Here is a 55,345-nt window from a genome sequence, read left to right on the forward strand (position 1 = left end):
CCAGGGACCCGAGCCGGGTCGCGAAGGTCACCGTCCGCGGCCCCTCCGCCCCGAGCGCGACCCACACGTGCCGCCGCCCGATCTCGTCACAGGTCCCCTCCACCAGCAGCCCGCCGGGCGCGAGCCGCCCGCACAGCCGCTGCCACACGTCGGCGACCTCGCTCTCGTCGTACTGCCGCAGCACGTTGGCCGCGCGGATGAGCAACGGCCGCGCGGAGAGGGGAATCTCGAACCCGCCGTGCCGGAAGGCGAGTCCCTCGCGCTCGTACGGCCTGGCGGCGGCGACCCGCGCGGGCTCGATCTCGACCCCGACGACACGCGCGCGTGGAGCGACGGTACGGAGCCGGCCGAGCAGTTCGACGGCGGTCCAGGGGGCGGCGCCGTAACCGAGGTCGACGGCGACGGGGTCGACGGCCCGACGCAACGCGCCACCGTGCACGGCGGCGATCCACCGGTCCATACGGCGCAGGCGATTGGGATTGGTGGTCCCGCGCGTCACCGTTCCCACGATGGGGGTCCCCCCGCTCGGGCGAAGCCGAGAGTGGGGGAGGGAGGCGGCGCGGGCATTCATGCCTAAGAGGGTAAAGCGCCCTGAAGTGAGGCGCCCCGTAGGGGCGCGGGGAACTGCGCGCTCAACCCCCACCCACCCGCACCCGACCCCACAACCGCACCACCCCTACGCACCCCACCCTCGAACGGTTGAGCGACAGCAGGCAATGTGTCGGCAAAATCGCCCTCCCCCGGAATGGGAATCCTCTCCTCCGCGTTGCAGTCCCCTGGAGGGCCCTCGACGTCCTCCCACCGGCATGCCCGCACAAAGGAGGACCGCCACGTGAGCCAGTACGTCAGCAGGCTCGGGCGCCGCTCCCCGTCGGCTGCCACCCGGCTCCTCCGGAGCCGCAGGCCCCGCCGCGTCGCGATGCTCTCCGTGCACACCTCACCGCTCCACCAGCCCGGCACCGGCGACGCCGGCGGCATGAACGTCTACATCGTGGAGCTCGCGCAGCGCCTCGCCGCGATCAACATCGAGGTCGAGATCTTCACCCGGGCCACCTCCGGCGGCCTCCCGCACACCGTGGAGCTCGCCCCCGGCGTCCTCGTCCGGCACATCGACGCCGGCCCCTACGAGGGCCTCGCCAAGGAGGACCTCCCCGCCCAGCTGTGCGCCTTCACGCACGGCGTGATGCAGGCCTGGGCCGGCCATCGCCCCGGCTACTACGACCTCGTCCACTCGCACTACTGGCTCTCCGGCCACGTCGGCTGGCTCGCCGCCCAGCGCTGGGGCGTCCCCCTGGTGCACGCCATGCACACCATGGCCAAGGTCAAGAACGCCAACCTGGCCGACGGCGACACCCCCGAACCCGCCGCCCGGGTCATCGGCGAGACCCAGATCGTGGCCGCCGCCGACCGCCTCATCGCGAACACCTCCGAAGAGGCCGACGAACTGGTACGCCACTACAGCGCCGACCCCGCCAAGGTCGCCGTCGTCCACCCCGGCGTGAACCTCGACCGGTTCCGCCCCGCCGACGGCCGCGCCGCCGCCCGCGCCCGCCTCGGCCTCCCGCAGGACGCCCTGATCCCGCTGTTCGCGGGCCGCATCCAGCCCCTCAAGGCCCCCGACGTGCTGCTCCGGGCCGTGGCCGTCCTCCTCGACGAGCGCCCCGAACTCCGGTCCCGGATCGTCGTACCGATCGTCGGCGGCCCCAGCGGCAGCGGTCTCGCCAAGCCGGAGGGCCTGCAGAAGCTGGCCGCGCGGCTCGGTGTCGCGGATGTCGTCCGGTTCCGCCCGCCGGTCGGCCAGGAGCAGCTCGCGGACTGGTTCCGGGCGGCCTCCGTCCTGGTCATGCCCTCCTACAGCGAGTCCTTCGGCCTGGTGGCGATAGAGGCCCAGGCGGCCGGCACCCCCGTCCTCGCCGCCTCGGTCGGCGGCCTCCCGGTGGCCGTACGGGACGGCGAGACCGGCTTCCTGGTGTGCGGTCACGATCCGGCGGACTACGCGCGCGTGCTGCGCCGTTTCGCCGACGACGCGTCTTTGGCGGACCGTTTCGGCAGCGCCGCCGCCCGGCACGCCCAGTGCTTCGGCTGGGACACGGCGGCCGCCGCCACCGCCGACGTCTACCTGGCCGCGACCCAGTCGCACCGCCGTCGCGTACGCTCGGCCCATGGGTGATGCTTCACAGGAACGGCAGGCCGCGCAGGTCATCGAGGGTGTCCTGAAGGACGCCGAACTGGAGTGGGAGAGCCCCGAGTCCGGCACCTACGTCGTACAGCTCCCCGGCACCCGCAAGCTGAAGACGACCGTCTCCCTCCTCATCGGCCGCCACTCCCTCTCCCTGAACGCCTTCGTCATCCGGCACCCGGACGAGAACGAACCGGCCGTCCACCGCTGGCTCCTGGAGCGCAACCTCAAGCTGTACGGCGTGAGTTACGCCGTCGACCGCCTCGGCGACATCTACCTCACCGGGCGGCTCTCGCTCGCCTCCGTCACCGCGGACGAGGTCGACCGCCTCCTGGGCCAGGTCCTGGAGGCCGCGGACGGCGCCTTCAACACCCTCCTGGAGCTCGGCTTCGCCGCCGCGATCCGCAAGGAGTACGCGTGGCGGGTGTCCCGGGGCGAGTCGACGCGGAATCTGGACGCGTTCACCCATCTGATCGAACGCCCCACTGACTGAGTACAGGTCCGTACCTGACCTGAATAACCCCTGCACGACTCTTTCGGGGCGCGGGGGCGCCATGGCATGCTCGCGGCCGACGTGGATATGAACGTCGTTCACAACCATGAAAGCCGCAACCGTGAAAGCCGCCATGGGAAGGACGTACGGAATGAGCACCACGCACCATGACCACGACCACGGCATGACCAGACGGAGCCTCCTCGCCGGTGCCACCGCGGTGGCCGCGACAGCGGTGGCCGCGACCGCCGGGGCCGGTGGCACGGCCCGCGCGTCGGACGCCGAAGTCCCCTCCCTCTGGCGGGAGTTCACCCGCACCCCCTTCACTCACCCGCAGATCCCCTACATCGGCCGGGCCGGAGCGGCCCGCATCCGCCGCCTCCCCGTCGTGGCCGACGTCCGCGCGTACGGCGCCGTGGCCGACGGCGTCACCGACTGCGCCCCCGCGATCAACCGTGCCATCGCCGCTGCCGGAAGGGCCGGCGGTGGCACGGTCACCATCCCGCCCGGCACCTTCCGCATCGACGGCATGGTCCTGATCGGCCACGACAACGTGGTGCTGCGCGGCGCCGGCAGCGGCCGTACCACGCTGTACGCGACGAAGAGCCTCACCGAGCTGATCGGCCCGTACGGCTCCCGCTACGGCGGCACGAAGTCGGCGTGGTCCTGGGCGGGCGGGCTCATCTGGCTGGCGCCGGAGTCCCGTTGGGACTCCCTGGTCGCGGCGATCAAGGCGCAGGCCTGGCCCTTCGAGGGCTGGACGGGCAACAAGCGGGACGAGTGGGAGCAGCTGACGCCCGTCGAACCGGCCCGCCAGGGCGACCGGACGGTCACCGTCACCGACCCCTCCCGGCTGCGCCCCGGCCGCCTGGTCCTGCTCCGGGTCGCCGACGACACCGCCCACACCCTCCTCCAGCACATGTCCGGCGGCGGCCCGGGCCCGGCGTCGTACTACTGGGAGGACAAGACCAAGCTGCTGTCGTACGTCCCCTACGAGTGGCCCGTCCGGGTCACGGCGGTGCGCGGCCGCAGGGTGACGCTGGAACGGCCCCTCCCGGTCGACCTGCGGCCCGAGTGGAACCCCCTGTTCACCACCCACGTCCGGGAACTGACCGGATCCGGCGTCGAGGGCCTCACCCTCGACGTCATGGAGACCCCGCAGTCCCCGCACCTCCTCGACAAGGGCTACAACGGGGTCGTCCTGCAGTGCGCGTACGACTGCTGGGTGGACGACGTCACCGTCCGCAACGTCGACAACGGCTTCGGCCTGGTCGCCGCCTCCGCCTGCACCCTGCGCCGCACCCGGGTCGGCGGCCGGGGCGAGCACCACCCCTACTTCTGCCGCGAGGGCTCGCACGACAACCTGATCGAGGACTTCACGGTCGAACAGCGCACGGTCCCGGCCCCCGCCGACACCCAACTCCACGGCATCAACGTCGAAGGCCTGTCCTCCTACAACGTCTGGTCGCGCGGCGAGATGCAGATGGGCACCTTCGACTCGCACCGCGGCCTGCCGTTCGCCAATGTCCGCACCGACATCACCGTGGACAACAACGGCCGGCACGGCGGCGACGCCAACGCCGGGCCGCTGTTCGGCGCCCGCTTCACCCACTGGAACGTTCGAGTGACCAACGGCCGCGCGGGCCTGGTGAGACTGGACGGACTCGCCCCGTACTCCGCCACGGTCGGCCTCAACACGGTCACCGAGTTCGACCAGATCGACGTACCGGACTTCACCGGCGACCTGAACTCCCGCCTGGAGCTGTACGGCACCTGGGACGCGGTACGGCCGCGGAACCTGTACGAGGCGCAGCGGAGGCTCTAAGCGGGGCCGACCAAGTCCGCTACGGTTCGGCAGCGCCCCTTCGGGGCGCTGGGGGTACCCCCGGCCGAAGGCTGGGGGAGGAACTGCGCGACCAGCCACGACGGCGCCGCAGTCGACCGACGGCATATCGCGGCACTTCCCGCGGAGCGCTCAGGCATCCTTGAGGGGCCTCGAACTGAGGTCCGTCCGGCTGCTGTTAGCCTGCCGTAGCCCGGGGTCTTACCCGGCATTTACCTTCTCTCTCGTCAACGAAGAGGTTGTGCATGCGCGCAGGCAGATCATCCGGCTCGGCGGTGGTGCTCGCGGGGGCGCTGGCCCTGGGGGCCTTCGCGGCACCGTCCGCGGCGGCGGCCGACACCGGGATCACGGTGACCGACATGGTCGTGAACAAGGGCAAGCCCATCGTGGTGGGCACCTCCGCGACGGTGAAGCCCGGCTTCACCTTCCGCATGACCTGGCCGTCCGGCGTCAAGCTCTTCGACGCGCAGGTGCTCCCGTTCCTGTACCACGACACCACGGCCGCCAAGGGCGACGCGGACGGCGGTATCTACCTCAGCTCCGTCGGCTGTGGCGACAACGGCTCCCAGCCCGCCGACTGCGGCGGCCAGTTCTACATCGAGCCGCGCTACACCCTGGACTCCAACAACGACGCGACGACCTGGAAGATCGCGGCCGGCGCCAAGATCTGGGGCTCGGACGACAAGCTCAAGAGCCAGGAGATCCTGACCGGCCTCGGCACCGTGCAGGTCCTGCGCGCGGCCAGGGTCACGGCCAACGCCACCCCGGAGCCGGTCGCCAAGGGCAAGACGCTCACCGTGAAGGGCGCGGTCACGCGCGCGGACTGGGTGAAGCACAAGTACGTCGGCTTCGGCGGCAAGTCGGCCAAGCTGCAGTTCCGCGCGAAGGGCAGCAGCACCTACACGACGCTGAAGATCGTGAAGGCCGACTTCGCCGGCGCCCTGAAGACCACGGTCAAGGCGTCCGCCGACGGCTACTACCGGTGGACCTTCGGCGCCACGGCCACCACGGGCGGCGCGACCTCCGCCGGCGACTACGTCGACGTCAGGTGAGGGACCGCGCGCCGGCACTCGGGCTGGCGTTGGGGCCGGCGCTGTCGCGATAGCGCCCCGGGGTCACCCCCACCAGTTTCCTGAAGTGCCGGGTGAGATGGGCCTGGTCGTAGAAGCCGGTGGTGGTGGCCGTCTCGCCGGGCGGTACGCCGTCGAGCAGCAGCCGGCGGGCCCGGCCGACCCGGCGGGACATCAGGTACTGGTGCGGGGCGATGCCGTAGGCGCCGCTGAACGCCCGTACGAGGTGGGCCGGGTGGGCGTGCAGCAGACGCGCGGCCTCCTCCAGGGCGAGCCCGTCGGCGACGCGCTCGTCCAGGAGTTCGCGCAGGGAACGGGCGAGGGCCGGGCCGGGAGGCCTTTCCGGCCTCTCGGTCACGAGCCGGGGGCGGAGCAGGCCCCGCAGCCGCTCGCCGATGAGGGTGAGCCGGCTCTCGGCCTCCAGTTCGTCGCCGGGGCGGGCGAGGGCGGAGTGCAGCTGCCCGACCCGCCGCCGCAGCAGCGGATCCCGCAGGTCGGGCCCGTCGACGGCGGCGCCGATGAGGTCCTCCCCGAGGAGGGTCCCGTCCAGGTACACCACGCGCTTGCGGAAGCCGCCCGCGGTGGCCGGGGAGCCGTTGTGCGGGACATGCGGGGGCAGCAGGGACACGGTGTCGCCCGGGGTGCCGTGCTCATGCCGTTCGAGGTCGTACCGTACGGCGCCGTCGTCCACGATGAGCAGCGTCCAGGCGTCATGGACGTGCATCGGATACGCGTACTCGGTGAAGTGCGCGTGGAAGACCTCGGTGACGCCCGGGACAGCGGGGCGCCAGGCGGTGACTTCCTGGGGGGCGGACTGCCGGGCGGCCATGCAAAGAACGTACAAGACCCGGATGGACGACGCCCGGCAGTCTCGGGGCATGAGCACTTTCGACACGAAGATCGCCGTGCTGCTGCGGGAGGACCTGGAGCCCTGGCAGCGCCTCAACGTCACCGCGTTCCTGGTCAGCGGCCTGGGCGCGACGCTCCCCGAGGTGGTCGGGGAGCCGTACGAGGACGCCGACGAGGTGGCGTACCTGCCGATGTTCCGGCAGCCGGTGCTGGTCTTCGAGGGCACGAAGGAGACCCTGAAGGCGGCGCACGAGCGGGCGCTGAGCCGAGCCCTGCCCCGGGCCGTCTTCACCGCCGACCTGTTCTCGACCGGCAACGACCGCGACAACCGCGCGGCGGTACGTGCCGTGCCGACGGCGGAGCTGGATCTGGTGGGGCTGGCGGTCTACGGGCCGCGGAACGGGGTGGACAAGGTGCTGAAGGGGGCGCGGATGCATCCGTGAGACCCCGGGGTCGACTGGGCCGACCGAAGGAATCGTGTGGCGCGACCGGGTGATCGGATCATTTAATCTGATCAACTTCTTCTCGGATGTCGCATCTCAGAGTCATGCGATACATCCGATTCTCCAGTGTGGCCGCGGTAGCGGCGGCGATCGTCACGTGCGTGACGGGCGGACCGGCGGCCGCCGGCGACAACGACCCGTCGACGCCGGTCCCCTGCTACACGGCAGCGCTGACGAACGCCATCAGCAGCGCCTCGTCGGGGGACACCCTGTCCCTCGCCCGCAACTGCACCTACCACCTGACCACCCCCTTCAGCACCGGTGAAGGTCTGCCGACCATCTCCCAGCCCCTCACGATCAAGGGCAACGGTGCGACGATCGTCCGCGACGGGAACGCGACCCCCGAGTTCCGGATCTTCCATGTCCTCGCCGGCGGCAACCTGCGCCTGCAGGACCTCACCGTCCGCGGCGGCAACGCCACCATCGCCACCGGTACCGGCAACGGCGGGGGCATCCTCGTCGACAGCAACGGCAAGCTCACGCTGGTGAAAGTCGACGTGATCGACAACACCGCCTCTCTCAACGGCGGCGGTGTGGCGCTGTCCACGAACGCCACGGCGAACATCCGACGCAGCTGGGTGGCGTTCAACAACGCGCTCAACGGCGCTGGGCTGTACAGCCAGGGGACGTTGACCGTGGACAACTCCGAGATCGGCCGCAACCACGCCCGGGCTCTCGGTGGCGGACTGCTCCAGAACGGCAGCATCGCCTTCATCCACGCGAGCATCATCAGCCGCAACACCGCGAACGACGGCGGTGGCGGTGTCGTCAACACCGGCGGCGCGTCGACGACGATCAGCGAAAGCAAGATCGCGAACAACACGACCTCCGGTGCCCAGGGGGGTGGGATCGTGAACGCGGGGGCGACGCTGACGCTGGAGAAGTCGGAAGTCAGCGGCAACGTCGTCGGAGGCCCGGGGGGCGACGGCGGCGGCATCTACAACTCCAACGTGGGTGCGGTGACCGGCACGCTCTACATCAAGGGCAGCAAGGTCATCCGCAACAGTGCGAACGGCCCGAACGCCGGCGCGAACCTGTCCCAGGCCGGCGGCATCTTCAACGACTTCGGCTCGGTCACGCTCGACCACAGCTCCGTCCGCAACAACGCCTCCACGTCGGCGCCCGGCGGCCTCCGCACGAACGTCCCGATCACGCTCACGGACTCCACCATCACCCACAACATCCCGACGAACTGCGTCCCGTTCCCGATCACGGGCTGCACGGACTGACCCGTCCCGGCAGCCGGGCCCCCGCCCTCGGTCTTCGAGGGCGGGGGCCCGCGCCGCGCTCAGGCCGCCCGCACCCCGGCCCCGGCGTCCGCACTCGCCGGAGCGGCGGCGGCAGGGCGTTCCACCGGCAGCCGTCGCATCAGCACCCCGTACCCGAGGGCCGCCGCCGTCCCCACCACCGCGCACACCCCCCACAGCCACCGCGCCCCGAACCGGTCGATGACGACCCCGGACATCAGCGGTGCGACGAGCGCGGCGGCGGACCAGGACAGCGTGTACATCCCCTGGTACCTGCCCCTCCCGTGCACCGGCGAGAGCCGCACCACCAGCCCCGTCTGGGTCGGCGCGTTGACGATCTCGGCGAGCGTCCACACGCACACGGTGAGCGCGAACACCCCGACCGACCCGGCGAAGGCGGTGAGCCCGAACCCGTACCCCGCGAGGAGGGACGAGACGACGAGCAGGGACCGCGCATCCCGGTGCTGGATGACCCGGGTCACCGGGATCTGGAGCACCACGATGAGCAGCCCGTTCACGGCGATGGCCATCCCGTAGTCGGCGGGCGAGAACCCGGCCTCGCCCATCGCCACCGGCAGCCCGACCGACCCCTGCTGGAAGATCAGGGCGACGAGGAACGACAGCCCGACGACGCCCATGTACCGCCCGTCGCGCACCACGGTCAGAAGGCTGACCTCGCCGTCCTCGGCGACCTCCGCGGCGGCGCGCTCGGGCCGCGACTCGGGCAGCCGGAGGAAGACGAGGACGGCGCAGACGGCGGTCATCCCCGCCTCGATCAGGAACCCGGCGCGGTAGCTGACCTCGGCGATGAACCCGGCCCCCATGGACGACACGGCGAAGCCGAGATTGATGGCCCAGTAGTTCAGCGAGAACGCCCGTACCCGGTCCTCGGGCCGCACGATGTCGGCCATCATGGCCTGCACGGCCGGCCGGGAGGCGTTGGAGGCCACGCCGACGAGGAAGGCGACGGCCGCGATGGCCACCGGATCCCGGACGAACCCGAGCAGCGCGACGGCCGCGGCGGTGGAGCCCTGGGCGACGAGCAGGGTCGGCCGCCGCCCCAGCCGGTCGGCCATCACCCCGCCCGCCAGCGAGGACACGACCCCGCCCAGCCCGTGCAGGGAGGCGACGAGCCCGGCGTACGAGGCGCTGTACCCGCGGTCGAGGGTCAGGTAGAGCGCCATGTACGTGGCTACGAACGCCCCCAGCCGGTTGACGAGGGTGCTGGTCCACAGCCACCAGAACTCCCGGGGCAGACCGGAGACGGTCTCTCGGACGGCGCGTCGCAGCGCGACGGACGGCATGGTTCCCCCAAGGCGAGACGTAAGAGGCGCATGGACTCTGCGGAACTTACTTCTGCGACGCTCGCCTGAGCCACTCAATTAACAAATGCAGTCAACTGTCCGCCCTCTGGGACGCTCCACGGGCGCCCGCACCCCGCCCCGAATACGTGGATTACGCTCTGACCCATGGCCGACGCACCGTACAAGCTGATCCTCCTCCGTCACGGCGAGAGCGAGTGGAACGCGAAGAACCTGTTCACCGGCTGGGTGGACGTCAACCTCAACGAGAAGGGCGAGAAGGAGGCAGTCCGCGGCGGTGAGCTCCTGAAGGACGCCGACCTCCTCCCCGACGTGGTCCACACGTCCCTCCAGAAGCGGGCGATCCGCACCGCGCAGCTGGCCCTCGAAGCGGCCGACCGCCACTGGATCCCGGTCCACCGCAGCTGGCGCCTGAACGAGCGCCACTACGGCGCCCTCCAGGGCAAGGACAAGGCGGCGACGCTGGCCGAGTTCGGCGAGGAGCAGTTCATGCTCTGGCGCCGCTCGTACGACACCCCGCCCCCGCCGCTCGCCGACGACTCCGAGTTCTCCCAGTCCGCGGACCCCCGCTACGCCTCCATCCCCCCGGAGCTGCGCCCCCGCACGGAGTGCCTCAAGGACGTCGTCGTCCGCATGCTCCCGTACTGGTACGACGGCATCGTCCCCGACCTCCTGGCCGGCCGCACGGTCCTGGTCGCCGCCCACGGCAACAGCCTGCGCGCCCTGGTCAAGCACCTGGACGGCATCTCGGACGCCGACATCGCCGGCCTGAACATCCCGACGGGCATCCCCCTCGCCTACGAACTCGACGCCGACTTCAAGCCGCTGACCCCCGGCGGCCAGTACCTCGACCCGGACGCGGCAGCCGCGGCCATCGAGGCGGTCAAGAACCAGGGCAAGAAGAAGTAACGCGACGCCGAGCGCCCCCGACCTGCTGTTCCCTGGCAGGGCGGGGGCTTTTTGGTGGCCGGGGTCGGCGCGGGCGGTGTTGGGTGGGAACGGGAACGGCGTCGGGAACACGCCAGTCGGTGACCCTCCGTGGAAGGAGGGTGTCTGGTTCGTAACATGAGCCAATGATCAGGTCGGTCGGACGGCGCCCCCGGCGGCGGCGCGAGTGGCGGAAGGCGGTGCGCCGTCACCGCCTGTTCGCCCTCGGTCTGGTCGGGACCGGTGTGGTGGTTGTCGCGGCGTTCGTATTCGGAGCCGGCGCTGGCGCCGGCTCCGAGGACGCAGCCTCCATCGGCTCCGCCCCAACCCCCCTACGGACGATCAGGACCACGAGGTCCGGTGCACCGGCGCCACCGCACCACCCTGCCGGCACCGTGCGGATCGCCGCCGTGGGAGACATCGTCATGGGCTCGCTGCCGGACGACCTGCCGCCGGATGACGGCGCCTCGTTCTTCGACCCTGTCGAGGACCTGCTCGACGGCGACGTGGTGCTCGGGAACCTGGAGGGCACGCTCACCACCGGCGGTTCCAGCAAGTGCGACTACATCGACGGTCCGAACTGCTTCGCGTTCCACGCCCCGCCGTCCTACGGCCGCCGGCTCAAGAAGGCCGGGTTCACGGTCCTGAACACGGCGAACAACCACATCGACGACTTCGGGGCGGAGGGGCGGCGGGACACGTTCGCCGCGCTGCGCTCCGCGAACCTTCCGTTCACCGGCCGCCTCGGCCAGATCACCGTCCAGCGCGTACGCGGCATCAGGGTCGCACTGATCGGATTCGCTCCCGACCGAGGGGCGAACGACCTCACCGACATCCCCGCAGCGGAGCGACTCACCGCCCGCGCCGCGGCGATGGCGGACATCGTGATCGTCACGATGCACGCCGGCGCGGAGGGCTCGGACCGCACCCACGTGGAACCCGGCACCGAGTACTTCCTCGGTGAGGACCGTGGCGACAGTTACCGCTTCAGCCGTGCGGTGATCGACGCCGGCGCCGACCTCGTCGTGGGCAGCGGCCCGCACGTGATGCGGGGCATGGAGTTCTACAAGGGCCGCCTGATCGCCTACAGCCTGGGGAACTTCTCCGGCTACAAGGTGCTCGGCCTCGGCGGCACCCTCTCCACCAGCGGCGTCCTCCAGGTCACCCTCGGCGCCGACGGCACCTACGTGTCCGGGCGCCTGCACCCGACCCGGATCGTGGCACCCGGCACGCCGGAGCCGGGCGGTGATGCAATCGACCTCGTCTCCACCATGTCGGAGGAGGACTTCGGCTCGCACGCCGCCGACATCTCGGAGGACGGGACGATCCGGCGCCCTTAGGCGGGCCCGGCCATGCCGACCGGGCCGCTTCCGGCCCACACCGTACGGGCCGATCCGACGTTCGCCACCGCGACCATCGTGACCGTGCCTGGTGGGCGCAACCCGCACCGGCTGTCCGCTGCGCAGTGTGACCGCCTCACGAGCATGATCGACGCCATCGGCTGACAAGGCCGACCGAGGCTCCGGCGTCAGCGGGGCCCGGCGAGAATCGCCAGACAGGCCCTGGGGCCGTGCCACAAGCGTGCCAGGCCCACGTGCCTCCGCCGCAGGTCAGTAATCCAATCCCCCTCAGAAAACCCAAGCTTCCCAAGCTGAGAGCTCAGGCATCGTCGTTACGGGGAGGCCCGTCTCGGGTTCCTCTGGTCGACGGCACAGGCAGCCTGGCGGAGGCCGGTGGGGGTGCATGGAGGCATACGCGCGCCTGATGGGTTGGCGCACGTGATCAGCCCTTCACGAAGCCCGGCTCCGGCTGCTCTCTCGCTTCTGCCTGGGCTCCCGCATCGCGGAGGGCGACGACGGCTGCAGCAGCCTCTTCCTCGGGCACGCCGTCGAGAATCACGGAGGGGACCTGCATGGCGAGCACCTTGCTGTGCCAGAGGCTCAACCCCGTCAGCCGACGCACGACTTGAACAACGTCGAGCAGGCGGACGCCGGGGGCGGTGAGCACTACGTCGTGGGGGTTCGGCTCGCACGGGCCCTCACCCGCCATGTCGCATCGCATCGTTCTGGCGGCATCGGCAAGGCGGCTGGTTGGCACGAGTCGAGAAGAACGACTGTGTGGAACAGGTGGGACGGCCGCGGGAGTTCCCGAGTATCGCCACCGTCAGACCCTTCCGGCATGCTCTGCCCATGCTGATTGCGACGAACGGCAGGGGCCGCGTGGTGAAGTGCCCCTCGAAGCCGACGATGGACACGATGTTCGCCGAACTGCGGCGGGGCGACCACATGATCCTTGAGCGGCAGGACGAGGAGCGTGACGGTGACTGGTACGTCCAGGTGCTGTTCCGCGACGACGACACCTACCAGCTGGAGTACCGGGACGGCGTTCCCGCAGAGCACTACCAGACCATGACCGCCTCCCGGGAGAAGGCCTGCCAGGCTCTCCAGGACTGGGCGGCCGGGAAGCCGGACTGGCAGGAGGGCTTCGTGTGGAACAACCTCGGCGCCATGTTTGCCGCCCCGATCGTCAAGGCCACGGACCTGCCCGCCACCTAGTGCACGCCGTCGGGGGTGGGCTTTTCGCGGTGCAGGCGCACGAAGCGGAGCAGTTCGCGGACGATGCCCGCGTTGCCCCCATCAGCTCGAACAGGTCGCCCCAGCGGGCGCCGTCGAAGCGCGACCGCACGATGTGCAACGCGCGGTCGGCCGCGGCGCCGGCGGCGGCGTCGCCGAGTTCCTCGTGCACGGTCCGCAGGACGAGCGCCGTTCCGGTACGGCCGAAGTACAGGGAGTCGTCGTCGAAACCGTCGACGGAGTCCGCGAGTCCGCGAGGCTGCGGGCCGCGCGCAGGGCGGCGTCGGCGCAGGAGTCGTCGTCGAAGTGGCGCCAGGCGTCGAGGAGTACCGGGACGACTCCGGCCGTACCGGTGTAGAGCGTGGGGTTGAGGATGTCGTCGGAGGGTCTCGTGGTCCAGGCCAGGCCGCCCTCGGGGGTCTCCCGCGCCGCCCCGGTCAGCCATCGCACCCCGTCCACCGCCAGTTCCTCGACCTCGTCGAGCGCTTCCGGTGCCGGCGTCATGGGGCCACCCTCGCATGATCCCCGGAGTGTGCCCAGGGGCCGACTGGCCGCGTGTGGTCACGGTTTGCCGAATCGGCAAACGGGCTCGGCCCCTTGACGCGTGGTTTCGCATGATCTGTGGAGAGTCGGCGGTCAAGCCGGCGGATCGGCGATCCTGAAGGGCAGGGCGGGCGTATGACGGCGCAGCATCGGCTGGTTGTGGAGGACGGAAGGCGGATCCATCTCGTCGAGCAGGGGGCCGGGCCCCTCGTGCTGCTCGTACACGGGTTCCCCGAGAGCTGGTACTCGTGGCGGCATCAGCTGCCGGTGCTCGCCGCGGCGGGGTACCGGGCGGTCGCCGTCGACGTGCGGGGGTACGGGCGGTCCTCGAAGCCGGCCGCGGCCGACGCCTACCGCATGGTCGAGCTCGTGGCGGACAACGTCGCCGTCGTGCGGGCCCTCGGCGAGGAGTCGGCCGTGGTCGTCGGGCACGACTGGGGCGCGGCCGTCGCCGCGAACTCCGCGCTGCTCCGGCCCGAGGTGTTCCGGGCCGTGGGGTTGCTGAGTGTTCCGTACACGCCGCGCGGCGGGCCCCGCCCCAGTGACGTCTTCGCGCAGCTGGGCGGTGGGGGCGGGGAGGAGGAGTTCTACGTCTCGTACTTCCAGGAGCCCGGGCGTGCCGAGGCCGAGATCGAGCCGGATGTGCGGGGCTGGCTCGCGGGGTTCTACGGCGCTCTGTCCGCCGACACCATGCCCGGACCCGGCGCTCCCGACCCGCACTTCGTCGGCAGCGGGGGGACCCTCAGGGACCGGTTCCCCGTGGGCCGGCTGCCCGAGTGGCTCGGCGAGCGGGACCTCGACGTGTACGCGGCCGAGTTCGAGCGCACCGGGCTGACCGGGGCGCTCAACCGGTACCGGAACATGGACCGGGACTGGGAGGACCTCGCGGCCTACGACGGCGCCCCGATCACCCAGCCGTCCCTGTTCGTCGGCGGCGGCCTCGACGCCTCCACGACCTGGCTGGCCGACGCCATCGAGGCGTACCCGGTCACCCTCCCCGGCCTGGTCTCCTCCCACGTCCTCGACGGCTGCGGGCACTGGATCCAGCAGGAACGGCCCGAGGAGGTCAACCGGCTGCTCGTCGAGTGGCTCGCCGGGCTGCCCGCCGCCTGAGCGTCACCCGAGCACCACCGGAGGCCGGAGACGGCTACCAGATCGACAGCGGTACCTGGTGGATCTCGTCCGCCGGATGCCCCGTGCGTTCGTGGACGCGCCTGACCGCTTCGGCCGAGGGGCCGTCGGAGAGGCAGTAGACGTTGCCGGAGTCCGGGTCGGCCCAGGCCCGTTCGAAGTGGACGCCCTCCTCCTTCTCGACCGCGAGGTCGGCCTCGTGGGCCTCCTTGAGCTGGTCGGCGGTGATGCCCTTCATCCCGTGGTGTACGTCCATGAACTGCGGCATGGCTGCCACCTCCTGTCTTCCCTCCCGCGCCGCCCCCTCCCGATTCCCGTCCCTCCCGATCCCGTCCCTCTCCATGCTGCGCTCGTCCGTGCCGTCCCGCGCGCCGCCTCTCACCAGTACGACGCGCCGCCCCTCACCAGCACGAAGGGCCCCCGACCGGAGTCGGGGGCCCTTCCTCGTACCTGAGGCGCCGGGGTCAGCCGCACTGGCAGGGGCTGCCGGACTGGCAGCCGCAGCCGCAGCCCGAGCCGCAGCCGCAGGCGCCGATGACCAGGAGATTCTTGATCTCGGCGGGCTGGTCGGTCTCGCGCTCCTGCGTGGGGTCGGGCGTGGTGCTGGGGGATTCGGCCATGGATCCTCCTAGAGGTCCCTAGAAGCCCTAGAGGTAGGGCCTTGCCCATTCCATGCCCGTTTCTCTGGGCGCATCAACAGCGCACAGCGGCGCACGGTGGTGTCCCGCGCCCGTTGCGCACCCCGCGAGCCCCGCTCGCCCGGGGGGTTACGCCCCCTCGGCGCCCGTCACCGGCTGGATGTCGGGCTGCAGGTCGTCCGCGTGCTCACCGGTGACCAGGAAGACGACGCGCTTGGCGACGGCGACCGCGTGGTCGGCGTACCGCTCGTAGTACCGGCCGAGGAGGGTCACGTCGACGGCGGTCTCGATGCCGTGCTTCCAGCGGTCGTCCAGCAGGTGCTGGAAGATCGTGCGGTGCAGCAGGTCCATCTCGTCGTCGTCCTGCTCCAGCTGCAGGGCCAGGTCGACGTCCTTGGTGATGATCACCTCGGCGGCCTTGGCCATCAGGCGCTGCGCGAGCTGGCCCATCTCCAGGACGGTCGCGTGCAGGTCGTGCGGGATGGCGTTCGCCGGGTAGCGGAGCCGGGCCAGCTTCGCCACGTGCTGGGCCAGGTCGCCGGAGCGCTCCAGGTCGGCGGACATCCGCAGCGACGTGACGACGATCCGCAGGTCGGTCGCCACCGGCTGCTGCCGGGCCAGCAGGGCTATCGCACGGGCCTCAAGGTCGTGGTGGAGCTCGTCGACCTTCTGGTCGGCCTCGATGACGCTCTCGGCCAGCTTGAGGTCGGCGTCGAGGATCGCCGTCGTGGCGCGCCCGATCGCCGATCCGACCAGCCGGGCCATGTCGACCAGGCTGTCGCCGATCGAGTCGAGTTCCTCGTGGTACGCGTCCCGCATCAGGGTTACCTCTCCTGTGTGTGTTCCATGGGGCTCCGGGGGCCGGGGCCCGTGGCCGAAACCAGCTGCGAACCCCACGCTTCCACGTTCCGGTCTCAACGCGACCGTTTCTGCCACCCCAAATGAACCAATACTGGCTCCAAGGTGAACTCTGGGCGACGAGTGTTCGAGCTGACACCTCGCGGGCTGTGGGGATGTCGTACCCCCTGCTTAACCTGTTTGCATGGACGTGAACGCGGCGGTCGCCGCAGCGGCAGCGATCGCCGGGGTGCTTACCGGTGTCATCGCCATGCTGGCGTTCCGCTGGAGCGAACGCGACCAGAAGCGACCGACCAGGACTTCTCTGCACACCGACCCCGTACTGCCCCCGGGCGTGGACACCGTGCTGAGCGTGCTGCGCTCCTCCGCGGTCGTCCTCGACGAGGCCGACACGGTCGTCAAGGCGAGCTCGGCGGCGTACGCCCTCGGACTCGTGCGCGGCGGCAAACTCGCCATCGAGCCGATGCTCGGGATGGCCCGGGACACCCGGCGCGACGGCGAGATACGACAGGTCGAGCTGGACCTCCCGAGGCGGGGGACCGGACGGGGCGAGGCCCTGGCCGTATCCGCGCGGGTGGCGCCGCTGGGCTCCCGGCTCGTCCTGCTCCTTGTGGAGGACCTCACCGAGGCCCGCCGCATCGAGGCGGTACGACGGGACTTCGTGGCGAATGTCAGCCATGAGCTGAAGACCCCGGTCGGCGCGCTCTCCCTGCTCTCCGAGGCCGTCATGGACGCCTCGGACGATCCGGAGGCCGTGCAGCGCTTCGCCGGTCGCATGCAGATCGAGGCCACGCGCCTGACCAACCTGGTCCAGGAGCTGATCGATCTGTCGAGAGTGCAGAACGACGACCCACTGGAGGACGCCGAGCCCGTCCGGGTCGACGAGCTGGTCGCCGAGGCGATCGACCGGTGCCGGCACCAGGCCGGCACCAAGCAGATCACCATGGCCGCCGGCGGCACCGCCGACCTGCACGTCTGGGGCAACCGCGGCCAGCTGGCCGCCGCCCTCGGCAACCTGGTCGAGAACGCCGTGAACTACTCCCCGGCCCGCACCCGGGTCGGGATAGCCGCGCGCCGGATCAGTGCGCCCGGCGGTGACATGATCGAGCTCGCCGTGACCGACCAGGGCATCGGCATCACCGACAAGGACAAGGAGCGCATCTTCGAGCGCTTCTACCGCGTCGACCCGGCCCGCTCCCGGGCCACCGGTGGCACCGGCCTCGGCCTCGCCATCGTCAAGCACGTGGTCGCCTCGCACGGCGGGGAGGTCACGGTGTGGAGCGCCGAGAACCAGGGCTCCACGTTCACCCTCAGACTGCCGGAGGCGGGCGCGGCCCGTGACCGCGCGTCGCAGCACCCCGACCCCGACCTCGCCGACGAGGCCGGTACCACCGAGTCATCCCCGTACGAACCGCTTCCCGCCCCGGAGGTCCTTCCGTGACCCGAGTGCTTGTCGTCGAGGACGAGGAGTCCTTCTCCGACGCCCTGTCGTACATGCTCCGCAAGGAGGGCTTCGAGGTCGCTGTGGCGGCCACGGGGCCCGACGGACTCGACGAGTTCGAGCGCAACGGCGCCGACCTCGTCCTTCTCGACCTGATGCTGCCCGGCCTGCCGGGCACCGAGGTCTGCCGCCAGCTGCGCGGCCGTTCCAACGTCCCCGTCATCATGGTGACGGCCAAGGACAGCGAGATCGACAAGGTTGTCGGGCTGGAAATAGGAGCAGACGACTACGTCACCAAGCCCTTCTCCTCCCGCGAGCTGGTCGCCCGCATCCGCGCGGTGCTCCGCCGCCGCGGCGAGCCGGAGGAGGTGACGCCGGCCGCCCTCGAAGCGGGCCCGGTCCGCATGGACGTCGACCGCCACGTGGTGACGGTCTCCGGCTCCAAGGTCGACCTCCCCCTCAAGGAGTTCGACCTCCTGGAGATGCTCCTGCGCAACGCCGGCCGCGTCCTCACCCGCATGCAGCTCATCGACCGCGTCTGGGGTGCCGACTACGTCGGTGACACCAAGACCCTCGACGTCCACGTCAAGCGCCTGCGCGCCAAGATCGAGCCCGACCCGGGCGCCCCGCGGTACCTGGTCACGGTGCGCGGTCTCGGCTACAAATTTGAGCCCTAAGTCGCCGCTCGGCTACGATAGGTAACCCTCGCCGTCGGGTGGACGGAGAGGCTAAACGCCTGTGGAGCGTTGGTAAGACCCGGAGCGATCCGGGCGCGATGCCGTGAAGCAGGAATCCCCTCGTGGGTGCGCCAAAAGTTCGAGCCGTGAAGCTCGGCAAGGCCAAGGGCGGGAACCGATAACCAAGGTTCCCGCCCTAGCTGTCTCCGGCAGCCCGGTCAGCCCGCGTTCGTCGACTCCGAGGCCGAGTCGGTCGGGGTGGCCGAGGCGCTCTCGGACGACTTGCTCTTCTTGCCCGCCTTGGCGCTCTCGCTCGCCGTGGCGCCCGCGAGCGGGGTGGAGGAGGTGGACGGCGAGGCGGAGGCCGACGGCACCGCGCTCGGGCCCCAGCCCGTGAAGAAGCTCTCGGCCGGCACGACGAACGCGCGCAGGCTCACGTCCCCCGTCTTGCTGAAGGTGAACGTGATCTTCTGGGCGTTGCCGTCCACCACCGCCTCACGGCTGCTGGCCAGCACCGCGGAGGCGTTGCCCGTGCCGCCCAGGATCAGCCGGCCGCCGCCCTGGATGGTCAGCGGCTGGGACTTGGTGGCGTGCAGCTCGGCGGTCTTGCCGGTGCCGGCGACGACGATCGACTGGAGCGTCTCCGGCTCGGTGCCGGTGTTGAAGATGGTCGCGGAGACCACGGCCGGCCCGGTCGACGTGAGGTCGGGCTGAGTGATCACGGTCGCGTTCTGGACCTTGATGTCGCCGACGCTCGCCGCCGCGTTGTCCGGCTTGACCTCCAGCGTCTGCGAGTTGTTGCCGGCGCCGCACGCGGCGAGCGAGGCGACGGAGAAGGCGATGGCGGAGGCGGCGAGGGCGCCGCGTCGAAGGCTGCTGCTCACGGCGGCGGCATCTCCTTGAACGCACGGGCGGCCCTCTATAAAGCCGCCCTAAGTGTCTGTCAGCGGCCTTAGGTTACCGAGCCGTTCCCGCGCGGCCGCACCCGACCCTCCCCAAGCCCCCCGCTTCCCTCAAGGCTTCCCTCAAGCAGGGGGTACCCCGGGCTCCACAAGTGACTCTTCGGCCACTTTGCAGCAGCGCTCGGCGGGCATTCACATAACCCGCCCGCAACGCCGCGCGCAAAACTTCCGTGAAGGAATGCGCGACCACCGGGAAAATTGATCACTCACTGCTTCGCCTGCCTCTTCACGTGCGTCTTCACGTACCGTTCAGTCGGACTCCGTGATCAATTCCGGAAACGTCCGGGATCCGGCTCCGGCAACCGAACGGAGTAGCGGAAGTCGTACGCTTGGAAGCGGACATATGGGGACGTTAGGCTGCGTGGGCGAGCGTCCGGATGTGTGTAACGTGCGCGTTTCACCTCGGCCGAAGAGCCGCTCCGACCTGCGAATACCTGCTTCCGGACGGCCTGCGAAGCACGTTCCTGTTGCTGTTGTCAAGCCCCGAGATATGCCCTGACCTGCGAAAACGCCATTCAGAACCGCCGGTTTCCGTGTTACCCTGGATAGCCACGGAAGGGGTACCTGTCACATGACGTTCAAGGTTGGCGACACCGTGGTCTATCCCCATCACGGGGCCGCGCTGATCGAGGCTATCGAAACTCGCCAGATCAAAGGCGTGGACAAGACCTACTTGGTGCTGAAGGTCGCCCAGGGTGACCTGACGGTACGTGTGCCAGCGGACAATGCGGAGTTCGTCGGCGTGCGTGATGTGGTCGGTCAGGACGGGCTGGACCGGGTCTTCGAGGTGCTGCGCGCGCCGTACGCCGAGGAGCCCACGAACTGGTCCCGTCGCTACAAGGCAAACCTGGAGAAGCTCGCCTCCGGCGATGTCATCAAGGTCGCGGAAGTCGTGCGTGACCTGTGGCGTCGTGAGCGCGAGCGCGGACTCTCCGCCGGTGAGAAGCGGATGCTCGCCAAGGCTCGCCAGATCCTGGTGAGCGAGCTCGCCCTCGCGGAGAACACGAACGAGGACAAGGCCGAGGCCCTGCTCGACGAGGTCCTCGCGTCCTGACGCTGACACGGTCCGGCTCGGCACACTGAACTCCGCACACCCGAAATGCCGCGGTGCCCGATGACACGACAACTGTCGCCGGGCGCTGCGGCATGTCCATGCCCGGAACACGCCCGGAACTCACCGGGAACACTTCTCTTCGGGGACGCTCGTACCCGGCGACCCGGCACCCGCCCCGGTGGAAACCCCCGATACTAGGCGTGCCGGGCCCGGGCTGCTGGCTCGACCAGTGTCACGGAAGGGTCCGGTCAAGGCGTCGCGCCCGGCACTTCCCAGGCCATACCCACGCCAGGCCCGCACACAAACCTGACAGGAACCGATGTCTGACGATTCGCGTCCTTCGCGTACGGAACTGCGCACGGCAGCCGTGATTCCCGCCGCCGGCCGGGGCGTACGGCTCGGTCCGGGCGCTCCCAAGGCGCTACGCGCGCTGAACGGCACGCCCATGCTCATCCACGCCGTGCGCGCCCTCGCCGCCTCCCGCGCGGTCTCCCTGGTCGTGGTCGTGGCCCCGCCCGACGGCGCGCCCGAGGTCAAGTCCCTCCTGGACGCGCACGCGCTCCCCGACCGCACCGACTTCCTCGTCGTCCCCGGCGGCGAGTCCCGCCAGGAGTCGGTCAAGCTCGGCCTGGACGCGCTGCCCCCCGACTACGACATCGTCCTGGTCCACGACGCCGCCCGCCCCCTCGTCCCCGTCGACACGGTCGACGCGGTGATCCAGGCGGTCCGCGACGGCGCCCCGGCCGTGGTCCCCGCCCTCCCGCTCGCCGACACGGTCAAGGAGGTCGAGCCGGCCACCACCCCCGGCGACCCGGAGCCGGTGCTCGCGACCCCCGAGCGGGCCCGCCTGCGCGCCGTGCAGACGCCCCAGGGCTTCGACCGTAGGGTGCTGGTCCGCGCCCACGAGACGGTCACCGACAACGTCACCGACGACGCCAGCATGGTCGAGCAGCTCGGCGAACGGGTCGTGGTCGTCCCCGGCCACGAGGAGGCCTTCAAGGTCACCCGCCCCCTCGACCTGGTCCTCGCGGAGGCGGTCCTGGCCCGCAGGAGGCTGAACGATGGCTTCTGAGGTCGTACTGCCACGGGTCGGCATCGGCACCGACATCCACGCCTTCGAGGAGGGCCGCGAGCTGTGGTGCGCCGGCCTGAAGTGGGAGGGCGAGGGCCCGGGCCTGGCCGGCCACTCCGACGCGGACGTCGTCGCACACGCCGCCTGCAACGCGCTGTTCTCGGCGGCGGGCCTGGGCGACCTGGGGCAGCACTTCGGCACGGGGCGGCCGCAGTGGTCGGGCGCGTCGGGCGTGACCCTCCTGACGGAGGCCGCACGCATCGTCCGCGCCGCTGGTTTCACCATCGGAAACATCGCCGTACAGGTCGTGGGCCCACGCCCGAAGATCGGCAAGCGAAGGGCCGAGGCGGAGAAGATCCTTTCGGACGCGGCGGGCGCTCCGGTTTCGGTTTCGGGGGCCACGACGGACGGTCTCGGATTTCCCGGTAGGGGAGAGGGTCTTATGGCGGTGGCAACGGCGTTGGTTGTCAAACAGGGCTGACTGGTCCCACTAAGGGGCGCGGGGAACTGCGCGATAAGCCACAGCGCACCCGCACCCGACGACGGCGCTTCACATACCGGTGCCACCCACTACCCTCGGCCCACTACCCTAGGTCCCGTGACTATTCGCCTGTACGACACCAACGCCCGGCAGATCCGTGACTTCGCCCCGCTCGTGCCGGGCTGTGTCTCGATCTACCTCTGTGGTGCCACCGTGCAGGCGGCGCCCCACATCGGGCACATCCGCTCCGGCCTGAACTTCGACATCATGCGCCGCTGGTTCGAATACCGGGGCTACGCCGTGACGTTCATCCGGAACGTCACGGACATCGACGACAAGATCATCGCCAAGTCCGCCGACCAGGGCCGCCCCTGGTGGGCGATCGGCTACGAGAACGAGCGCGCGTTCAACGACGGCTACTCCGCGCTCGGCTGCCTCCCGCCGACGTACGAGCCCCGCGCGACCGGGCACGTACCGGAGATGATCGAGATGATGCGCGGGCTGATCGAGCGCGGGCACGCCTACGAGGCCGACGGCAACGTCTACTTCGATGTGCGCTCCTACCCGGACTACCTCCAGCTCTCCAACCAGGAGCTGGACAACCTCCGCCAGCCCGAGGGCGAGGGCGAGACCGGCAAGCGGGACCAGCGCGACTTCGCGCTGTGGAAGGCCGTCAAGCCGGGCGAGCCCAGCTGGGAGACGCCGTGGGGGCGCGGCCGGCCCGGCTGGCACCTGGAGTGCTCGGCGATGGCCCACAAGTACCTCGGCGCGGCCTTCGACATCCACGGCGGCGGCCTCGACCTGATCTTCCCGCACCACGAGAACGAGATCGCCCAGGCCAAGGCGTTCGGCGACGACTTCGCCCAGTACTGGGTGCACAACGCCTGGGTCACCATGAGCGGCGAGAAGATGTCGAAGTCCCTCGGGAACTCGGTGCTCGTCTCGGAGATGGTCAAACACTGGCGCCCGATCGTGCTGCGCTACTACCTCGGCACCCCGCACTACCGCTCGATGATCGAGTACAGCGAGGAGTCGCTGCGCGAGGCCGAGCAGGCGTTCGCGCGGATCGACGGGTTCGTGCAGCGCGTGGTGGAGCTGGCCGGGGGAGCCGTCGAGCCCTCGCCCGAGGTCCCGCCGGCGTTCGCCGAGGCGATGGACGACGACCTGGGTGTCCCGCAGGCCCTCGCGGTCGTGCACACCACCGTCCGGCAGGGCAACTCCGCCCTCGCCGCCGACGACAAGGAAGCCGCCGTCGCCCGCCTCGCCGAGGTCCGGGCCATGCTCGGCGTTCTCGGCCTGGACCCGCTGGACCCGCACTGGTCCGGCGGCGGCCAGAAGGGCGAGGACCTGCACGGGGTCGTCGACACCCTCGTACGCCTCGTCCTCGACCAGCGCGAGTCCGCCCGCGCCCGCAAGGACTGGGCGACCGCCGACGCCATCCGCGACCAGCTGGGCCAGTCCGGTCTCGCGATCGAGGACAGCCCCTCGGGCCCGCGCTGGACCCTCAAGTCCTGACCACTGGTCCTGACCGCTGGTCCTGACCACGGGTCTGCTGAAGATCGACTGTGCCGCCCGGCCCCCCGGGCGGCACACTGCATAAGACGTACGTACGAAGCGAAGCTCACGGAGACGGGTAACTCATGGCAGCCAACAACCGCCGCATGTCCGGCAAGAAGGGCGCGCAGGTCGGCAGTGGCGGCCAGCGGCGCCGGGGCCTGGAGGGCAAGGGCCCGACCCCGCCCGCCGAGATGCGCAAGGGGCACAAGAAGAACCGCATCGCCACCGCCAAGGCCAAGCAGACCCAGCGCCGTCCGGTGGTGCGCGGCCGGGGCGGCAAGGGCACGTCCGAGATGGTCGTGGGCCGTAACCCGGTGGTGGAAGCGCTCCGCGAGGGGGTTCCCGCCTCCACCCTCTACGTCCAGCAGTTCATCGACAACGACGAGCGGGTCCGTGAGGCCCTCCAGCTGGTGGCCGAGCGCGGCGGCATCAACCTCATGGAGGCCCCGCGCCCCGAGCTGGACCGCATGACGAACGGCCTCAACCACCAGGGCCTGGTCCTCCAGGTCCCGCCGTACGAGTACGCGCACCCCGAGGACCTGGCGAACGCCGCGTACGACGAGGGCGAGGACCCCCTCATCGTCGCCCTCGACGGCGTGACCGACCCGCGCAACCTCGGCGCGGTCGTCCGCTCGGTCTCCGCCTTCGGCGGCCACGGCGTGGTCGTCCCCGAGCGCCGCGCGGCCGGTATGACCGCCGGTGCCTGGAAGACGTCGGCCGGCACGGCGGCCCGCACCCCCGTCGCCCGCGCCACGAACCTGACCCGGGCCCTGGAGTCGTACAAGAAGGCCGGCATCGTGGTCGTCGGTCTCGCCGCGGACGGCGAGCACGAGATCGGCGACCTGGAGGCGCTGGGCGGCCCGGTCGTCATCGTCGTCGGCAGCGAGGGCAAGGGCCTGTCCCGACTGGTCGGCGAGACCTGCGACTTCCGGGTCCGGATCCCGATGCCGGGCGGCGCCGAGTCGCTCAACGCGGGTGTGGCGGCGGGGATCGTGCTGTACGAGGCGGCGCGCCGCCGCGTGTGAACACATGTCCGCGGCCTGACCCGTGCGGGGTAATTCCGGCGTACCGGACATCCTTGACGGGGTCTGGACACATCCGGCCGGTCAAAGCAGTGTCCTAACTCCACGTCACTCGGTTAGATGAGTGTGGACACCAGAACACCCCGCACACCCACGGGGGACCGCTCGTCGGGATTCCGCTCCGGATTCACTTCCGGGCCCGACGACGCTCCCGCGCTGAGCATGGTGAAGGTGCCGAGCGATCCGGCGCAGGTCATCGTCAACCACGCGAGCTTCCGCGTGCAGCTGGGCGTATCGACACGGCGTACCCAATCTCCCCGGGTCGCAGGGCACTTGAGCGCCACCGAGGACACCGCGCGCATCCCGGTCGTGGGCGCGGCGGGCAGGGCGGGGGCGGCACCCGGACGTCGCCGCCCGGTCGTCTGGAGCGGCAAGTCCGCGCCCGACGACACTGGCGCCCACCGGCTGCTCCAGGCCGTCCGGGGCGGCAGCGTCCGGCACGTCGAGGAGCCCGCCGAGCCGGCCGGCGCGACCCGGGTCATCCCGCGCGTCGGCGACGGCGTCCTCGATCAGACCGTCGAGACCCCGATGGTCGGCCACCCGCGCTCCCCGGCCTCCGGCGAGAACCGGCTCATCCCGAACATGCCGGCGGTCGGCAGCGCCTACGACGAACCGGCCTACGGCGAATCGGCGTACGACGAATCGGCGTACGGCCAACCGTCCTACGCCGACGACGAGTTCGAGGACTTCGAGGAGCCGCGGTCGGCCCGGCGGCCCGGTGACGGCGACCCGGCCCGGCACGCCTACTACCCCGGCCGCCGGATGAACCTCGGGGTGGTTCTCCTCCCCCTCCGGATCTTCCTCGGCTTCATCTCCATCTACGCCGGCATGGGCAAGCTGTGCGACCCCGTCTACTTCGACGGCGGCAAGCGCGGCTCCATGGTCACCTGGCTCAACACGCTGCACCCCTGGGAGGTCGCCGAGCCGCTGCGCCAGTTCGCCCTCCAGCACCCGGTCGGCTCCGGCCTGGTGATCGCCTTCCTCCAGGTGATCGTCGGCGTGCTGACCGTCCTCGGCTGCTGGCAGCGGGTCGCCGCGGTCGTCGGCGCGCTGCTCTCCGCCGCGCTCATCGTCACCGTCAGCTGGAAGACCGTCCCCGCGTACGACGCCCCCGACATCATCTATCTCGCCGCCTGGTCCCCGCTGGTCATCGCCGGCGCCCCCGTCTACTCGGTGGACGGCCGGCTCGCGGGCGGCGCCTGGCGACGCCTCGGCCCGCACTCCGACATCTGGGACCTGCGCGCCCACGTACTGCGCCGGGGTGCCCTGGTCACGGCCGTCACCGTCGGCCTCACCCTCCTCGTCGGCTCGCTCCTGGGCGGCGCGGTCCGCGACTCCAGCCGCGTGGTCGTCCCCGGGCCCGGCGAGGCCCCCCGCAACAACCTCCCCGGCTCCAAGCTGCCCGGCGAGTCGTCCAAGCCCCGGCAGAGCACTCCGTCGGTCTCCACGGCTCCCTCCGGGGGCGCCACGGCGAGCCCTTCGCAGTCGGCGACCACTCCGGGCGCCGACCGCACCACGAGTGGCGCCACCACCACGACCCCCAGCGAGACCCAGGGCACCACCGGGCAGGTCCCGCACCAGCACACGGCGCCCGCGGCGACCACGGCCGGCCCGACCTCGGGCGGCGCCGCGACCGGCGGCACGTCCTCGACGGGCGGCGGCACAGGCAGCGACACCGGAAGCTCCGGCGGCGCATCCTCCTCCGGCCAGCCGGGCCTGGTGGGCGGCCTGCTCGGCTGACAGCCACCTCATGCTGACGCAGCCCCGCGCTCCAAAGGCGCGGGGCTGCGGCGTACCAGGCGTACCGAAGGGGCGCGATGTGCCGTCTGTCGACTGCGGCGCCGTCGTGGCTGGTCGCGCAGTTCCTCCCCCAGCCTTCGGCTGGGGGTACCCCCAGCGCCCCTTACGGGGCGCTGCCGAACCGCCCCCGAAGGGGGCGCGGGGAACTGCGCGCCAAGCCACGACGGACCCGCAGCAGGCGACGGCGGTTCGCCCCCCTCAAAGGGGCGCGGGGAGCTGCGCGATCAGCCCCCACCCACCCGCAGCCGACGAACCGGCCGTCACCACCCCCCTCGGCCTACCGCCCCAGCGCCGCCAGTTCCTTCGCCGCCTCCGTCAGGTCCTTCGCCGTGTCGATCGCCCGCCAGTACGCACCCTGCGGAATCGGGAACCCGGCCAGCTGCCGGCTCCGTGCCAGGTGCGGGAACGTGGTCCGCTCGTGGTCCCCCCGCTCCGGCAGCATCTCGGCGAACGCGGGAGAGAAGACGTAGACACCCGCGTTGATCTCGAACGTCGACGGCGGTGACTCGATGAAGTCCGTGATGTGGCCGAAGCCGTCGGTCTGCACGGCGCCCCAGGGGATCCGCGGACGCGCCAGCGCCAGCGTCGCCACGGCGTCCCGCTCCGTGTGGAAGTCGGCCATGTCGCGCAGCGAGAACCGCGTCCAGATGTCGCCGTTCGTGGCGTACCAGGGCCGGTCGGTGCGGGGCAGATGCGCGGCCGCGTACCTGAGGCCGCCGCCCCGGCCCAGCGGCTCGGCCTCCACCACCGTGGTGACGGAGAGCGGCAGGTCGGCCGTCGCCAGCCACTTCTGCAGGACCTCGGCGAGGTGGCCGCAGGAGACCACCACGTCCGTGACGCCCTCTTCGGCGAGCCAGTTCAGCTGGTGGCCGATGATCGGCGTGCCCGTACCCGGGATCTCGACCATCGGCTTGGGCCGGTCGTCGGTGTACGGACGAAGCCGTGAGCCCTGGCCACCGGCCAGGACCACGGCTTGAGTGGGGCGCAGCGCGGCGTTCGGATGGGTCATGCCCGAACTGTACGACGCGCCCCGGGGTCGGCTTCCCGCCGAGGGCGGCCCCTTAAGGAGCCGTTACCCACTTCCCAACCGGCGTTAGGGCCTGTCTAGCTGTGCGCGGCCAGCACGCCGGACGCGAAGGACGTGTCGCAGACCGGGCGGGCGTACGACTGGGCGCGCGAGGCGCCGTAGATCCGCACCGCGGCCCGGCCCAGTGCGCGGGCGATGGAGGTGCAGTGCTCGGCCAGCGACGGGTGGCCGTTGACCGCCTGCTGGAGGTGGGTGAGGACCTGGCCCGGGTTTCTGTCCTGGAGCTCGGTCATCAGCTGGTCGCGCAGGACGTCCTGCGGGGCCTGGGCGACGGCCTTGGAGGAGACGTTCGCGTCGGTCACGTCGGTCGCGGTGAGCACCGAGCTCCGCGGGGATCCGGTCCAGTTGACGCGGGTGACCGCGAGGGTCCCGGAGAGCACCAGGACGACGGGCAGGACAAGGGCGAGGGTGCGGCCGATCCGGCGGGCAGGGCCGCCCCGGTGGCCGCGTCGCGTCTGAGAGATGGTGGAGTGCTTCACGCGTGTGAGGGTAGCGTGCGGTAATGATTTGGCGACATTTAGTCACCGGTTCGGGGGATGGAGAAGTGCCGTGTTTCGGGTACGGGGTTGACGCACACTGCTCGAAAACCACCCGGTTGCCGGGGTAGATCGGGGCAACGGAAAGGGCCCCGCAGCAGGCCGCGGGGCCCTTTCCGTCAACCTGGGTGAATTCACCCTGGTCAGAGGTTTGTTTCCGTGACGCACTCCCGGCGGGTGCCGGTCGCGGGTCAGTCGGTGAGGCGCTCGCCCGTGGAGGTCGAGAACACGTGGGTCTCGCCCGGCCGCGGCACGACGTGCAGCGTGGCGCCCTTCTCCGGGACCGCGCGGCCGCTGACGCGGACGACCAGGTCCTTGAGCTCGTCGCCGACCTTGGCGCTGCCGTAGACGTAGCCGTCGGCGCCGAGCTCCTCGACGACGTTCACGGAGACCGCGAGGCCGGCCGGGGCGTCCTCGGTGTCCTTGGAGAGGGAGGACGCGGCCTCGCCGTTGTGCTCGACGATGTCGAAGTGCTCGGGGCGGACGCCGACGGTGACCGTGCGGTCGCCCTTGTCGGCGGCGGCCTGGATCGCCTCGCGGTTCACCGGCACCACGCTGTTGCCGAACTTCACGCCGCCGTCGGTGATCGGGACCTCGACCAGGTTCATGGCGGGGGAGCCGATGAAGCCGGCGACGAAGAGGTTGGCCGGGCGGTCGTACATGTTGCGCGGGGAGTCGACCTGCTGGAGCAGACCGTCCTTGAGGACCGCCACCCGGTCGCCCATCGTCATGGCCTCGACCTGGTCGTGGGTGACGTAGACGGTGGTGATGCCGAGGCGGCGCTGCAGAGACGCGATCTGCGTACGGGTCGAGACACGGAGCTTGGCGTCCAGGTTGGACAGCGGCTCGTCCATGAGGAAGACCTGCGGCTCACGCACGATGGCGCGGCCCATCGCGACACGCTGGCGCTGACCGCCGGAGAGCGCCTTCGGCTTGCGGTCGAGGTACTCGGTGAGGTCGAGGATCTTCGCGGCCTCCTCGACCTTCTGCCGGATCTCCGCCTTGTTGACGCCGGCGATCTTGAGCGCGAAGCCCATGTTGTCGGCGACCGTCATGTGCGGGTAGAGGGCGTAGTTCTGGAACACCATGGCGATGTCCCGGTCCTTCGGCGGCAGGTGCGTGACGTCGCGGTCGCCGATGCGGATGGCGCCGCCGTTGACGTCCTCCAGGCCCGCGAGCATCCGGAGCGAGGTGGACTTGCCGCAACCCGACGGGCCGACCAGGACGAGGAACTCGCCGTCCTCGATCGCGATGTCGAGGCCGTCGACGGCGGGCTTGGTGGAACCCGGGTAGATCCGGGTCGCCTTGTCGAACGTGACAGTGGCCATGGCTCAGAGGCCCCCTTCTACCGGCAGGAACGTGCCGGACGATCCGTTGTAGGAAGGTGGTTGGTGTAGTCCACGAGGGTGAACTGGCTCAGGACGGTACCTGGCGTTCACCCCGTATGTCAGTACCTGGAGCCCTGTGAACTTCGCGGAAATTTTCGACGGGCCCCGCCCGCGACGTGGGTACACTGCACGAGGCACACCCCCGAGGTGTGCACACGCCTCCTTAGCTCAGCTGGTCAGAGCGCCGCTCTTGTAAAGCGAAGGTCGTCGGTTCGAATCCGACAGGGGGCTCCACTGAGTACATCCACGGCGGGCCGTCTGTCAGGGCGCATGCCATTGCAGGGCGAACCACAGCTCCATGCGGACGCCGGGGTCCTGCAGGTCCGCGTCGAGGAGGTCGGCGAGGCGGGCCAGGCGGTGGCGCACGGTGTTGCGGTGCACCCGCAGGGCCGCCGCGGTGCGGTCCCAGCTGCCGTGCAGGGTCAGCCAGGTCCGCAGGGTGTCGAGGAGGACCTCGGCGCCCGGTGCGCCTGCCTGTTCCAGGGGCGCGAAGCGGGTGCGGGCGAGGGCATGGGCTTCGGCGGGGGAGACGAGCGCCTGCAGGGTGAGCGGGTCGGCGGTGTGGACGACGGCGGGTGTGCCGGCGGCGACCGCGCGCTGTAGGGCACGTTCGGCCTGGGCGTCGGCGCGCGGCAGGTCGGGCGCGGCCACGGGTGCGCTGTAACCGAGGACCCAGCCGAGGCCGGCCGCCTGGGCGGGCACCTTCGGCCGGGCGTCGGGGGCGCAGGGCACCAGCGCCTTGAGGCCGGCGCTGTCCATGTGTACGTAGGGCGTGCCCAACAGGGCGGACAGAGCGGCCAGTCGGGCCGGGGCCACGTCGACGGGCGAGCCGTCGGGCAGGTGCCGGCCGTGCACCACCGTCCAGTGGTCGTGGCCCGCCCCGGCCGGCGTGAGCGCGGGCGCGACCTCGGCGGGCGTGGCCCCGAGCATCAGCCGTACCAGTGCGCCGACGCTGTGGGTGTCGGTGCTCAGGGCGTGCCGTGGGCTGGTGAGCAGGGCCAGCAGGACCGCCGCGGTGCCGGTCACCTGGCGGTGTACGGCAGTCGGGGGCGTGGTGGCGGCCTGGCCCAGGGCGAGTGTCGTGGTGGTCGCGCTGTCCGCACCGGCGGGCAGGGTGTGGACGGTCAGGTGGACGCCCTGGTCGTGCACCGCGGCCGCCTTGGGGCCGCGGTCCTGCCGCAGGGTGCGTACGGCGAGGTCGCGCAGCAGGTGCGGGGACGCGGGGCGGGGGCCCGCCGCGAGGAGTTCGGTGCCCTGGGTGTCGTACAGGACCGACCAGGACCCGGTGTGGGCGGCCAGCTGGCCGAGGACGGCGCGCAGGGCGTCCGGGCGGGCGGCGGCCGAGGCCAGCGCCGACTGGGCCCGGGAGACCTCCCGCAGCTCGCGGTTGCGGGCCTCGGCGATCGCCGCGTACGTGGCCTGTCCGACGGCGACGAACGGGGTGGCGGGCGGAAGCCGCAGCAACGGCAGGCCGTGCCGGTCGCAGGCCCGGACGAGTTCCGGCGGGACCTCGGGGTGCACGGGGGCCACGCCGAAGCCGAGGGCGGCCACTCCGGCGGCAACGACCCGGCGGACGTAGGTGTCGATGCCGTCCGGGTCGCCGGGGAGCCGGACCCCGGCGGTCAGCAGCAGTTCGCCGCCGACCAGGTACGGCGTGGGGTCCTCGATCTCCGTGGTGCCGACCGTGCCGACGGTGCGGTCCTCGGCCGGCGGTCCGGCGACCTGGGTGAGGCCGAGGCCCGGGGCGGCGAGCAGCACGCCGAGGCGCACGGACGGCTGCTCGGCGTTCGCGTCGCCGTCGGCGCCCGAGCCGCCCGGGCCGCCCGAGCCGGAGCCGGCGGTGGCGGATTCATCCAATGGGCATCTCCATATTGGACAGAAGCGGCACTTCAGCTCCAGTACACCCCGTGGCTACGGTCATGTCACTCCCCCCGCCCGACCCCGCTCTCCCCCGTCCCCGGAGGATTCCATGACCGTCGACTACCTCGTCATGGCCGCTTACCTGACCGGCATCATCGGCGTCGGCTGGTGGGGCAAACGCCGCGCCGCCTCCAAGAGCGACTTCCTGGTCGCCGGCAGACGCCTCGGCCCCCTGATGTACACCGGCACGATGGCCGCCGTCGTCCTCGGCGGCGCCTCCACCATCGGCGGTGTCCGGCTCGGCTACACCTACGGCGTCTCCGGCGCCACGATGGTCGGCGCCATCGGCCTCGGCCTGCTGGCCCTGAGTGTCTTCTTCTCCGCGCGGATCGCCCGGCTGCGCGTGTACACGGTCGCCGAGATGCTCTCGCTGCGCTACGGCGACGCGGCCAGCGTGATCTCCGGCGTCGTCATGTGGGTCTACACGCTGATGCTGGCGGTGACCTCGACGATCGCGTACGCCAGCGTCTTCGACGTCCTCTTCGACGTGCCGCGCTGGGTCGCGGTGGTCGTCGGCGGCACGATCGTCGTCGGCTACTCGGCGCTCGGCGGCATGTGGTCGATCACCCTCACCGACATGGTGCAGTTCGTGGTGAAGAGCCTCGGCGTGCTCGTCCTGCTGCTGCCGATCGCGGTCGTCAGGGCCGGCGGCTTCGGCGCGATGGCCGACCGGCTCCCGCACGGCTACTTCTCGCCCACGTCCATCGGCGGGCAGACCATCTTCACCTTCGTGCTGATCTACACGTTCGGCATGCTGATCGGGCAGGACATCTGGCAGCGCGTCTTCACCGCCCGCAGCGACAAGGTCGCTTCCTGGGGCGGCACCGTCGCCGGTGTCTACTGTCTGGCGTACGCGCTGGCCGGCGCGTTCATCGGCATGGCGACGAAGACCCTCTACCCGAACCTGGCCGACGCCGACCAGGCCTTCGCCACCATCGTCAAGCACGCCCTGCCCACCGGTGTCCGCGGCCTGGTGCTGGCCGCCGCGCTGTCCGCGATGATGTCCACCGCCAGCGGCGCCCTCATCGCCTCCGCGACCGTCGCCGACAACGACATCTGGGCCCGGCTGCGCCGCCGTACGACGCCCGGGGACCACGACGAGATCGCCTCCAACCGGGTCGCCATCGCCGTCCTCGGCGCGGTCGCCATGGGCATCGCCTGCGTCCTCGGGGACGTCCTCTCGGCACTGACCGTCGCCTACAACCTGCTCGTGGGCGGCCTGCTGGTACCGATCCTCGGCGGTCTGGTCTGGCGGCGCGGCAACCTTCCGGGCGCGCTGACCGCGATGATCGCGGGCGGTACGACGGTGATCACCCTCATGGTGACCGACGGCCTGCTCGCCAACGAGCCGATCTACTACGGCCTCCTCGCCAGCCTCCTCGCCTACGTCGCCGTGAGCCTCGCGACCAGGCCGACCGACGAGACGCTCCTGGAGGTGTGGCGCCGCCGCCTGGCGGGCGAACCGGCCCCGTCCGCGGCCGCCACGAGCCCGGAGCTCAGCGCGGCCTGAACCCCGGCCACCGGACCGGAACCCGCCCGCACCCGCACGTGCCCGTACCCCGCTGAAAGCCGATGGCTGAAAGCTGAAAGGCCCCCCGATGTCCGCCCCTTCCGTGGAAGAACTCCGTCTGCGCCGCGAACTCGCCGCCGTCTACCGCCTGGTGGCCCACTTCCGGATGACCGACCTGATCTTCACGCACATCTCGGTACGGCTGCCCGGCCCGGAACACCACTTCCTGATCAACCCCTACGGGCTGCTCTTCGAGGAGATCACCGCCTCCAACCTGGTGAAGACCGACCTCGACGGCAACCCCGTCGAGGAGACCCCCCACCCCGTCAACCCGGCCGGTTTCGTCATCCACAGCGCGATCCACGCCGCCCGCCCGGACGCCCACTGCGTCCTGCACACCCACACCAGGGCGGGCTGCGCGGTCGCCGCCCAGGAGGAGGGCCTGCTCCCGCTCAACCAGATCTCCATGGAGTTCTACGGCAGGCTCGGCTACCACTCCTACGAGGGCGTCGCCCTCAACCTCGCCGAGCAGCGGCGGCTGGTCGCCGACCTCGGCGGCCACCCGGCGATGATCCTGCGCAACCACGGACTGCTGACCGTCGGCGAGACCCCCGCCCAGGCGTTCCTGCGCATGTACTACCTGGACAAGGCCTGCGAGATCCAGACCATGGCCGCGGCCGGGGGCGCCAAGCTCGTCCTCCCCGACCCCGAGGTCCGCGAACTCACCGCCCGCCAGCTGGCAGGGGAGGAGCACGACTCCGACCTCCAGGACGACAAGGCCTACGACCTCGCCTGGTCCGCACTGCTCAGGCTGGTCGAGCGCATCGCCCCCGACTACAGGGACTGACGGGGCCGAGGGGCCCGGCGGCGCCTCAGTGCCGTCCCGCCACCCGGTCCGCGATCTGTGCCAGCCGGGACGACTCGGCGCTCGGGTGGAGGCGTTCGCGCTGGTCGGCGGCGCGGTAGGTGGCGTACATGCCCTGGACGCCGAGCCAGCGGAAGGGCTCCGGCTCCCACTTGCGGACCTTGTGGTTCACCCACGGCAGTGCGGTCAGCTCGGTGCGGCCGCCCTGCCCGGAGTCGAGTTGCACGAGGTCCCGGAGCGTGCGGGCGGCGAGGTTGGTGGTGGCGACCCCGGAGCCGACGTAGCCGCCCGCCCAGCCGAGGCCCGTCGTACGGTCCAGGGTGACGGTCGCGCACCAGTCCCGCGGCACTCCGAGCACCCCGGACCAGGCGTGCTCGATCCCCACCCCGGCCAGCGCCGGGAAGAACCGCACGAGGATCTCGCGCAACGCCTCGACCGTCGCCTCCTGCGTCCGCCCGTCGTTGTCCGTCCGCGACCCGAACCGGTACGGCACCCCGCGGCCGCCGAGCGCGATCCGCCCGTCGGCCGTGCGCTGCGCGTACATGTAGGCGTGCGCCATGTCGCCGAGGGTCTCCCGGCCGTCCCACCCCACCGACGCCCACTGCTCCGCCGTGAGCGGCTCGGTGGCGATCATCGAGGAGTTCATCGGCAGCCAGGTGCGCTTCTGGCCCTTGAGGTTCGCGGTGAAGCCCTCGGTGCAGCGCAGGATGTACGGGGCGCGGACCGTTCCGTACGGGGTGACGGCGTGCCGGGGCCGGATCTCGGTCACCGGCGTGGACTCGTAGATCTCCACCCCCAGCGCCTCCACGGCCGCCACCAGGCCCTTCACCAGCTTCACCGGGTGCAGCCGGGCGCCGTGCGGGGTCCAGGTGCCGCCCACCGCGTCGGCGACCCGGATCCGTTCCCGGGTCTCCCCGGCGCCGTACAGCTCGCGGTCCTTCTCGCCGTACGACAGCTCGTGCTCGTGGAAGGCCTTCAGACGGGCCAGCTGGGCCGGGGTGGTGGCGACCTCCAGCACCCCGCCCTTGTGCAGGTCGGCGTCGATCCCCTCGGCCGCGGCGACCGCCACGACCTCGTCGACGGTCTCGTTCATGGCCTTCTGCAGGCGTACGGCGGCCTCGTGGCCGTGCAGCGCGGCGTACCGGTCGCGGCCGGCGATGCCGTTGTAGAGCCAGCCGCCGTTGCGGCCGGAGGCGCCGTAGCCGCAGAACTTCTGCTCCAGGACGGTGACCCGGAGGAAGGGGGCGGCCTTCTTCAGGTAGTAGGCGGTCCACAGCCCCGTGTACCCGCCGCCGACGATCACGACGTTTGCCGACGCGTCACCGTCCAGCGGCTCCCGCACCGCGGGGAGGCCGTCGTCCGCGTACCAGAAGGAGATGCCGCCGTTGACGGCACCGCTGGCCGACCTGTTTGCCGAGCTGCTCATGGCCGGACGTTAACCCCTGAGGACGGCGAATGTCTCCTTCGGATTCCATGCTTTTCCGCGCCCCCTGACCAGCGGATAGCAGCCGAGACCGATCAGCGCGGCGACGAAGTGTCCCAGGTCGGTGAAGGCCGGCGACTCGGCCAGCGGCAGCCCGTAGACGAGGAGGACGGCCGCGAGGTACGGATACCGCCAGGGCGTCACGATCCGGTACGCGAGCACCGCGATCACCCCGGCCAGCGCGTAACTCACCCCGATGTCCAGGGTGTTGACCGCGGAGTGCGGGGCGATGCCGTCGTGGATCCCCTTCAGCAGCGCGCCCTCGCTGATCAGGGTGGCCAGGACGTGCGCGACCACGCACACCGCCAGCCAGCGGACCGTCCCCAGCCAGCGCTCCGCCGGCGCGTGGAAGACGGTGTAGAGGAAGGCGTACGGCACCCAGTGCCCGCCGTCGATCCACATCGCGCTGGCGACCAGCACCCGCACCGGGTTGTCCGACAGCTCACGGATGTTGGTGGAGCGCTGCCGCAGGAACTGCTGCTCGAACTCCGGTGACATGTGGTGCAGCGCGACGGTCGTCACGAAGAGAATCGCCAGCCAGACGTATGTGCCGGGGGCGCTGCGGACGTACGCCCACACCTTGCCGCCGAGGCCCCGGAAAAATCCCATGAGGCGATTCACGCACGGTCGTAACGCCGGGTGTGTGATTGACATTCCGGATGAGCCGATCGCCCAGGAGCTCGGGGGCCGTGCGGTCGGGCGGCTGCGGCGCCGTCGTGGCTGGTCGCGCCCACGCGGCGGAGCCGCATATCGACACAGCCCCGCGCCCCTTCAGGCCGGCCTGCGCTGCGTTGCTTTTAGGAGCGCGGGGAACTGCGCGAGCAACCCGCCACGACCCGCACTCCGCATCGAACCGGCACCCCAATGGCCCTCTGCTCCGGTCACGGTTCCAGGATCACCTTTCCGATGGTCGCCCTGGTCTCCAGGGCGCGGTGCGCGGCCGCCGCCTCGGCCAGCGGGAAGCGGGTCAGGGCGGGGCGCAGGCGCCCGTGGGCGGCCTCGGCGAGGGCGCGGAGTTCGAGGGTGCGGAGTGGGTCGGGGCCGCCGGTCCGGCGGAGCATCGCGGGGCCGAGCAAGGACTCGGACAGCCCCTCCACGAGGTGGCCGCCGCCGCTCGCGATCCCCTCCGCCGACCAGCCGAACACGAGGTGCCGGCCGCCCTCGCCGAGCAGTGCGACGGCCTCCCGGGCGACCTCGCCGCCCACGCCGTCGAGGACGACGGTGACCGGTCCGGAGCGGGCGCGGACCTCGGCGGGCCAGCCGGGTTCGGTGTAGTCGAGGGCGAGGTCGGCGCCGTCGGCCCGGACCCGCGCCACCTTCTCGGGGCCGCCCGCGAGGCCGATCACGGTCGCGCCGGCGTGCTTGGCGGCCTGCACGAGCAGCGAGCCGATGCCGCCGGCGGCCGCCGGGACGAGGACCACCGAGGCGGGCCCCAGTTCGACGAACTGCAGGATGCCGAGGGCCGTACGTCCCGTTCCGACCATGGCGACGGCCTCGGGGAAGCCGAGGTTCGCCGGGATCTCGTGCAGTCGTTCGACGTCGGTGACCGCCAGCTCGGCGTAGCCGCCGGGCGCGAAGCCGAGGTGGGCGACCACGCGCCGCCCGAGCCAGAGCCCGTCGACGCCGTCGCCGAGCGCCTCGACCACCCCGGCGACCTCGCGGCCGGGGATCGTCGGCAGTACGGTCGGCCGGGGCGCCGGGCCCTGGTGGCCCTGGCGCAGCGAGGTGTCGAGCAGATGGACACCGGCCGCGGCGACGGCGATCCGTACCTGGCCCGGACCCGGCACGGGGTCCGCCGCCTCCTCGTGGAGGAGGTTCTCGGCAGGACCGAAGGCATGCAGGACGATGGCGTGCACAGGGACTCCCCCAGGCGGTGGCTGATCCGACGGTCCGACTCTTCGACCTCAAGCACGGTTGAGGTCAAGGGCGGGCCGCTCTCCCCCCTTCCCCTTCCCCTTCCCCTTTCGCTGGTCGCGGGGATTGTCAGTGGGGGCCTGCACTATGGGGGCATGGCGAGGACAGCGGCCGGTGGGGCCGGCGGAGGCAGGGTGAAGGGCGCGCGGCGGCCGGAGGTGCGGCTGCCCGAACTGGAGCCCTGGGGCGGCGGCGAGCTGGAGCCGGACGGGGACTACGACGGGCTGGAGTTCCGGGAGGCGGACTTCGTCGGGCAGGACGGAGCGGGCGCCCGGTTCATGGACTGCGCGCTGCGGGACTGCGCCTTCGACGAGACGGGGCTGCGGCACGCGCGCGTGCTGGACACGGTCCTCACCGGGGCGAGAGGCGTCGGCACCGACCTGGCCGAGGCGACCCTGCGCGATGTCGAGCTGGTCGACGCCCGGCTGGGCGGCACCCAGATGCACGGTGCCGTCCTGGAGCGCGTGGTGGTCCGCGGCGGCAAGATCGACTACCTCAACCTGCGCACGGCCAGGCTGAGAGACGTGGTCTTCGACGGCTGTGTGCTGGTCGAACCGGACTTCGGCGACGCGGTCCTGGAACGGGTCGAGTTCACCGGCTGCACCCTGAAGGCGGCGGACTTCAGAGGGGTCACCATGAAGGACGTCGATCTGCGGGGCGCCGCGTCCCTGGAGATCGCGACCGGGGTGGAGCGACTGGCGGGGGCGGTGATCAGCACGTCCCAACTACTGGACCTGGCACCGGTCCTGGCGGCCCAGCTGGGGATCCGCGTGGAGGGGTGAAGCGCCCCGTAAAGGCGCCCCGTAAAGGCGCCCCGCAAGGGGCGCGGGGCCGTGTCGATGTGCGGCTGCCGCCGCGTGGGCGCGACCAGCCCCCACCGGCCCGCAGCAGGCGAACCGTCCGAAGCACTCAGCTCGCCGGAGGCACGGGCGCGGCCTTCTGCCGTAGGCCCAGGTGGTCGTCCGGATCCTGGAGCCGGTCCTGCTGCGCGGCCAGCATGCGGCGGACCACCGGCTCCGGCATGCGGATCACCACCGGCCGGGGCAGGGTCACCTCCCGCACGGCGGTGCCGGTACGGCCGGACCGCACGCGGTTGGTCACCGTCGCCACCACCCGCACGTCCAGCGTGAACTGCACCAGGACCGACGCGGACTTGGGCTTGTGCAGCGGCATCGAGCCCGACGCGTTCACCGCCGCGTCGGCCGCGCCGCCCGCGCCACCGGCGTTGCCCATCAGCTGGTTGAGGCGGAACTCGTCGGCGTTGAGCAGCCCCGCACCCGCCAGCCCGCGTGCCGACCTGCCGTGGTCGGCGGAGCTCAGGCCGTCCGTCTGGGTGGGCCGGGGCGCGTCCAGGTGGCTCTGCCCCACCGTCTCGAACGTCATCTTGTCGCCGACGCCCAGCACCCGCCCGTCCCGCAGCCGTGCGTGCAGGGACGCCCGCAGGTCCTGGCCCTCCACCCCGGTGGCGTGCACCGGCGGCAGCTCCGCCCCCGCCGAGGTCAGCAGCGGCAGCGCCGCGATCAGCCACTCGGTGGAGACGGCCTCCTGCAGGGTGTACGCGGCGGCCTGGCCCTTGGTCCGGAAGCGGTCGCCGCCGCCCGCCTCCCGGACCGCGGAGCCGACCAGCTCCCGTACCTGCGGGGCCCCTTGGAAGCCGTTCACCTGCGCCTCCATCGGCAGCCGCACACCCCCGGAGCGCCAGCTGCCGAGCGCGGCCGGGCGGCCGTCCCCCGGGCCGGCAGCCGGAGCCACCGGCCGGTGGCGGGGCGCGGTCAGCCGGGCGAGGGCGGCCAGGTCCTGGTCCAGGACGCGGTGGGTCAGCGTCTGGCGGCCCAGCGAGACCAGCGCGAGCCGCCGGTCGCCCCGGTGCAGTTCCAGGGTCGCCTCGATCGGCACCCGCATCTTCGACGACTTCGCGGTCTTCGCCTCCGCGACCGTCTTCATGCCGAGCTGGCCGCGGTTCACCGTCCCGGAGCGCCGCGAGCCGCCCGAGCCGACGCCGAGGCCCGCCGCACCGCCCATGCTCTTGAGCTGCCCGGCCCCGCCGTCCGGTTTGCCGGAGCCGGCGAGGATCCCCTCCACGCCGGTCGTCACGCCCTCGTCGTGAGAGGCGGCCTGCTGGGCCACGGCCGCGGTGATGTACTCCATGTCCCGGCCGTCGTCCGCCGCACCGTCGTAGGCGCCGTCGCCCAGCCGGTTGACCTTGAACACCGCCCAGTACGGGGTCCTGCGGCCGTCGAACAGCTCGACGGTGACCCCGCCGTCCATCGCCCCCGACAGCAGTCCCGCGCTGCCGTCGCGGTCCAGGACGCGCAGCAGCCGTTGCACGTTGTCGTTGCGGTCCGCCAGCTGCCGACGGGGCAGCAGGTCGTCGGCGAGGCCCTGCTGCCCGCTCTCCGCGAGGCGGGTGCGGAGCCGGGCCAGCAGCGGCACGAAGTTCGGCAGGTTCTCGACCATGCCGAAGCCGAGGGGCAAGCCGCGGGCGAAGGCCGGACCGGTGCGTGGCGGGGCGGACGTGGAGGACCCGGCCACGTCCGTGGCCCGGACCCCTTCGCGGGCCCCCTGCCGGGTTCCTTCGCGGGTCCCCCGCCGGGCCCCTTCCCTGGCCTCGCGTTCGGCACCCGCCCGGGAACTCTCCGCGGGCCGCTGCACCGCCGGGGAATCCTCGGCCGGTCGCTCCCCCGTCCGGGAGCCCTCCACCGCCGCCCGCCCCGCCCGGGAGCCCTCCGCCGGTGCCTGCCCCGCCCGGGCCGGTGACATCAGTGCCGGTTCCGGGTCGAGCTTCAGCTGTCTGCGGATCGCCGCCGGCAGCTGCGCCTCCGTCAGCCACACCGCCGCCTCGGCCGGCAGGGTGCGGGCGGCCGTCGCCACGTAGGGGCCGCCGCCGGTGACCTTGACCTCGGCGACCATGGTGACGAGCAGGTCGCACTGGACCAGGTAGAGCGGCGCCTTCTTCGGGGTGTGGGCGTTGCGCTCGACCGTGCCGGACAGGGCCGCGGACCGGGTGTCGCCCTGGCTGGTGGTGCGGTTCCCGGAGAGGCCCTGGCCCAGGCGCCACTCGGGGCCGTTCTCCGAGCCGGTGGCGCCGACCTGCCAGGTGCTGGTGGTGCCCTGCCCCTCCTGACCGGCCGCCTGGTGGCCGCCGAGCACGAAGGTCTCGGTGCCCGGCCCCGCGCCCCGGTGCAGGAACTTCGGGTTGGTCAGCGTGAGCCGGGTGCCCACGGCCCCGTTCAGCGCGGCGAGCCGGCGCGGATAGCGCAGGTTCTTCACCACCCACCCGGAGGACGCGGCCTGCCGCAGCGACGCCGTGATGGCCTGCGGCCCGAACCGCTCCTCGATCGCCAGTCGCGGCGCGAGCCCCTCCGTCTGCAGCGCGGGATCCTCGCGGACGCCCTTGTTGCGGGCGGCGGCCCGGGACAGCAGCTGGAAGGCGAGGTCCCGGACGGCCTGGCCGTCGCCGACCGTCTCCACCAGCTGCCAGTCCCGCAGCGCCTGCCCGGCCGACGGCCGGGGCACGAGCGTGGCCAGGTCGCCGATGCCCTCGGCGGTGACGGCGTGCTCGGGCCGCGGGGCCTGTGCCCGCCGCCGGTCGCCCACCGCGTCCTGCCGCCGCTTGCCCTCCTCGTCGAGGGTGAACTCGGTGGGGGTGACGAGCCGTACGTCCTGCTCGTCCAGGTGCAGTCCCGCCAGCTGCCTGGCCTCGGGTGCGTCCTGCCCGGGGGAGCCGGGGGTGAGGGCGCGGCCGAGCTTGCGCTGCCGGGAGGTCATGGTGACGTCGACGTCGAGGCGCAGGGCCGCCCCGAAGGTGCTGGCCTTCTCGGAGCCGTTGGTGAGGACGTCCGTGCGGGTGGTGGGGCCGGCCTGGTTGCGGCGGGTGCCGGAGCTGTGCCTCTCGTAGCGGGCCGAGCCGGTCAGGATGCCGGGGACGAGGCGGGCCTGGCCGAGCACCAGTCCGCCGATCGAACGCGAACTGCTGCGTCCGCTCTGCGCGTTGCCGGTGACACCGGAGTGGCTGCGCACCAGCCAGTCGTCGGTGTCGCCGAGGTAGCCGGTCTCGCGGAGCTCTCCTCGGACGCGGATCTGCACGTCGTGGGAGTGCAGGGTGCTCTTGCGGCGCAGCCGCACCCGGATGCCGGTCGTGGTCAGCTGGTCCTTGTTGACCCGCAGGTTGGTCTCGGACAGGGCGGCCATCAGCTCGCGGTGGTTGCGCCGCTGGAGGGCGGCCTCCTCCTTGCTCGGGGTCGAAGCCACCGCATCCCCGCCGAAGGCGGGCAGATAGCCGGCCAGCCGGGGATCGGTGGCGAACAGCTCCTGCACGGCCCGCACCATGGGTCTGGTGTCGAGCTGGCTGAGGGTGACGCTGGAGCCCATGGCGCCGAAGGGAAGGTGCCGTTCGACGTCGACCTCGTCGCCGTTCTCGTCGGTCCGCTTCGGCTTCTCGATGAACCCCTTGGACCCCTTGGACTCCTTGCCCTCCTTGGCCTCGGTGCCCGGCGGCAGCGGCAGCCCGAGTGACCGCGCCTCGTCGGCCCGCAGGCTCATCCACACCCGCATCGGGTGCCGGGCGACCCGGGTGCCGGGGCGCAGGATCATCTCGGCCGAGCGCGGTCCCGTGCCCTCCGCGGTGAACAGCACGGTCGCGAGGTAGAGCACCTTGTCGCCGCGGACCTCCGCGCCCTGGCGGCTGGACACGGTCTGCTCGGCCACCGTGAACCGCGCCTTGCGGGCCGCCGCGACCGGCATGGCCGTGCCCCGCACAACGGCGGCGTTCCCGACCGCTCCGACGCCGATGGCCGGGCCCAGACCGCCGGTGCCGGCGCGCCCCTTGCCCGCGCTCTCGGTGACCGTGTGCTGGGTCTGCTGATGGGTGCGCAGCTGGGTCCCGCCGGTGCCCCAGGCGGGCGACATGCCGGTGATCTCGGCGTGCAGGCGGTAGCTGCCGACGCTGCTGCCGTCCTTGGACGCCAGGTCCTCGCCGGTGACGCCGTCGCGCAGCAGCCGGGGCATGTCCTCCAGGACGGTCGCCGTGGAGGTCGCCTCGTAGAGCCGGGCGCGGCCGGGTGCCCCGGCGGCGGTCAGCGAGGGGTGCAGGACGGAGGCGACCGCGTCGAAGAGCCCGCCGCCGCCCTGGTGCGGGGCGGCGGCGTCGGTGACGGCGACCGGCGCCAGGGAGTCGGCGAGCGAGACGCGCCGGGGAGTGTCCGCCCGGAGGGCCTCCGGCGCGGCGGGTGCCCTGGTGCCGGCCGGGACCAGGTGTTCGGTCGGCACGCGCTGGGTGAGGGTGCCCGAGCCGTGGAAGGTCTGCGCGCGCTGGGCGCCCTGCTTCTTGATCCGTACGCCGTACCGCACCGTGCGGGGCGCCTCGACCGAGCCCTTCTCGCTGCGCAGTACGCGTGGTTCGGCCACGTTGCGCTGGCTGCGGGACTCCCGTGCGGACTGCCAGGGCTGCGCGTTCACCAGCCCGGCGCCGCCCAGCCACAGCCCCGGTACGACGGGCGCGAGCCCGAAGGCCATCCCGCCGACGCCCTTGCTCGACCCGCCGCTCGCGGTGGTCGCGACGGTGGCGGCGGTGTTGTGCTGGACGTCGACCTTGGTGTCCTTGCCCTCGGCGTCGTCCACCGCGGCGAGCGGCGCCCCGTCCGGGTCGGGCACGGTGTTGGCGAGCAGGTCCTTGGGGTGGAAGACCGGCGGCCGGTCGTCGGGGGCGCGGGAGACGGTGACGGTGACGTCGTACCAGTCCTTGCCGTCCTTGCCCCGGACCGCGAAGGCGCGGCCCTGGCCGTAGCACGACTCGGGGCGTCCGGCGAGTTCGGCGGCGATGTCGGCGACCGTGCCGTCGCCGTGGCCGACGACGGCGGCCACCGCGTTCCGTACGAACTCGTGCCCGGTCAGCCCGTACGCCGTGGACAGCCCGGCGGCCTGGAAGTCCATCAGGTAGGGCGGCAGCACCAGGCCGGGAGCGGTGTGTTCCTCCGCGATGGGGGCCACGGGCGCCACCGGATGGCTCCGTACCGCCGGCGGCCGCGCGACGCCCTTCCCCTTCGCGTCCCGCAGCGCCTGCGCGGTGGCCGCGTTCCCCGCGGTCCCCTGGAGGGCGAGCAGAGCGTGTTCCGTGGGCCCGGCGGGTCTCGTGGAGCCGACGGGACCGGCGGTGACCGGTGTCCGGGAGACCTCGGAAGAGGCGTCTTTTCCGCTGTCGCCTGCCTGTCGCTGCTGCGTCCGCACAAAGTCAACGTAGGGGCGGCCGGACCAGGCGGAACGGCTTCCGCCGACTCCCGCCCCATATGTCACTCCCGCCTCGGCGGCCGGTCAACTGCCGTACACCCGTGGGTCGTTCAACCGTCTGGAAGGGACCGGGAAGGCTACGACACCCTGGGGAAACGGGCCTGGAGCGTCCAGATCGCCGGATTGTCCGCCAGCCCCTCGTGCAGGTCGGTGAGGTCGGCGACCAGGTCGTGCAGGAAGTCCCGTGCCTCCCGGCGCAGTTCGGTGTGGGAGAAGGTGAGAGGCGGCTCCTCGGCAGGCATCCAGTCCGCCTCGATGTCCACCCAGCCGAAGCGGCGCTCGAAGAGCATGCGGTCGGTGGACTCGGTGAAGTCGAGTTCCGCGTGCTGGGGACGGGCGGCCCGGGACCCCGCCGGATCCCTGTCCAGCCGTTCCGCGATGTCGCACAGCGCCCACGCGAAGTCGAGCACCGGCACCCATCCCCAGGCTGTGGACAGTTCCCGGTCCGCCTTGGTGTCCGCGAGGTAGACGTCACCGCAGAACAGGTCGTGACGCAGGGTGTGGACGTCCACCCGCCGGTAGTCCGTCTGGGGAGGGTCCGGGAAGCGGTTGGAGAGGGCGTAGCCGATGTCGAGCACATGCCGATGGTGTCACGGCGTCCTACGATCACGAGCGTGCCCCGGTCCCCGCTCCTCCTCCCGTCCGCCCTGCTCTGCCTGGTGCTGGCCGCGTGCGACGGCGGAGTCCACGGCACCCCGGGCGGCGCGGGCGTCCGCGACCCGTACTTCCCGGGGGCGGGCAACGGCGGCTACGACGTCGGCCACTACGGCCTCACCCTCGCCTACGACCCGGACGGCGGCCGCCTCACCGGCACCGCCGTCATCACCGCCCGCGCCACCCGGGACCTGACCGCCTTCGACCTCGACCTGAAGGGCCTGCACGTCGACGACGTCACCGTCGAGGGCAGCCGGGCCCGCTGGAACCGCGCCGGCCAGGAACTGACCGTCCGCCCGCACGACGACCTGAAGAAGGGCGAGACCTTCAGCACAAGCGTGCGCTACTCGGGCCGCCCGGAGACGCTCACCGACCCCGACGGCTCGAAGGAGGGCTGGCTGCGCACCGCCGACGGCGCCCTCGGCCTCGGCGAACCGGTCGGCTCCATGGCCTGGTTCCCCGGCAACGACCACCCCTCCGACAAGGCGTCCTACGACATCACGGTCACCGTCCCGGAGGGCCTCCAGGCCGTCTCCAACGGGGAGCTGAAGAGCGAGACGACGAAGAACGGCCGTACGACCTTCGCCTGGCACAGCGCCGAGCCGATGGCGAGTTACGTCGCCACGGTCGCCGTCGGCCGCTACACGATCACCCGCTCCACCCTCCCCGACGGCCTCCCGGTGTACACGGCCGTGGACCCCACCCAGGAGAAGGCGAGCCGCGCGGTGCTGGCGAAGCTGCCCGAGATCATGGAGTGGGAGGACTACAACTTCGGCCCCTACCCCTTCTCCTCCACCGGCGCGATCGTCGACCGCCCCACGGACTCCGGGTACGCCCTGGAGACCCAGACCCGGCCCGTCTTCCCCGGCGCCCCGGACACCGCCACCCTCGTCCACGAACTCGCCCACCAGTGGTACGGCGACTCCGTCACCCCGAGGACCTGGCGGGACATGTGGCTCAACGAGGGCTTCGCGACCTACGCCGAGTGGCTCTGGTTCGAGGACCACGGCGGCGGGACCGCCCAGCAGACCTTCGACCAGCTCTACGCCACGCCCGCGGACAGCGACCTGTGGGCGTTCCCGCCCGCCGAGCCGTCGAGCGCCGCGCACATCTCCGACCGGCCGGTGTACGACCGCGGCGCGATGGTCCTCCAGAAGATCCGCCAGAAGGCCGGCGACGACACCTTCTACGACATCATCCAGGGCTGGGCAGCCGCCCACCGCCACGGCAACGCGGACACCGCCGAGTTCACGGAGTACGTGGAGAAGACGGCGCCCGGGAAGGACTTCTCCGCCATCTGGAAGGACTGGCTGTACGGCGACGGAAAGCCGGCCAGGCCCTAGCCGCCCGCGCCCAGTTCCTTGCGCAGCACGGCACACGGGCGCCCGCGTTCCCGGTCCGGGCGATGGTCGATCACCTCGTACCCGAGGGCCGTCCAGAAGGCGAGCCCCTTCGGGTTCTCCTCCAGCACGGCGAGCCGCACGGCGTCCCGCCCCGCCGCCCGGAACCGCCGCTCGATCTCCTCCGCGATCCGCCGCCCGTACCCCTTCCCCTGCGCCCCCGCGCCCACCATCAGCAGCCCGATCCACGGATCCGGGTCGGCCGGATCAGGGTGCCGGGCCAGCGTGACGACCACCCCGACCAGCCGCCCCTCGGCCCGCGCCAGCAGCACCTCCGCATCCGGATGCGCCAACTCGTCCGCCAGCGCTTCGGCCACCTGCTCCGGCCTGATGTCGTCCGGGTCCGGGAAGTCACCGCTGAGCGCCTGGAACTCACGGTTGGCGGCGTACAGCGCGGTGAGCTCGGAGAGGACCGGCGCCGGGATGTCGCGATCGGGGGTGAGGGGGACGGGGGCGAGGATCATGCGCGCAACCTATCCGGCCCTACTCACCCTGAGGCGGGTAGCGGGGCAGGCCGTCCGTCGCGATGGTCCAGTCGGCGATCGTGACGTCCTCGCCGTAGACGAAGTCCTTGCGGGTCGCGTAGCGCGGGCCGTCGGGGGTGGGGTGGATGTCGGTGAGGACGGCGCCGGTGCCGGTGCGGGGGTCGAAGAGCGCGTAGACGGGGACGCCCATCAGCGGGTAGTCGCGGACCTTGCTGACCCAGTCGTTGTCGGGATTGGAACGGGAGACGATCTCGACAGCGGCGATCAGCGTACGTGGGTCGAAGGACCCGTCTCCCTCCATGTCCACCTCTGCGATCACCATGATGTCGGGGCGACGCATGATCCTCTCTGGCGCCACTTCGACATCGGGCTCGCCCGTGTGGGCCACGATCTCCTCGGGCATGACCTTCTCCAGACGTTTCCGGAGACGCAGCGCGGTGAGTTCGTGCTGCCGGACGGGCGACATCATGTCGAGGACGATCCCTTCCTTGGTGATCTCGAACTTGCCGGGGAGGGTGCCGTCCGTGGACTCCACGAAGTCGCGCATGGCCCGGTACAAGAGGGAGGCGTCCTGCCGTGCGTCGTCCGGTGCCATGGTCATGGCGCTCGCTCCTCGTCTGTGCCCAGGGGCAAGGATCGTCGCTTTCATGCTAGGTCTCCTCCGCGAGATCGGTTCGGCAGTCACGGCAGAGTCCAGGTGCCGGGGAGCGGAAGCCTCGGTCGCAGCCGTCGCAGTTGTGGATCCGGGTGGGCACGGCCGGTGGCGGAGCCGGTGCGCGGAAGGGCGGTGGCGCGGGCAGCCGGTCCGTCAGGCGGTGGGCCAGGAGGGCAGCGGGCCTGTGGAGCGGTTCGGCCGGCAGGCCTGCGGTCAGGGCGTGCCGTACGGCGCTGGGGGCGGCGTCGCGTTCCAGCCAGGCGGCGACTCCCGGGGCCAGATGGGCGGCGTCGACGGCCGACAGCAGCAGCCGGGAGTCGTGGCGGCGGAGGTCCGCGAGCAGGGCCAGGGCCTTCTGGAGGAGCGCGGGGGAGGGGCAGGCCGGGCGCGGTACGGGTGGGAGGGCCTTGCGGGCGGGCTTCTGTGGTGCCTTCGGCCGTGCTGCGGCTTCCGGCTGATGGGCGCGACTGCTGTGGCCGGGCCGGTTGCAGGAGACCGTGCGGGTGATGATGCGGCCGTCGGGCAGGCGTACGCGTTCGCGGCGCAGGTAGCCGACCGCCTCAAGCTCTCGCAGTGCGGCCGCGATACGGGTCCTGCCCTCCTTCAGGCGTTCCGCCAGCGTCTTGATGTCGACCCGGGCACCGGCCGGAAGCGACTGGATGTGCACACCGATCCCGACCGCGAGCCCCGACAGATCGGGGTGCTGGGCGAGGTCGTTGCCGATCACCACGAAGTGCGAGGTGTGGCGGGTGTTCTCGTGAACGAGCCCGCCACCGGACCCCCGGTTCGGGTGCTTCCTGGCCGCAACACGGGACTCGGCGCACGAGGGCGCGCTAGGGTTTTTCGTATCCATCGGGAAGCTGTTCTCTTCCTGGGTGGTCAGGCCCTCGCACTGGGATTGCCCGTCCCGGCGAGGGCCGAAGTTTTTCTGCGGTTGTTGCGCTGAGCGTAGGGCAGGCAACCCGCCTCAAATCCAGCCCAGTTGGGCATATTCACTCGCGGGAGTGACTCTGCGCGACGGGCGGGAGGGGTGGGGCTTGGCGGGAGTTCTTTCTCCCCGTCGTTCCTTGGGTGGTGACGTCCCTCGCGACCGACGCCCGCGTTTCCGGGCTACGGTGACACGCCGATCTCGGCCCACACCGTCTTGCGTGGCGACAGCCCCGGTGCCACGCCCCACTTGTCGGCGAGCGCCTCCACGAGGACCAGACCCCGGCCCGACTCGGCGTCCGGTGCGAGCGGCCGGGTGTGCGGCAGACGGTCACCGCGGGTGTCCGTGACCTCGATCCGCAGCGTGTCCCCCACGACGTAGAGGAGAAGGCCGAAGTCGCGTCCCGGCACCCGTCCGTGCATCGCCGCGTTCGCCGCCAGCTCGGCCACGATCTGCCTCGCCGGATCCAACGGCAGCCCCCAGGCGCGCAGTTGCTCGGCGGCCAGCAGACGGGCCAGGCGAGCCCCACGCGGCGTGGACGAGAGCCGCAGGCTCATGTTGCGGACGGGGGTGGAGATTTCATCGTTCACGTCACTCAGCGTGGCCGGGCGTGCATACCGTGAACAGTGACGAAGCCCTTGCGTACGGTGACTGTCCGGCGCTTGTCCGGTGCTGTCCTGGCTGTCGGGAGCGTTCGTACGGGTAGGGGCGGGGTCGCGGGTACGGGCGTACGGCACGAAGGGGCGTGGGATGGGCGTGGACGGCGGCGAGGTGACCGAGCCGGGCTGGGAGGTCGACCCGGACGACGACTGGGGCGTGGCGGTCATCGCCACCGTCGGGCGTCAGCTGAAGCTGCGGCGGGAGGCGGTGGGGATGCGCGCCGCCGAGTTCGGGGAGGCGGTCGGCTACGGCGAGGACATGGTCTACAAGGTGGAGGGCGGCAAGCGGATTCCTCGGCAGGAGTACCTGAACAGGGCGGACGAGGTCCTGGAGGCCGGTGGGCTGATCTCGGCGACCTGGGAGGACGTGAAGAGGGTCCGGTATCCGAAGAAGGTGCGGGAGCTGGCCAAGTTGGAGGGGCAGGCGGTGGAGATCGGGCTGTATGAGTGCAACATCATCGCCGGGCTGCTTCAGACGCCTGAGCACGCGCGAGCCGTGATTTCGGCCGCCCAGCCGCCCTACTCACCGGATGACGTAGAGCGCATGGTGACGGCCCGTCTGGCTCGACAGTCGGTCTTCGAGCGCGACCCGGCTCCGTCCATCCACTTTGTGCTGGAAGAGGCGCCGCTGCGACGTCCCATCGGAGGCACAATGGTGTGGCGGCGGCAGCTTGAACGTCTGCTGGAGGTGGGGCGGTTGCACAACGTCACGCTTCAGGTGATGCCGTTGAACTCCGAGGTCCACTCCGGTTTGGACGGACGGATCGAGGTGCTGAAGTTCCCGGACGGTACGGCGGTGGGGCGCTCCGACGGCGCGTTCAACGGCCGAGCGACTTCCGACCCGAAACAGCTCCGCATCCTTGAGCTGCGGTATGGCACCATCCGGGCGCAGGCTCTCTCACCAGGGGAGTCGCTGGCCCTCATCGAGCAACTGCTGGGAGAAACATGATCCGCAAGGCCCCCTCCGCGGACGCCTCCGAACTGGCGTGGTTCAAGAGCAGCTACAGCGGCGGCAACAGTGGCGAGTCCTGCGTCGAAGTCGCCCTGGCCTGGTTCAAGAGCAGCTACAGCGACGGCCCCGACGGCGACTCCTGCCTCGAAATAGCCCCCACCCCCACCACCATCCACATCCGCGACTCCAAGTACACGCACACGCCCGCCACCCCCGGCCCCCGGCTCGCCCTCGCCCCCTCCGCCTGGGCGGCCTTCCTGCCGTACGCGTCGGCGAGCTGAGCTGACGCCGGAGCCCCCGGCCGCAACCCACGGCCGGGGGCTCCCGCACAGCGCAGCGTGCCGCGGCGGTCAGACGTTGACGCCGAAGTCCTGGGCGATGCCCACCAGGCCGGACGCGTAGCCCTGGCCGACCGCGCGGAACTTCCACTCCGCGCCGTTGCGGTACAGCTCGCCGAAGACCATCGCCGTCTCCGTCGCCGCGTCCTCGGAGAGGTCGTAGCGGGCGATCTCGGCGCCGCCGGCCTGGTTGACGATGCGGATGTAGGCGTTGCGGACCTGGCCGAAGTTCTGCGAGCGGGTCTCCGCGTCGTAGATCGAGACCGGGAAGACGATCTTGTCGATGTCGGCCGGCAGGCCGGCCAGGTTGACGTTGATCGCCTCGTCGTCGCCGGCGCCCTCGCCCGTGCGGTTGTCACCGGTGTGGACGATCGTGTTGTCCGGGGTCTGCTTGTTGTTGAAGAAGACGAAGTGGGCGTCCGAGTACACCTTGCCCTGCGTGTTGACCGCGATGGCCGAGGCGTCCAGGTCGAAGTCCGTGCCGGTGGTGGTGCGGACGTCCCAGCCGAGGCCCACGGTGACGGCGGTCAGGCCCGGTGCCTCCTTGGTGAGCGAGACGTTGCCACCCTTGGACAGGCTTACAGCCATGGTCGGGAGTCCTTTCCCTTGTCTGCGTACGGCCGTGCGGCGTACGGGCTTGAAGCTACAGCTACCCGTATGAACGCCACGAGGGGTACCGAAGGTTCCATCTCGCTTTACTTTCTTTACCAAACGGGTGATGAAGATATTCGCGTGACGTGTGCCGGTCAGCCGCGCGACCATAGGGGGCATGTCCGGTCCTTACGTCATCCGCGGCTCCGTCTCGCTCCCCGAGGCCGAGCTCCTCTGGCGTTTCTCCCGTTCGTCCGGGCCCGGCGGGCAGCACGTCAACACCAGTGACTCGCAGGTGGAGCTCCGCTTCGACCTCGCGAACACCGGGGCGCTGCCGCCGGTGTGGAAGGAGCGGGCACTGGAGCGGCTGGCGGGGCGGCTCGTCGACGGGGTGATCGTCGTACGGGCGTCCGAGCACCGCTCGCAGTGGCGCAACCGCGAGACCGCCGCCGTACGCCTGGCCGCGCTCCTCGCGGAGGCCACCGCGCCCCCGCCCAAGCCGCGCCGGCCGACCCGCATCCCGCGCGGGATCAACGAACGCCGGCTGCGGGAGAAGAAGCAGCGCTCGGACACCAAGCGGGGGCGAACCGGCCGCGACTGGTCCTAGCAGCGACACCGTCAACGAGGTCGGCCGGGACGGGGTCCGGGGCCTGTCCGGCGCTAGAGGGCCGTCCGGCGCTAGAGGGTCAGCACCCCCACCGGCTGGTCCCCGCTGACCTCGCCGGTCTTCTGGAAGCCCAGCCGCAGATAGAACGCCTCGGGGCCGTCGGGGCCGTCGGGGCCGTCGGGGCCGGCATGCCAGGTGACGTACATCTCCTTGCCGCCCCGGCGGCGGATCTCCGTGGCCACGGCCTCCACCGCGAACCGGCCGTACCCCCTGCCCTGTTCTCCGGCGTCGATGTTGAGGCGCCACAGGCCGGAGCGGAAGAGGGTGCCGTCGGTGCGCCAGTCGATGTCGAGGAAGGCCATCAGAAAGCCGACTGTGCGGTCTCCGTCGACGATCAGGCGCGGCCAGGCGACCTCCGGCGGATGGACGTATGCCTCGGCGAGGGACGCGGCGACCGGCTCGACGTTGTGTTCCTGGTCGGGCCGGACGCGAATGCGGAGTGCCGCCGCCAAATTTGCGGTGGTTACTTCTTCGAGGCGGAGCAGAGAAGGCATCCGCGCACTCTAGAAGGGCCGTTCGGTAACTGCTCGCGGATTTTGCGAAACAGACCGCGCGGTTTTATCCCAGCTGCCGGTAGCGCCCCCGGAAATACATCAGCGGGCCGCCTTCCGCGCTCGGCAGTTCGGCGGTGAGGACGCGGCCGATGACGAGCGTGTGGTCGCCGGCCGGCACCCGCTGTTCGGTGCTGCACTCCAGCGTCGCGAGGGCGCCGCCGACCAGCGGGGCGCCACTGGCCTGGCCCCGGACGTACGGGATGTCCTCGAAGAGCAGACGGTCGCTGATGCGGCCCTTCATCGCGAAGCGGCCGGCGATGTGGCGCTGGCTCTCGGTGAGCACGGAGACCGCCCACCGCGGCTGTTCGTCGAGCAGGTCGTCCATCCGGGAGCCCTCACGCAGGCTGACCAGCACCAACGGCGGGTCGAGCGACACCGACATGAACGCGGTGGCGGTCATGCCCACGTCCTCGCCGGTCGGCGCCAGCGGGTCGTCCGGGTCCAGCGACGGCTCCTGCGCGGTCACCAGGACCACGCCGGCGGCCAGCCGGGACAACGCGGCCTTGAACGCTTCGTTGCTCACCCCCACAGCATGCCCGGTGGCTTCTGCGGCGGCGGGGGAGGGAGTCTTCAGCACGCCGGAAACGCTAGTGTCGGACCCGGCGCCACCGCATCGGCCATCGGCCCGAGCCGGGTCCTAGGACCAAGGGCGGGGGAAAGGCCGTAACGTGCATCATGTGCACACGCCCGCAAAGGCTGTGTTCAGTAAGCACACAGGTAAAACGCAGAAACTCCACTCAATTGTTCACGTTCTCCTGTGACTTGAGTCACAAGGGGGGTGAATTGTTGACCCTGTGTACCGAGTGGGCAGCGCGCTGTGATTCAGTGGCGGGGAAAAGTAGCGCCGAAGCAGACCCTTGATTCGCTGCGAGGTCTCGGGGGGAGGGCGAGCATGGAGACCGAGTCGGAGCCCTACGTCCGTCTTGCGTCCCTGCGACAGCTGCACCAGGTCATGGCCGACATGAACACGGCCCGCAGCCTGGCGGACACACTGCAGACCGTCGCCGACGGCGTGATCACCGCCCTCGGCTACGAGATGGCGTGCGTCAACCTCGTACGCCCCGCCGAGGGCGACCTGGTCGTCGCCGCCTTCTCCGGCAACTCCGCCGCCGAGGCCCTGATCACAGGGCGGGTCGGCTCCAGAGAATCCTGGGACCGGCGGCTGAACATGGGCGAGAAGTGGGGCGACCTCGTCTTCATACCGCACACCGAGGGCTGGGTCCTCGACGACGACGACGTCCCGCAGTGGTACACCGACGGCCCCGCACCCCGCTTCGAGGACGAGTGGCACCCCTCGGACCGGCTGTTCGCCCCGATGTACACGCCCGGCATATCGGGCAGCTCCTGCGGCGAGCTCCTCGGCGTGATCTCCGTCGACCGCCCGCGCAACGGCCGGCACCCGGGCGCCTGGGGCCGCGAGGCCCTGCAGATGTACGCCTTCCAGGCCGCGATCGCGATCAGCAACGCCCGGCTGCGCGCCAACATGCAGCGCGCCCTGGTCCGCCTGGAGCGCGAGCAGCAGGCCCTGCGCGCCAGCGAGGAGAGCTTCCGGCAGGCCTTCGAGTACGCCCCCTCCGGCATGGCGATAGCCGAGATGGGCGGCGACCAGCACGGCCGAATACTGCGCACCAACGACGCCCTCTGTCGCCTCCTGGGCCGCCCCGCCTCCGCGATGCGCCGCTACTCCTTCTCCGACCTGGTCCACCCCGAGGACATCGGCACCCTGCTCCGCACCTCTGCGGAGGGCGGCCGCGCGGAACTCCGCCTGGGCCGCCGGGACGGCACCTACGTCTGGGTGTCCCTCCGCAACTCCGTCGTCGCGGACGCCGCCGACGGCCCCCGCTTCCTCCTCACCCACGTCGAGGACATAGAGGAGCGCAAGCGCCGCGAGCTCCAGCTCGCCCACCGCGCCTCCCACGACTCCCTCACCGGCCTCCCGAACTCGGCCGAGCTGCGCTCCCGGCTCTCCTCCCGGCTCTGCCGGCGCGCCGAGACCGGCGGCGGCCTGGAATCCCTGGACGCGGCCTACGGCCACCCCGCCTACGACGCCAACGGCCACGGCTTCGACTTCGCGGGCACGGCGGGCGGTTCGGTCGGTTCGGCCGGTTCTTCGACGTACGACGGCTACGACCACCACGTGCACACCGTCGCCCCCGAGGAGGGCCGCGACGACGGTGCCAAGGGGCTCGCGGTGCTCTTCTGCGACCTCGACGGCTTCAAGTCCATCAACGACCGGTTCGGGCACAACGCGGGCGACGCTGTCCTCATCGAGGTCGCCCGGCGCCTCGGCAGAGCCGTGCGCGACGGCGACACGGTGGCCCGCCTCGGCGGCGACGAGTTCGTGATCCTCGCCGACGGGCTCGGCAAGGCCGACGCCCAGGACCTCGCCGTACGCCTGCGCAACGAGATCATCCAGCCGATCCGCGCCGAGGGCCGGGCGGTGCGGGTGGGCGCCAGCTTCGGCATCGGATGGGCACACTGCGGCATGACGGCGGACGAAGTCCTGAAATCCGCCGACGAGCGGATGTACGTAGAGAAACGATCTCGTCCCAAAGCACATCGCCGCGCCGGATGATCCGCAGGTCATCGCGCTGATGCGATCCGAGTCACCCGTTTGGCTCAGCCAGACCGGGTAGGCTCGACACTCAATACCTGTATTGCATCCGCCCGCACCTGTTGAGGAGTACCAAGGGATGACGCCCGGCGACAACGGCGCGAGCACGCCCGAGGACGACGACCCGTTCGGCTACCTGTACGCCGACGGTCAGGCCAGAGGGGCCCAGCCCCCGTCCGGCTCCGGTGGTTACGGCTACCCGAACGCCGTCAGCAGGGTGCGCCCGGTCGGCGAGCGCACGTACGGCGGCCCGCAGCAGGCACCGCAGGCGCAGCAGTACGGCGGCCAGACCATCCCCCAGCAGCAGCCCGGCGGCTACGGCCAGCAGCCGAGCGCGGCCTACCAGGCTCCGGAGACCTTCCCGGGCGGCGCGCCGACCACCCGCCAGGCCTCGCAGAACCCCGGCCGCGGCCGGGGCCCGAACACCAAGGGCCTCCTCATCGGCGCCGTCGCGGTCGTAGCCGCCGTCATCATCGGCATCAGCGTCGCGATGATGAACGGCAACTCGGACGACAACAAGGCGAGCGGCGACTCCTCCCCGTCCACGTCCGCGTCCCAGAGCGCCTCCCCGTCCCCGTCGAGCACCAGCTCGGTGTCGGCGTCCGGCGATATCGCGCCGGTCGACGCGAAGACCTTCCACCTGGACGGCGGCGCGAGCACGGCCTCGGACGTCAAGGGCGCGAAGTCCGACGGCGGCATCTACGTCACCAACTTCAACCAGACCGGCGCCGGCGTCACCTGGACGGTCAACGGCATCCCGTCGGAGGGTCTCTACACCGTCTACGCGCACTACAGCGCCGTACAGGACGAGAGCATGACGCTGTCCATCAACGGCAAGACGTTCGGCAGCAAGTTCCCCCTGAACAACTACACGGGCCAGAGCGACCCGACCAAGGCCTGGACGACCAGCTTCACGTACCCCACCCTCACCAAGGGCACCAACGTCATCTCCCTGTCCTGCCAGAGCGGCGACAGTTGCGACGTCCTGCTGGACCAGATGTGGCTGAGGCAGGGCAAGCACACGAACAAGGACTAAGCGGCCGCAGGCCCACCGGTCACCGTGACCTGGCCGAGCAGCTTCTCGTAGGCCGCGCGGTCGAACTCGCCCGCCGCCGGAGCCCGTACTGTCGCCGCCGACAGGGCCGTCGCGCGGGAGAGCCGGTCCGGCCAGGGGAGTTGTTCCACCAGGCCGGACAACAGGCCGGCGACCACCGAGTCACCCGCGCCGGTCGGGTTGCCGTGCTCCCGGGCGGGCGGGACGGCATGCCAGCGGCCCTCCGGGGTGAGCGCCAGCAGGCCCTGCGGGCCCAGTGAGGCGACCACCGTCCGCGCCCCGCGTCGGCGGGCGTCCTGGGTGGCGCGTATCGGGTCGTGGGAGCCGGTCAGTTCGGCCAGTTCGTCGGCGTTCGGCTTGACCAGGTCGGGCCGGGCGGCCACCCCGCGCCGCAGCGGCTCCCCGCCGGTGTCGAGGAGGACGGGGACACCGGCGGCCCGCGCGGTCTTTATCAGCCCCGCGTACGCGCCCACCGGCACCCCCGGCGGCAGGCTGCCGCACAGC

The 55,345-nt window shown here is 71.5% G+C and carries 54 protein-coding genes and 1 tRNA gene (2 of these 55 only partly in view); 29 read left to right on the forward strand and 26 right to left on the reverse strand.

All coding sequences use genetic code 11. The features are described 5' to 3' along the window. Window positions 1–508: the 5' portion of a class I SAM-dependent methyltransferase gene (locus SSP29_RS18345; RefSeq protein WP_089101785.1), read on the reverse strand. Its footprint begins 260 nt before the window's first position; 508 of the gene's 768 nt are visible here — the first part of the coding sequence; it begins with the start codon at window positions 506–508; the stop codon falls past the left edge of the window. Window positions 509–832: 324 nt separating this feature from the next. Between SSP29_RS18345 and mshA the strand changes: the two genes are divergently transcribed. The 4 genes from mshA (at window position 833) to SSP29_RS18365 (ending at window position 5,567) form a co-directional block, all read left to right on the forward strand. Beyond that, window positions 833–2,170 carry a D-inositol-3-phosphate glycosyltransferase gene (gene mshA / locus SSP29_RS18350; protein WP_167449950.1) on the forward strand — a complete coding sequence of 446 codons (1,338 nt, stop codon included), beginning with the start codon at window positions 833–835 and terminating at the stop codon, window positions 2,168–2,170. Further along, window positions 2,163–2,672 carry a type III secretion system chaperone family protein gene (locus tag SSP29_RS18355; RefSeq protein ID WP_089101787.1) on the forward strand — a complete coding sequence of 170 codons (510 nt, stop codon included), beginning with the start codon at window positions 2,163–2,165 and terminating at the stop codon, window positions 2,670–2,672. Before mshA ends, SSP29_RS18355 begins: the two co-directional genes overlap by 8 nt. Window positions 2,673–2,823: 151 nt before the next feature. Beyond that, window positions 2,824–4,497 (forward strand): glycosyl hydrolase family 28-related protein, encoded by a 1,674-nt coding sequence (locus SSP29_RS18360; RefSeq protein ID WP_245883136.1) that lies wholly within the window; start codon window positions 2,824–2,826, stop codon window positions 4,495–4,497. A gap of 263 nt (window positions 4,498–4,760) precedes the next feature. After that, window positions 4,761–5,567, forward strand: coding sequence for a hypothetical protein (locus tag SSP29_RS18365; protein WP_089101788.1), 807 nt, complete (start codon window positions 4,761–4,763; stop codon window positions 5,565–5,567). Here the strand turns inward: SSP29_RS18365 and SSP29_RS18370 are convergent. Beyond that, window positions 5,560–6,414, reverse strand: a complete 855-nt coding sequence (locus SSP29_RS18370) for a helix-turn-helix transcriptional regulator (RefSeq protein ID WP_089101789.1) — start codon at window positions 6,412–6,414, stop codon at window positions 5,560–5,562. The two genes, SSP29_RS18365 and SSP29_RS18370, sit on opposite strands and share 8 nt — an antisense overlap. Here SSP29_RS18370 and SSP29_RS18375 point away from each other — a divergent pair. Continuing rightward, window positions 6,413–6,877, forward strand: coding sequence for a DUF2000 domain-containing protein (locus tag SSP29_RS18375; protein WP_089101790.1), 465 nt, complete (start codon window positions 6,413–6,415; stop codon window positions 6,875–6,877). The genes SSP29_RS18370 and SSP29_RS18375 overlap by 2 nt on opposite strands. Before the next feature lie 104 nt (window positions 6,878–6,981). Further along, complete coding sequence (locus SSP29_RS18380) at window positions 6,982–8,166, forward strand: hypothetical protein (RefSeq protein WP_089101791.1); 1,185 nt, start codon at window positions 6,982–6,984, stop codon at window positions 8,164–8,166. Window positions 8,167–8,225: 59 nt separating this feature from the next. On the opposite strand, the gene SSP29_RS18385 is transcribed toward SSP29_RS18380, so the two are convergent. Then, a complete protein-coding gene (locus tag SSP29_RS18385; RefSeq protein ID WP_089101792.1) occupies window positions 8,226–9,488 on the reverse strand; it encodes an MDR family MFS transporter in 1,263 nt (420 codons plus the stop codon). Window positions 9,489–9,653: 165 nt separating this feature from the next. Between SSP29_RS18385 and SSP29_RS18390 the strand changes: the two genes are divergently transcribed. The 3 genes from SSP29_RS18390 (at window position 9,654) to SSP29_RS58500 (ending at window position 11,938) form a co-directional block, all read left to right on the forward strand. Then, entirely contained in the window at window positions 9,654–10,415 is a 762-nt protein-coding gene (locus SSP29_RS18390; protein WP_089101793.1) for a phosphoglyceromutase, read from the forward strand. A 428-nt stretch (window positions 10,416–10,843) separates the two neighbouring features. Then, window positions 10,844–11,773 (forward strand): CapA family protein, encoded by a 930-nt coding sequence (locus SSP29_RS18395; RefSeq protein WP_167449951.1) that lies wholly within the window; start codon window positions 10,844–10,846, stop codon window positions 11,771–11,773. 12 nt (window positions 11,774–11,785) lie between these two features. After that, entirely contained in the window at window positions 11,786–11,938 is a 153-nt protein-coding gene (locus tag SSP29_RS58500; protein ID WP_167449952.1) for a hypothetical protein, read from the forward strand. A 277-nt stretch (window positions 11,939–12,215) separates the two neighbouring features. Here the strand turns inward: SSP29_RS58500 and SSP29_RS18400 are convergent, their stop codons facing one another. Further along, window positions 12,216–12,482 carry a ribosomal protein L7/L12 gene (locus tag SSP29_RS18400; protein ID WP_089101795.1) on the reverse strand — a complete coding sequence of 89 codons (267 nt, stop codon included), beginning with the start codon at window positions 12,480–12,482 and terminating at the stop codon, window positions 12,216–12,218. 140 nt (window positions 12,483–12,622) lie between these two features. Between SSP29_RS18400 and SSP29_RS18405 the strand changes: the two genes are divergently transcribed. Then, complete coding sequence (locus SSP29_RS18405) at window positions 12,623–12,988, forward strand: hypothetical protein (protein WP_150134420.1); 366 nt, start codon at window positions 12,623–12,625, stop codon at window positions 12,986–12,988. 81 nt (window positions 12,989–13,069) lie between these two features. On the opposite strand, the gene SSP29_RS18410 is transcribed toward SSP29_RS18405, so the two are convergent. Next, on the reverse strand, window positions 13,070–13,510 hold the full coding sequence (locus tag SSP29_RS18410) for a hypothetical protein (protein ID WP_150134421.1): 441 nt from the start codon (window positions 13,508–13,510) through the stop codon (window positions 13,070–13,072). A 174-nt stretch (window positions 13,511–13,684) separates the two neighbouring features. Here SSP29_RS18410 and SSP29_RS18415 point away from each other — a divergent pair, with 174 nt between their 5' ends. Further along, window positions 13,685–14,662 (forward strand): alpha/beta fold hydrolase, encoded by a 978-nt coding sequence (locus SSP29_RS18415; RefSeq protein WP_089101796.1) that lies wholly within the window; start codon window positions 13,685–13,687, stop codon window positions 14,660–14,662. 34 nt (window positions 14,663–14,696) lie between these two features. On the opposite strand, the gene SSP29_RS18420 is transcribed toward SSP29_RS18415, so the two are convergent. The 3 genes from SSP29_RS18420 to phoU form a co-directional block, all read right to left on the reverse strand. Continuing rightward, window positions 14,697–14,948, reverse strand: coding sequence for an SCO4226 family nickel-binding protein (locus SSP29_RS18420; protein WP_089101797.1), 252 nt, complete (start codon window positions 14,946–14,948; stop codon window positions 14,697–14,699). A gap of 196 nt (window positions 14,949–15,144) precedes the next feature. Next, the gene (locus tag SSP29_RS58505) at window positions 15,145–15,300 is read right to left on the reverse strand and encodes a hypothetical protein (RefSeq protein WP_167391710.1); all 156 of its coding nucleotides are present in this window, start codon (window positions 15,298–15,300) and stop codon (window positions 15,145–15,147) included. A 147-nt stretch (window positions 15,301–15,447) separates the two neighbouring features. Beyond that, on the reverse strand, window positions 15,448–16,137 hold the full coding sequence (gene phoU / locus SSP29_RS18425; RefSeq protein WP_089101798.1) for a phosphate signaling complex protein PhoU: 690 nt from the start codon (window positions 16,135–16,137) through the stop codon (window positions 15,448–15,450). 223 nt (window positions 16,138–16,360) lie between these two features. Between phoU and phoR the strand changes: the two genes are divergently transcribed. Further along, window positions 16,361–17,617, forward strand: coding sequence for a two-component system sensor histidine kinase PhoR (gene phoR, locus SSP29_RS18430; protein ID WP_089101799.1), 1,257 nt, complete (start codon window positions 16,361–16,363; stop codon window positions 17,615–17,617). A 5-nt stretch (window positions 17,618–17,622) separates the two neighbouring features. Beyond that, entirely contained in the window at window positions 17,623–18,294 is a 672-nt protein-coding gene (gene phoP / locus SSP29_RS18435; protein WP_018568744.1) for a two-component system response regulator PhoP, read from the forward strand. Window positions 18,295–18,512: 218 nt separating this feature from the next. On the opposite strand, the gene SSP29_RS18440 is transcribed toward phoP, so the two are convergent. Further along, window positions 18,513–19,178 (reverse strand): DUF461 domain-containing protein, encoded by a 666-nt coding sequence (locus tag SSP29_RS18440; protein WP_089101800.1) that lies wholly within the window; start codon window positions 19,176–19,178, stop codon window positions 18,513–18,515. 649 nt (window positions 19,179–19,827) lie between these two features. Between SSP29_RS18440 and SSP29_RS18450 the strand changes: the two genes are divergently transcribed. From SSP29_RS18450 to SSP29_RS18480, 6 genes are all read left to right on the forward strand, one after another. Further along, window positions 19,828–20,310, forward strand: coding sequence for a CarD family transcriptional regulator (locus SSP29_RS18450; protein WP_003953493.1), 483 nt, complete (start codon window positions 19,828–19,830; stop codon window positions 20,308–20,310). A 319-nt stretch (window positions 20,311–20,629) separates the two neighbouring features. Beyond that, on the forward strand, window positions 20,630–21,382 hold the full coding sequence (gene ispD / locus SSP29_RS18460) for a 2-C-methyl-D-erythritol 4-phosphate cytidylyltransferase (protein WP_089101802.1): 753 nt from the start codon (window positions 20,630–20,632) through the stop codon (window positions 21,380–21,382). Next, entirely contained in the window at window positions 21,372–21,863 is a 492-nt protein-coding gene (gene ispF, locus SSP29_RS18465; RefSeq protein ID WP_089101803.1) for a 2-C-methyl-D-erythritol 2,4-cyclodiphosphate synthase, read from the forward strand. Before ispD ends, ispF begins: the two co-directional genes overlap by 11 nt. A 117-nt stretch (window positions 21,864–21,980) precedes the next feature. Then, a complete protein-coding gene (gene cysS, locus SSP29_RS18470) occupies window positions 21,981–23,378 on the forward strand; it encodes a cysteine--tRNA ligase (RefSeq protein ID WP_089101804.1) in 1,398 nt (465 codons plus the stop codon). Between the two features lie 125 nt (window positions 23,379–23,503). Further along, complete coding sequence (gene rlmB / locus SSP29_RS18475) at window positions 23,504–24,445, forward strand: 23S rRNA (guanosine(2251)-2'-O)-methyltransferase RlmB (RefSeq protein WP_089101805.1); 942 nt, start codon at window positions 23,504–23,506, stop codon at window positions 24,443–24,445. A 117-nt stretch (window positions 24,446–24,562) separates the two neighbouring features. Further along, on the forward strand, window positions 24,563–26,242 hold the full coding sequence (locus SSP29_RS18480) for a DoxX family protein (protein WP_150134424.1): 1,680 nt from the start codon (window positions 24,563–24,565) through the stop codon (window positions 26,240–26,242). 337 nt (window positions 26,243–26,579) lie between these two features. Here SSP29_RS18480 and SSP29_RS18485 read toward each other — a convergent pair whose 3' ends face one another. From SSP29_RS18485 to SSP29_RS18495, 3 genes are all read right to left on the reverse strand, one after another. Beyond that, on the reverse strand, window positions 26,580–27,311 hold the full coding sequence (locus tag SSP29_RS18485) for a nucleotidyltransferase family protein (protein ID WP_089101807.1): 732 nt from the start codon (window positions 27,309–27,311) through the stop codon (window positions 26,580–26,582). A 95-nt stretch (window positions 27,312–27,406) separates the two neighbouring features. Continuing rightward, window positions 27,407–27,868, reverse strand: coding sequence for a hypothetical protein (locus SSP29_RS18490; protein WP_089101808.1), 462 nt, complete (start codon window positions 27,866–27,868; stop codon window positions 27,407–27,409). 248 nt (window positions 27,869–28,116) lie between these two features. Further along, on the reverse strand, window positions 28,117–29,253 hold the full coding sequence (locus SSP29_RS18495; RefSeq protein WP_089101809.1) for an ABC transporter ATP-binding protein: 1,137 nt from the start codon (window positions 29,251–29,253) through the stop codon (window positions 28,117–28,119). A gap of 217 nt (window positions 29,254–29,470) precedes the next feature. On the opposite strand from SSP29_RS18495, the gene SSP29_RS18500 reads away from it, so the two are divergent. Further along, a tRNA-Thr gene (locus SSP29_RS18500) sits at window positions 29,471–29,547 on the forward strand. Between the two features lie 27 nt (window positions 29,548–29,574). Here SSP29_RS18500 and SSP29_RS18505 read toward each other — a convergent pair. After that, window positions 29,575–31,170: a PucR family transcriptional regulator ligand-binding domain-containing protein gene (locus SSP29_RS18505; protein WP_150134425.1), complete on the reverse strand. Its 1,596-nt coding sequence runs from the start codon at window positions 31,168–31,170 to the stop codon at window positions 29,575–29,577. Between the two features lie 112 nt (window positions 31,171–31,282). On the opposite strand from SSP29_RS18505, the gene SSP29_RS18510 reads away from it, so the two are divergent. Both SSP29_RS18510 and SSP29_RS18515 read left to right on the forward strand, forming a co-directional pair. Further along, window positions 31,283–32,743, forward strand: coding sequence for a sodium:solute symporter family protein (locus tag SSP29_RS18510; RefSeq protein ID WP_089101810.1), 1,461 nt, complete (start codon window positions 31,283–31,285; stop codon window positions 32,741–32,743). Window positions 32,744–32,831: 88 nt separating this feature from the next. Beyond that, complete coding sequence (locus SSP29_RS18515; protein WP_089101811.1) at window positions 32,832–33,590, forward strand: class II aldolase/adducin family protein; 759 nt, start codon at window positions 32,832–32,834, stop codon at window positions 33,588–33,590. A 25-nt stretch (window positions 33,591–33,615) separates the two neighbouring features. On the opposite strand, the gene SSP29_RS18520 is transcribed toward SSP29_RS18515, so the two are convergent. The 3 genes from SSP29_RS18520 to SSP29_RS18530 form a co-directional block, all read right to left on the reverse strand. Further along, complete coding sequence (locus SSP29_RS18520) at window positions 33,616–35,034, reverse strand: NAD(P)/FAD-dependent oxidoreductase (protein ID WP_089101812.1); 1,419 nt, start codon at window positions 35,032–35,034, stop codon at window positions 33,616–33,618. A gap of 9 nt (window positions 35,035–35,043) precedes the next feature. After that, window positions 35,044–35,700 (reverse strand): rhomboid-like protein, encoded by a 657-nt coding sequence (locus tag SSP29_RS18525; protein ID WP_150134426.1) that lies wholly within the window; start codon window positions 35,698–35,700, stop codon window positions 35,044–35,046. Window positions 35,701–35,972: 272 nt separating this feature from the next. Then, window positions 35,973–36,947 carry a zinc-binding dehydrogenase gene (locus SSP29_RS18530; RefSeq protein ID WP_089101813.1) on the reverse strand — a complete coding sequence of 325 codons (975 nt, stop codon included), beginning with the start codon at window positions 36,945–36,947 and terminating at the stop codon, window positions 35,973–35,975. 153 nt (window positions 36,948–37,100) lie between these two features. Here SSP29_RS18530 and SSP29_RS18535 point away from each other — a divergent pair, with 153 nt between their 5' ends. Further along, a complete protein-coding gene (locus SSP29_RS18535) occupies window positions 37,101–37,787 on the forward strand; it encodes a pentapeptide repeat-containing protein (protein WP_174855975.1) in 687 nt (228 codons plus the stop codon). Window positions 37,788–37,914: 127 nt separating this feature from the next. On the opposite strand, the gene SSP29_RS18540 is transcribed toward SSP29_RS18535, so the two are convergent. Both SSP29_RS18540 and SSP29_RS55830 read right to left on the reverse strand, forming a co-directional pair. Next, window positions 37,915–43,230 carry a hypothetical protein gene (locus SSP29_RS18540; protein WP_107436221.1) on the reverse strand — a complete coding sequence of 1,772 codons (5,316 nt, stop codon included), beginning with the start codon at window positions 43,228–43,230 and terminating at the stop codon, window positions 37,915–37,917. Window positions 43,231–43,367: 137 nt separating this feature from the next. Next, window positions 43,368–43,868 carry a hypothetical protein gene (locus tag SSP29_RS55830; RefSeq protein ID WP_089101815.1) on the reverse strand — a complete coding sequence of 167 codons (501 nt, stop codon included), beginning with the start codon at window positions 43,866–43,868 and terminating at the stop codon, window positions 43,368–43,370. Between the two features lie 6 nt (window positions 43,869–43,874). Here SSP29_RS55830 and SSP29_RS18550 point away from each other — a divergent pair, with 6 nt between their 5' ends. Further along, a complete protein-coding gene (locus tag SSP29_RS18550) occupies window positions 43,875–45,287 on the forward strand; it encodes a M1 family metallopeptidase (RefSeq protein ID WP_089102375.1) in 1,413 nt (470 codons plus the stop codon). Here the strand turns inward: SSP29_RS18550 and SSP29_RS18555 are convergent. The 4 genes from SSP29_RS18555 to SSP29_RS55835 all read right to left on the reverse strand — a co-directional run bounded on the left by SSP29_RS18555 (window position 45,284) and on the right by SSP29_RS55835 (window position 47,969). Beyond that, window positions 45,284–45,808: a GNAT family N-acetyltransferase gene (locus tag SSP29_RS18555; RefSeq protein ID WP_089101816.1), complete on the reverse strand. Its 525-nt coding sequence runs from the start codon at window positions 45,806–45,808 to the stop codon at window positions 45,284–45,286. The two genes, SSP29_RS18550 and SSP29_RS18555, sit on opposite strands and share 4 nt — an antisense overlap. Window positions 45,809–45,827: 19 nt before the next feature. Further along, window positions 45,828–46,430 carry a Uma2 family endonuclease gene (locus SSP29_RS18560; protein ID WP_089101817.1) on the reverse strand — a complete coding sequence of 201 codons (603 nt, stop codon included), beginning with the start codon at window positions 46,428–46,430 and terminating at the stop codon, window positions 45,828–45,830. A 49-nt stretch (window positions 46,431–46,479) separates the two neighbouring features. Then, window positions 46,480–47,337, reverse strand: a complete 858-nt coding sequence (locus SSP29_RS18565) for a helix-turn-helix domain-containing protein (protein ID WP_089101818.1) — start codon at window positions 47,335–47,337, stop codon at window positions 46,480–46,482. A gap of 257 nt (window positions 47,338–47,594) precedes the next feature. Beyond that, window positions 47,595–47,969 carry an ATP-binding protein gene (locus tag SSP29_RS55835; protein ID WP_089101819.1) on the reverse strand — a complete coding sequence of 125 codons (375 nt, stop codon included), beginning with the start codon at window positions 47,967–47,969 and terminating at the stop codon, window positions 47,595–47,597. 193 nt (window positions 47,970–48,162) lie between these two features. Here SSP29_RS55835 and SSP29_RS18575 point away from each other — a divergent pair, with 193 nt between their 5' ends. Together SSP29_RS18575 and SSP29_RS18580 are read left to right on the forward strand one after the other, a co-directional pair. Beyond that, window positions 48,163–49,020, forward strand: a complete 858-nt coding sequence (locus SSP29_RS18575) for a helix-turn-helix domain-containing protein (RefSeq protein WP_089101820.1) — start codon at window positions 48,163–48,165, stop codon at window positions 49,018–49,020. Then, window positions 49,017–49,304, forward strand: coding sequence for a DUF397 domain-containing protein (locus SSP29_RS18580; protein WP_089101821.1), 288 nt, complete (start codon window positions 49,017–49,019; stop codon window positions 49,302–49,304). The genes SSP29_RS18575 and SSP29_RS18580 overlap by 4 nt, the downstream gene beginning before the upstream one ends. Before the next feature lie 69 nt (window positions 49,305–49,373). Here the strand turns inward: SSP29_RS18580 and SSP29_RS18585 are convergent, their stop codons facing one another. Beyond that, window positions 49,374–49,949 (reverse strand): TerD family protein, encoded by a 576-nt coding sequence (locus SSP29_RS18585; RefSeq protein ID WP_089101822.1) that lies wholly within the window; start codon window positions 49,947–49,949, stop codon window positions 49,374–49,376. Between the two features lie 181 nt (window positions 49,950–50,130). On the opposite strand from SSP29_RS18585, the gene arfB reads away from it, so the two are divergent. Beyond that, window positions 50,131–50,559 carry an alternative ribosome rescue aminoacyl-tRNA hydrolase ArfB gene (gene arfB / locus SSP29_RS18590; protein ID WP_089101823.1) on the forward strand — a complete coding sequence of 143 codons (429 nt, stop codon included), beginning with the start codon at window positions 50,131–50,133 and terminating at the stop codon, window positions 50,557–50,559. Window positions 50,560–50,630: 71 nt separating this feature from the next. On the opposite strand, the gene SSP29_RS18595 is transcribed toward arfB, so the two are convergent. Next, window positions 50,631–51,113, reverse strand: a complete 483-nt coding sequence (locus SSP29_RS18595; RefSeq protein ID WP_089101824.1) for a GNAT family N-acetyltransferase — start codon at window positions 51,111–51,113, stop codon at window positions 50,631–50,633. A 64-nt stretch (window positions 51,114–51,177) separates the two neighbouring features. Continuing rightward, a complete protein-coding gene (locus SSP29_RS18600) occupies window positions 51,178–51,750 on the reverse strand; it encodes a flavin reductase family protein (RefSeq protein WP_089101825.1) in 573 nt (190 codons plus the stop codon). A gap of 315 nt (window positions 51,751–52,065) precedes the next feature. Here SSP29_RS18600 and cdgB point away from each other — a divergent pair, with 315 nt between their 5' ends. Continuing rightward, on the forward strand, window positions 52,066–53,748 hold the full coding sequence (gene cdgB, locus SSP29_RS18605) for a diguanylate cyclase CdgB (protein WP_089101826.1): 1,683 nt from the start codon (window positions 52,066–52,068) through the stop codon (window positions 53,746–53,748). Window positions 53,749–53,866: 118 nt separating this feature from the next. Then, entirely contained in the window at window positions 53,867–54,823 is a 957-nt protein-coding gene (locus SSP29_RS18610) for a carbohydrate-binding protein (protein WP_089101827.1), read from the forward strand. On the opposite strand, the gene SSP29_RS18615 is transcribed toward SSP29_RS18610, so the two are convergent. After that, on the reverse strand, window positions 54,820–55,345 hold the 3' portion of the coding sequence (locus SSP29_RS18615; RefSeq protein ID WP_089101828.1) for a 1-phosphofructokinase family hexose kinase. It continues 404 nt past the right edge of the window; only the last 526 of its 930 coding nucleotides appear in the window; its start codon lies beyond the right edge, outside the window — the gene reads right to left on this strand; it ends in the stop codon at window positions 54,820–54,822. The two genes, SSP29_RS18610 and SSP29_RS18615, sit on opposite strands and share 4 nt — an antisense overlap.

Origin of the sequence: Streptomyces hyaluromycini, assembly GCF_002217755.1 — a bacterium.
GTDB lineage: Bacteria > Actinomycetota > Actinomycetes > Streptomycetales > Streptomycetaceae > Streptomyces > Streptomyces hyaluromycini.

Bases quoted from the DNA above. Each gene is read 5' to 3' on its own strand.
- SSP29_RS18575 (WP_089101820.1), top strand. From the start codon at position 48,163: ATGGGCGTGGACGGCGGCGAGGTGACCGAGCCGGGCTGGGAGGTCGAC.
- SSP29_RS18595 (WP_089101824.1), bottom strand. From the start codon at position 51,113: ATGCCTTCTCTGCTCCGCCTCGAAGAAGTAACCACCGCAAATTTGGCG.
- arfB (WP_089101823.1), top strand. From the start codon at position 50,131: ATGTCCGGTCCTTACGTCATCCGCGGCTCCGTCTCGCTCCCCGAGGCC.
- SSP29_RS18380 (WP_089101791.1), top strand. From the start codon at position 6,982: ATGCGATACATCCGATTCTCCAGTGTGGCCGCGGTAGCGGCGGCGATC.
- SSP29_RS18410 (WP_150134421.1), bottom strand. From the start codon at position 13,510: ATGACGCCGGCACCGGAAGCGCTCGACGAGGTCGAGGAACTGGCGGTG.
- ispD (WP_089101802.1), top strand. From the start codon at position 20,630: ATGTCTGACGATTCGCGTCCTTCGCGTACGGAACTGCGCACGGCAGCC.
- SSP29_RS55835 (WP_089101819.1), bottom strand. From the start codon at position 47,969: ATGAGCCTGCGGCTCTCGTCCACGCCGCGTGGGGCTCGCCTGGCCCGT.
- cdgB (WP_089101826.1), top strand. From the start codon at position 52,066: ATGGAGACCGAGTCGGAGCCCTACGTCCGTCTTGCGTCCCTGCGACAG.
- SSP29_RS18580 (WP_089101821.1), top strand. From the start codon at position 49,017: ATGATCCGCAAGGCCCCCTCCGCGGACGCCTCCGAACTGGCGTGGTTC.
- phoR (WP_089101799.1), top strand. From the start codon at position 16,361: ATGGACGTGAACGCGGCGGTCGCCGCAGCGGCAGCGATCGCCGGGGTG.
- SSP29_RS18365 (WP_089101788.1), top strand. From the start codon at position 4,761: ATGCGCGCAGGCAGATCATCCGGCTCGGCGGTGGTGCTCGCGGGGGCG.
- SSP29_RS18520 (WP_089101812.1), bottom strand. From the start codon at position 35,034: ATGAGCAGCTCGGCAAACAGGTCGGCCAGCGGTGCCGTCAACGGCGGC.
- SSP29_RS18415 (WP_089101796.1), top strand. From the start codon at position 13,685: ATGACGGCGCAGCATCGGCTGGTTGTGGAGGACGGAAGGCGGATCCAT.
- SSP29_RS18550 (WP_089102375.1), top strand. From the start codon at position 43,875: ATGGTGTCACGGCGTCCTACGATCACGAGCGTGCCCCGGTCCCCGCTC.
- SSP29_RS18560 (WP_089101817.1), bottom strand. From the start codon at position 46,430: ATGACCATGGCACCGGACGACGCACGGCAGGACGCCTCCCTCTTGTAC.
- SSP29_RS18420 (WP_089101797.1), bottom strand. From the start codon at position 14,948: ATGCCGCAGTTCATGGACGTACACCACGGGATGAAGGGCATCACCGCC.
- SSP29_RS18375 (WP_089101790.1), top strand. From the start codon at position 6,413: ATGCAAAGAACGTACAAGACCCGGATGGACGACGCCCGGCAGTCTCGG.
- SSP29_RS18535 (WP_174855975.1), top strand. From the start codon at position 37,101: ATGGCGAGGACAGCGGCCGGTGGGGCCGGCGGAGGCAGGGTGAAGGGC.
- SSP29_RS18510 (WP_089101810.1), top strand. From the start codon at position 31,283: ATGACCGTCGACTACCTCGTCATGGCCGCTTACCTGACCGGCATCATC.
- SSP29_RS18555 (WP_089101816.1), bottom strand. From the start codon at position 45,808: ATGATCCTCGCCCCCGTCCCCCTCACCCCCGATCGCGACATCCCGGCG.
- SSP29_RS18585 (WP_089101822.1), bottom strand. From the start codon at position 49,949: ATGGCTGTAAGCCTGTCCAAGGGTGGCAACGTCTCGCTCACCAAGGAG.
- SSP29_RS18525 (WP_150134426.1), bottom strand. From the start codon at position 35,700: ATGGGATTTTTCCGGGGCCTCGGCGGCAAGGTGTGGGCGTACGTCCGC.
- SSP29_RS18610 (WP_089101827.1), top strand. From the start codon at position 53,867: ATGACGCCCGGCGACAACGGCGCGAGCACGCCCGAGGACGACGACCCG.
- SSP29_RS18370 (WP_089101789.1), bottom strand. From the start codon at position 6,414: ATGGCCGCCCGGCAGTCCGCCCCCCAGGAAGTCACCGCCTGGCGCCCC.
- SSP29_RS18450 (WP_003953493.1), top strand. From the start codon at position 19,828: ATGACGTTCAAGGTTGGCGACACCGTGGTCTATCCCCATCACGGGGCC.
- SSP29_RS18405 (WP_150134420.1), top strand. From the start codon at position 12,623: ATGCTGATTGCGACGAACGGCAGGGGCCGCGTGGTGAAGTGCCCCTCG.
- ispF (WP_089101803.1), top strand. From the start codon at position 21,372: ATGGCTTCTGAGGTCGTACTGCCACGGGTCGGCATCGGCACCGACATC.
- SSP29_RS18400 (WP_089101795.1), bottom strand. From the start codon at position 12,482: ATGGCGGGTGAGGGCCCGTGCGAGCCGAACCCCCACGACGTAGTGCTC.
- SSP29_RS18360 (WP_245883136.1), top strand. From the start codon at position 2,824: ATGAGCACCACGCACCATGACCACGACCACGGCATGACCAGACGGAGC.
- SSP29_RS18355 (WP_089101787.1), top strand. From the start codon at position 2,163: ATGGGTGATGCTTCACAGGAACGGCAGGCCGCGCAGGTCATCGAGGGT.
- SSP29_RS18385 (WP_089101792.1), bottom strand. From the start codon at position 9,488: ATGCCGTCCGTCGCGCTGCGACGCGCCGTCCGAGAGACCGTCTCCGGT.
- SSP29_RS18390 (WP_089101793.1), top strand. From the start codon at position 9,654: ATGGCCGACGCACCGTACAAGCTGATCCTCCTCCGTCACGGCGAGAGC.
- SSP29_RS18495 (WP_089101809.1), bottom strand. From the start codon at position 29,253: ATGGCCACTGTCACGTTCGACAAGGCGACCCGGATCTACCCGGGTTCC.
- SSP29_RS58500 (WP_167449952.1), top strand. From the start codon at position 11,786: ATGCCGACCGGGCCGCTTCCGGCCCACACCGTACGGGCCGATCCGACG.
- SSP29_RS58505 (WP_167391710.1), bottom strand. From the start codon at position 15,300: ATGGCCGAATCCCCCAGCACCACGCCCGACCCCACGCAGGAGCGCGAG.
- SSP29_RS18480 (WP_150134424.1), top strand. From the start codon at position 24,563: ATGAGTGTGGACACCAGAACACCCCGCACACCCACGGGGGACCGCTCG.
- rlmB (WP_089101805.1), top strand. From the start codon at position 23,504: ATGGCAGCCAACAACCGCCGCATGTCCGGCAAGAAGGGCGCGCAGGTC.
- SSP29_RS18515 (WP_089101811.1), top strand. From the start codon at position 32,832: ATGTCCGCCCCTTCCGTGGAAGAACTCCGTCTGCGCCGCGAACTCGCC.
- phoU (WP_089101798.1), bottom strand. From the start codon at position 16,137: ATGCGGGACGCGTACCACGAGGAACTCGACTCGATCGGCGACAGCCTG.
- SSP29_RS18485 (WP_089101807.1), bottom strand. From the start codon at position 27,311: ATGACCCATCCGAACGCCGCGCTGCGCCCCACTCAAGCCGTGGTCCTG.
- SSP29_RS18565 (WP_089101818.1), bottom strand. From the start codon at position 47,337: ATGGATACGAAAAACCCTAGCGCGCCCTCGTGCGCCGAGTCCCGTGTT.